Genomic DNA, 57,013 nt, shown 5'->3' with positions numbered 1-57,013 from the left:
CATCAGCCAGTCATATCTCCAATACGATGAATGTGATTCAAGACATTACGTCTCAAACAACCGCAGGAACATTGGCAACTGCTCGTTCGGTGGGGCGTTTAAATGAAATGTCTGCCCAGCTACAAAAATCAGTATCGGGCTTTAAACTGTCTGATGACAACTGATGGCACATGATAAGGTCCACCACAGTCTAGGCTGTGGTGGCGATTGCGTTTGTGTCAGACCAGATTTTAGGTGCGTTGTAGGGTCTAAACAGACTGCTACCTTTCTTTTTTTTGCAGGTTAAGATAGGCGGTATCGCCAGTAGGAATGAACATGAATCATCAGCACAATGAAATGCTTGCTTTGGAGTGGTTGATAGAGCCACTTAACGAACAAATTGATGCTTTGTATGCCCGCCAGCAAGATGATGCACTGGGAGCATTGGCACAGATTGCCACAAAATATAAAGAAATTCATGGCGTGCTGATGATGGCAAATTTGCCTGACTTTTTTGAGCTGGCAGCTTTGATTGCTTTGATGGCAAATCATGTCAGCCAGACATCACAGTCAGAAGCCAGATTGTTTTTACCTGTGGTGCTACACGCTAGTAAACTGCTACAACATGAGCTAAATCATTATCGAAAATCTCGTTTTATCCGTAAAAATCTTTTGGAGTTACGTTGTCAATATTTGGGCATGCTACTAAAAGAGCTGGACATTCGCACTGATAAGGCAAGCCCGTGGCAAATGGCTCAGGGTCATCGGTTTAGCGACCAAATCCATGTAGAGCAGCTTGCCCCTTATCAGCTGAGCGAAGATGAGTATCAGCAGGTGAGCGATACTTGGTATGCAGTTTCTGAAAAGCTTGCCAAAAGCACCCAAGATAGAGTGTTGCACTTAGGAAATCTGCTCAGCATTGCCAATCGTATGGCAGGACACGTCAGTGATGAGCTGATTAAAAAGCTTTGGACGGTGGCGGTGCTGTGGATTGATAGCTTGATTTTAAATGAAGAGCTGCACGCTGACGATGTTTATTTGTTGGGTAAACTTAATCGTGCCTTTGGACTAGAAAGCCAAGATGTGAGCATGGCAAATATGCTGTGGCTTGAAAATGTGTTGATTGATATTTATGTCAGTCTGATGAATCTGTCTTTGGTGAGTCGAGCAGGGCGAGACATGCTTAGCAGGGTGGATAATAATATCCTAACCGAGCAAACCTTTTTTTCATTCATCACACTAACGCTCAAAGAAATCATCAAATCCTTAGATGATGATGTGATTCGTTTTGACCAGTTGGCTTTAATAAAAGACAGATTGGCCGTTCGGGGTTGGTCATTTTATGCAAATAGCCTAACCCAAATCATCGCTTATGCCGAAGATGCCAACAGCTCAGGCACGATGAGTTTTGAGACCGCCAAAAACAATATTAAAGCCAAATTACAAACTTTATATGATGCCATTAAAAAAACCGATGAAGTGGCACAAACAGCCGATGACCACCATCATGGCGGTGTGTTAAATGAAGTATATATCGCCACCGAAGAGATAAAAAACAGTTTTAGTGAATACCTAGAAAGCAAAGATGTGGGTGATTTGCCAGATTCTGATGGTTTATACCAGCTAACTCATTATTTTGTTGGTATGCAGATGAATGAAGTGGTGGTGGTCAGCGAAAAACTTACCACGCTGTTTTTGACATTAAAGGATAAAGCACCAAATCGTATCAGTTGGCAGTTGGCTCATGATATCGCTGATGGGTTGTCATTGTTTGAGATGTTTTTGGACAATCTTGCCAGACAAATTTTTGACCAAGCATTGCTAACCAAAGCCGAAGAGACCATTGATGTGTCTTTAAAAAGCGTTTTGGCAATGACTGACAAAAACGATGACGTGTTGGAGCTGTTTGATATTTATGCAAAACTGTTGAAATCGCATGAAAATACCATTTTATATGATGACAGTGGTGCGATAGAACCTGTGGTGGGGGAAGTGGTGCATTCATATCATCTCAAAGGCGAAGGCGTGCTTGATGATGAAGACATAGAAGATGTCATTATCCAAGAAGAAACACAAACTCCCATCAGCGATAATGTGCAGGTGTTAAGTTTTAGTCAGCGTCAAGTCGCCTTAAAGTCTGCCCCAGCTACCTTGATGACTGACAGGGAAAAAAGCAAAGGTATTTTATTGACCGATGTGTTATCGCTACCAAGCATCAGCCTAAGTGATGGCATGAATAATGATAACGACTTAACCGTCAGTGCCATCAAAGCATATCATGCCAGTCAAGAACCCCCAAAAATAACCACTACCGCTTATGAGATTGCCAAAGCCAGTTTAAAAGATGATGATTTTAGCCATGATAGGGAGTTTCGGACGATTTTTGTGGAAGAAGCTGATGAAACGATAGATGAGCTTCATGCACACCTAAATGCTTGGCAAAAAAATATCAGCAATCTAACGCCCTTAAAAGAAGTTCGCCGTAATTTTCATACCTTAAAAGGCTCAGGGCGTATGGTGGGTGCGTTTGGTGTGGGTGAGACGGCTTGGGCGATAGAAAATATGCTCAACCGAGTGCTAGATGGCACGATAGCTGTCAGTAACGATGTGGCAAAGCTTGTAAATGAAGTAACTGACATCATGCCCATCATGGTGCAAAATTTTGCTAACAGCCAGCCCCCAAGTGTGGATAATGCTCTGATTGTGCTAAAAGCCAATAATATTTTAAAAGAGCGACCCTTGAATGATGGTGTGCCAGCAGGGGCGTCTTTGTATCCTGTGCACATGGATAAAGCTGAGCCTGTTTCTGAGCCTGTTTCTGAGCCTGTTTCTGAGCCTGTTTCTGAGCCTGTTTCTGAGCCTGTTTCTGAGCCTGTTTCTGCCATCAATAGTATAGCCAATACCCAGCAACAGCACGCTTCCAAGTCCATCATCATTGAAATTCCAAGCGTATTACAACGCTTTGTAGAAAAAGCCAGCCAGCCACTGATTTCCATCTTTGGTGAGGTGGATGATGACATCAAAGAGATATTTGTTGAGGAAGCACAAGAGGTGCTAGACGATGCCATTCCTACCTTTAAACTGTGGCTCTCTGACCGTGAAAAAAGAGAGCTTTTGGTGGAGGTTCGCCGTCATTTTCATACCCTAAAAGGTTCAGGGCGTATGGTTGGCGCGATGGAGCTGGGCGAGCTTGCGTGGGCAATGGAAAATATGCTCAACCGAGTGCTAGATGACACCATTGCCATCAATGAAGGTATGTGCACACTTGTATCAGAAGTGTTGGGCGAATTTGACTGTTTGGTAAAAATCTTTGATGATGGGACAGAAAAATACCCTGATTTAATGATTCTTTGGACAGCGTCTGCCAATGCTTATGCAAAAGGGCTTGGTAATGAGTTTGATTATCGCACATTAAGCCAAAAATCAGTTTATATAGAGCCTGATTGGTCTGCCCAAACGTCTGATGAGACCACATTAGATTTAAAACAAGAGCCGTTGGCAAAAATACAAAAATCATCAGACACAACAGATGATGTTGATTTGGGTGCGATGGCTTCTCAGGTGGCAACCATCAGCCAAGATAATCAGCAAACAGAACATGATGAGCCTATTCAGCCCATACCAAAAAATCATGCGGTTAATGCCTTAGTTTCTATCAAACAAGCAGGTGAGCTTATCCAAAATGTCAAGCCCATCACGCCCCATGATGCCGAAGAAGAAATGTTGGGGCAGATTTTTGTTGAAGAAGGGCGAGAGCTATTGGCTGACGTGCAGGAGTTTTTAAATACTCATCAAGAAGAGCAAAGCGTGCCTGTCAGCGATAAGGTGGTGCGAGCATTTCACACGTTGCGAGGTGCATCAGGTTTGCCATCACTAAAAGATGTTGGCGATGTTGGGGCGATGATTGAGCGAGTGCTTCAAGATTTGCAGCAACATGAACAGCCGATGAATCAGACTCACCTGTGTGCTTTGGATAATGCTGTTACACTCATTCAAGAGAGACTGACCGCTTATGAAAATGCCGACAGTATGGATAATGAGCATTTTCAAGAAGACAAACACGTCTTAGAAACCATGCTACCAAAAGAGCAAGAAAAACTGCCAAGCATCAGCGAGCTGATTGCAGGTATTGATGAGCTGTTAGATGCTGATGTGAGTTTGCAAGCGGTTTGTGTGCAGTCTTATGATGACGTCAAAAACCATGCCGACACACTGCTTGCTCAAATCCGACTTTTGTCAGAACGCACCAAAAAACGTCCTAAATTTCAGCGTCTGCTTGCACCCATGCAAGGTGCTTATGAGCTGATACAAGTGTATCCTTTGAGTGTCAAAGATGATACTTTTGTTAAAGTATTGTTGTCTACTCATGAGATGTTGGTTGGTTTGTTTGATGCCATTGCAGGCAGTATGTCGCTAAAAGTTGATGAAGTGGTGCTGTCAGCATTGCAAGACAATACCATCAGACTGACGGTAGATTATCATCGCCAAAGACATTTACAAGAGATTAGCCATGCCCAAAATGCCATTGTTACTGTCTTTAATAAACCCCAAACAGAGGATGAGCTGTATTTTGAGCCAATCAGAACAGATGATGAGCTGTTGCAGATTTTTTTAGATGAAGCCTTACAATTAGACGACATCACCCAAAAAACTTTAATGGCATGGCGTGATGATTTAAATAACACCAAACATCTTCAATCTTTACGCCGTCATCTGCATACCATCAAAGGTGGGGCAAAGTTGGCAGGCATCATCAGTATTGATGAGCTGGCGGGCGAATCTGAATTGTTGTTAGACAAACTAAAATCAGGTGAGCTTACGGTGTCCTTGGGGTGGTTTGGTATTGTCGGACAGCTCTTTGATGTGTTGTCATTGCAGTTTGAGATGATAAAATCTGCCAAGCAGTCTTTTTTTGCAGAACGCACCATCGCCGAGCTAAAAAATGTGTTGTTAAGTGGTCAGGTTGCTGATGACGCCACCATTTATACCCCAAAAATTGAGCTTGATGAGGTGTTTGACGAAGCCTTTGAAGTTAGCGAAAATCAAGCTCAAAGTGTGTCTGATTTTGATGAGACAATGAGTTTTGACAAACTGATTGAGGATTCTTGGCAAGGCGTGATGCCTGATGAGGACATTTTGGCGGTGTTTTTGGAGGAGGCCAGCGAGCTTGCCGAAAGCAGCGCTGAGGATTTTGCCCTGTTTAAAAGCAACACAGGTGATGTGGAAGCTTTACAATCATTACAACGCAAATTACACACCATCAAAGGTGGGGCAAGAATGGTATCTGCTAATGGCATGGCGGATTTGGCACATGAGATGGAAACCATTTATGAGGATTTGGGCAATCGTCGCCGTCCTGCCACCAAAATGGTAACACAACTTTTGTTTGCTTGCCATGATTGGATTACATCTGCGGTAGGATTGCTTGAAAATCGCTATAATCCGCCCCGTCCTTTGGCATACATTGATGCTTTGCGTGGTTTTACCCAAGACCCAGACAGTCTGACAGTCGTACCACAAATCTCCTTGGAGCAGGATATTTTGACGGTCAATCACTACAAACAGCTTGCCGATGAGCTGTCTGATGTGCGTAGTATTGAGCAAATGCCCCCTGCCAAAGGCGTGTTTGGCGAGCAAACCGAAACAAGTGCCAGTGCTGAAATGATACGCATCTCGGCGTTGTTGATGGAGCGTATGATTAACCTATCAGGTGAAGCGGCGATTAACCGTGCTAGGATTGACATGAACATGGTCAGTCTAACAGCAAGCATAGAAGAGATGGGGGCGACTGCTCAGCGACTTGCTGACCAGTTAAGACGCATGGACAGCGAGCTAGAAGAGCAGATTTTAGCACAGCTTGATACCGATGAGTTAGATGCAGGATTTGACCCATTGGAGATGGACCAGTACTCATCGCTTAACCAGTTATCCAAATCACTATCAGAGTCGGCATCTGACTTGTTAGACATTAAGATGACTTTGCTGGAAAAAACACGTGATAGTGAAAACTTGCTGTTACAACTGTCTCGTACCCAAGCTCAGCTCCAAGACAGTTTGATGAGCTCGCGCATGGTGCCATTTTCACGACTGACCCCACGTTTGCAACGTATCGTACGTCAGACCGCAGGCGAGCTTGGTAAATCGGTAGAGCTGACGGTCATCAATGCTGATGATGAGATGGATAGAAACATTCTAGACCACATCGTTTCGCCACTTGAACATATGCTTCGTAATGCGGTGGACCATGGGATTGAGTCGCCTGATTATCGCAGTGAGATTGGCAAGCCTGCCACGGGTTATATCGTTTTGGAAGTTCGCCGTGAAGGGGATGAGATTATCATTTCGCTGTCCGATGATGGGGCTGGGGTTAATGTAGATGCGGTGCGTAAAAAAGCCATCAGCCAAGGACTGATTCAAGCGACCGACCAGCTTGCTGATAACGACATCATGCAGTACATTTTTAACTCAGGGCTATCCACCACCAATAAAATCACCCAAATTTCAGGGCGTGGTGTGGGCATGGACGTGGTACGCAGTGAGATTCGTCAGTTGGGTGGCTCGGTATCGGTGGAGTCGGAGCGTGGTCAAGGCTCTCGCTTTGTCATTCGTGTGCCTTTGACTGTTGCCATGTCTGATGCGTTGGTGGTGCGAGTGGCTGACCGTCAGTATGCTGTGCCACTGATTCAGATTGACCGAGTGATACAGGTGGACACCCAAACGGTGATGAATTTTTATGAATCGTCTGCCAATGTGCTAAAAATAGAAGGTGTCGCCTATCGTTTGCGTTATTTGGATGAGATTTTAAACAACAACAGTTTTGAGCCAATCAATGCCGAAAGTAGCGTGCCTGTCATCATCATTAAAAACCGTGTTGGTCAATTATTGGCATTGCAAGTTGATGACATTGTGGGTTCACGCACCGAAGTGGTGGTAAAACCTTTGGGTCGCCAGCTATCGCATTTGTCAGGCATATCAGCAGCGACCATCATGGGCGATGGTTCGGTCATGCTCATTTTGGATTTATTGGCTTTGATGCGTGTGCCACAATCACACATGATAAAACCCAACAAAGCCAAGAGCACACAGCGTGATTTGGTGATGGTGGTGGACGATTCGGTAACGGTGCGTAAGGTAACATCTCGCTTTTTGGAGCGTCATGGCTTTGATGTGCTGGTTGCTAAAGATGGTGTTGATGCCATTGAAAAACTTCAAGACGCTGTGCCTGATTTGATGTTGCTTGACATTGAAATGCCTCGTATGGACGGTTTTGAAGTGGCAACACAGGTGCGTAATAGCCCCCGCTTAAAAGAGTTGCCCATCATCATGATTACGTCTCGTACTGGCGAAAAACATCGTCAAAGAGCTTTTGAGATTGGGGTAACAGACTATATGGGCAAGCCTTATCAGGAGTCTGACCTATTAAGTCGCATTTATGAAATCTTGGACAAACGTGAAAGCAGATGATCATCATCAAATTTGTGTTATTGTCATTACTGATGATAAAAATCAACGTTTTGCCTTTGAAGACACGTTATACCAATTTGGTTTTACGGTGGTTGGCTGTTATGGGGTGGAGTATCTTGATGGATTGTCTTTTGCCAAGCTGGAAACAGGGTTGTTGTGGCTCATAGATACGCCCTTAGATACCGCATTGCACACTCAAATTTTGGCGTGTAAGCCATATTTGGTGCTTATGGGGTTTAATAAAGCCCCAAATCTTGGTTATCTTGATGGCTATCAGTGTTGGCAAAGGGTGCTGGTTAGGCAGTTACGCAAGGCTTGTGGTTTGCCAGCATTGCCCAAGGCTAAGATGATTCGCCACAACAGGCGTTGGCGGTATGTGTTGCTACTTGGAGCGTCTATGGGTGGCATTCCCGCTTTAAAAGATTTTTTGGCTCATGTAGACTCTCAGTTGCCATTAACGGTGGTGGTGGCGTATCATTTTGATGGCAAAATGATACATATGTTGCCTAAGACACTGACCGCACATAATGACTGGGAGTGTCATGTCATTACCAAAAACCAAAGCCTTAGGGCGGGGCAGTGTTTGATTGTGCCAACTGAAAATCAGGTGGTGTTTGATAGCACAGGCATGGTTAGGGTGCTAGATAAAACATGGCAAGCAGGTTATCAACCAAACATCAGCTTAATCATGAAAAACATGAGTGAAGTGTATGGCGATGAATTGATTGCCATTATTTTTTCTGGCATGGGTAATGACGGCTCGCAGGACTTGTCGCAAATTGCTCAAAATAATAGCCGTCTGTGGTCGCAAAGTCTCCAAAGCAGCAGTTGTACCAGTCAGCCCCAAGCGATGATACAGTCAGGATTTTGTCAGTTTGTTGGGTCGCCTTTGGAGCTGGCAAACAAGGTAACTCAACTGCTACAATGACAATTTTGTTTTAAACATAAGGATAATTCATGAAAACCAAAAAACACCATTTTGAAGCAGTCAGCCTGCTGACCCCAAAAAACGGCATGCTCAACATCAGCATCATTCCTGCATTGGGTCAGCCCAACTGGCTGGTGCCAACAGCACTGATTTTGGCGGTGGTTGATGAGAATGAGCGACTGTGGAATTACCATTGGCAACACGATAAAGGCAGTCAAGAGATACCCGTGTATCCCTTAGTGTCCAAGGAGCTGCCCGTAGATAAAGTGGTTATTTTGGAGGGTAATACAGACGCTCACCGCTTGGCATTGCAGACATCAGGGGCGATACAGACGCTAGATGTAAAAATTTCTGACGTGAAAGATGTGGAGCTTGATGATGAAGAGTGGGCGATGATTACAGACAGCCTACCTGCAAATCTTTCCTTAAAAAATGGTAAAAAAACCCATGTGTATCAAGCAGTTACTATAAATGATGAAATTTTTATCGTGCCTGATTTGGACATGATTGTTCATCATTTGGTGGATTTGGATGGCTGATGACTTGTGAATTACAAAACCGTCCCCATAAAGGCTACAATTTTTTGACACCTGAGCAATATCATGGCATTTAATACCACCGAAGAGATTATCGCCGACATTAAGGCGGGTAAAATGGTCGTTCTGTTGGACGATGAAGACCGTGAGAACGAAGGCGATATTGTCATGGCGGCTGTCCATGTCAAACCATCTGACATTAACTTTATGATTACACACGCTCGTGGTTTGGTGTGTTTGACCTTATCCGAAGCTCGCTGTCGTCAGCTAGAATTGCCACTGATGAGCGATAAAAATGGGGCAAAATTTAGCACAAACTTCACGCTATCTATTGAAGCGGCAGAAGGTGTCAGTACAGGCATATCGGCTGCTGATAGAGCCAGAACAGTACAAGCGGCAGTTGCCCCATTTGCCAAACCTGCTGACATCGTACAGCCGGGGCATATTTTTCCCATCATGGCAAAAAAAGGTGGCGTGTTGCACCGAGCAGGACACACCGAAGCAGGTTGTGATTTGGCAAGATTGGCAGGATTGGAGCCTGCATCTGTCATTTGTGAGATTATCAAGCCTGATGGCGAGATGGCACGCCGTGATGATTTGGAAGCTTTTGCCAAAGAACATGGGCTAAAAATTGGCACGATTGCTGATTTGATTCATTATCGCATGACCAATGAGCAGACCGTGGAGATGGTACAAAAAGGGGAGTTTGATAGTGAGTTTGGTAAGTTTGACCTATATCGCTTTAAAGAGTATGGGGCGGACGAGACCCACATTGCCCTTGTCAAAGGCAACCCCAAAGCAGGCGTGAGTACTGTTAGGGTACATAGTTTAAATCCTTTGAAGGACTTGTTTGCTCAAAGTGATAACAAACACAGTTGGGACATGCGTTCGGCACTTGCCACGATTGCAAAAAGCGAGCAGGGGGTGTTTGTGTGGATTGATACAGGCAAACCCATCAATATCTGTGAGCGTTTGGACAAACAAAGTGAGAGCGTTCATGAAACCGCCGAGCCTTATCGCAGTATTGGTGTTGGGGCTCAGATTTTGAAGCTACTGGGTGTGTCAGATATGAGATTGCTATCTAGCACCGCCAAATTTAATCTGTCAGGCTTTGAACTAAATATCGTTGAGATGGTTGCTCATCCATAGTATCTGATGGCAAAACATTTTTAAAAGGGCAAATTGCCCTTTTAAAAATGGCGATTTTCAAACTGCTCAAAAACAGCACGCTCATCATCACGCCAAGCGGTTTTTTTCATTTTGTGGTCTGTGCGTACGATGACAGACTCACCACGAGCGACAGTTTTATTTTGGGTGTGGCTGACAAATTCATACTCAAATATCAGACTGGTTGTGCCGATGTGTTTGACACGCACGCCAATCAGCAGGGTGTCAGGAAAGCTGACAGGGGCAAGATATTGACAGCTTGAACTGGCTAAGATGGTGGATAAATCACTGCGGTTTTTGGTCAGTCCAATTTGGCGAAAATAGCTGATACGAGCGGATTCAGCATAGCGATAATAAGCAACATTATTGACGTGGTTAAAAGTGTCCATTTCTCCCCATGCCACAGGCTGAACATGAACAACTGGGTAATCAAATAAAGCCAAAGGACGACTGTCGCCTGTGAGTATGGGGTTAAATATGTCTTTGATGGCGTGCATATTGTTCCTTATTTGTAGATGGGGTTATGGCAGTATCTGTGTGCTGTGCAAATGTTTGTCTTTTGGGCTGTTGGCAAGCAGTTCATACACCCAATATAAAGCATCATTGACCGTTTCTAGGGGTGGTGTGATGGTTTTTGTTTCATTGTTTTGGGTGGCAGGTGTGTCAGGATTGACTTGCCCAATGGATAATTTACCATCGGTTAAAATAACGTAACTTTCTAGGCGAATTTTAACTTCTTGTAGATAAGTGGTCATCGTGCTTTTATCACGAGCATTTGCCGAGCCAATGGCAAGCGACAGCAGCATGCTGGCATCGTGTATGAGCAAATCTTTATTGCTGAGTGAGCCTGTGGTGTTGTTTTGGTATTTACGCAAAAAAGCCTGCACATCTTGCATTTTTACCACATGAGCTTGCCAAGCGTCAGGCTGGTTTTTTTGGGCATTTAGGTGGCTGATGTCCTTATCTAGGCCATCAATTAGGGTGTTTTTGATGGGGGTGGCGATACCGCTCATTTTGGGCAGTTGCCAACGAATTGCAATTAGGGCATTAATGGTTTCATCATAATTGCCTTGTTTATAAAGCTGATTGGCAAGAGACAGCTGAATTTTAATGAGTTCTTGGTCATGTTCTTGGGTAGGTTTGTTTTGGCTTGGTTTTTGACCATATAAAGACGTCAAGGCAAAAATACGGTCGTCCATGTTGTTTAGGCGAGTGTCCACCGTGTCAATTTTGGCAAGTTTGTCATTGACTTGGATATTGATGTTTTCAAAGGCGGTATATAACCACACAATGCCACTGCCTAGCAGGACAATAACCAGCCATTGCAGTCGCATCAGCACACGCCGAGCCTGTTCGGTTTGTTGTTTTAACTCATCTTTATTGGGGGGAGTGTCTGTCATGGTGCTGTGTTTTTAAATGAATGATGTTTGGGCGTGGCTTAAATTTTAATGCATCACACCATCTAAGATGGCGACGATTTGCTGATTGCTAAGTTTGTCCGTTTGATAAACGTTGTTGTTTGGGTAATGCCGTTTGGTAAGCTTGGCAAGTCTGTCGCCCAAAGTGATAAAGCTTATCTGATGTGTGCGTGGGTCATTTGCCACCCAGCCATTAAGACCCATGGCACTGCTGATAAGCACAAATAACTGCGTGTTTGTTGGTGTCTTGGCAAACAGTTGAGCCATGTCATCTGCCAGATTGTGTGGGGTGTATCGCTCATAAAAGACCATCGCTTTGATACTAACGCCACGTTTTACCAAATCATCATGTAGCACTCTACGACCACACACGCCACGCCATATCATCACTGTATCACCATCACCTAGACAGCTAAGCTGTGGCATTTGTATCATGCCTTCATTACTCATGGGTAAAGCGTGTTCGTTTGGTGTGATGACGTTAAAGCCAAACTCTGCCAAGGCATTTTTGGTGGGTTTACCAACCGCTATCATGGTTGGGCAATGGGGCAAATCTTGTGCGTGATGTATGCCATGTCGTTTTAGCTGTGCTAATGCCCCTTTGACTGCTTCTGTACTAACCACGACCACCGTTTGGATTTTGCCTTGGATAAACTCTGTCAGCCACACATTTTCTTGGTTGCTTAATTTATCAACATGGCGAATGTTTAATAAAGGCAGGCGTGTGCTTGGTATGGGCAAATCAAAATCTGCTTTGTGGCTGGGGCGAGTATTGATAAATAGGGCATTCATGCGTACAAAGCAGTAAGTATGTTGGTCGCTCCTTGGTTTTTTAGGTTGGTAGCGATGTCTTTGCCAAGCTGGATGGCGTTTTGTTCGTTTTGTGCTTGGTTGTCTTGTAAAACGACACTGCTTTTGGCAATCAGCAAAGTTTGTCCATCAGGCGTGCCAACACGACCTTCCATGTGTAGGCTGTTTTCTGCCAAAGTGGCAAAACCAGCAATCGGCACTTGACAGCCACCTTCTAAGGCATGATTCATGGCACGTTCAGCCAGTACGCACAAACGGGTGTTGTCATCGTTTAAAGGGGCAAGCAGGGCAAGCGTGTCTGTATCATGATGACGACATTCTATCGCCAACGCTCCTTGACCTACCGCAGGTAAGCTAATATTGGTGTCTAATTCATGACGAATGCGTGCATTTAGCCCAAGTCTTTGTAGTCCACTGGTCGCCAAAATAATGCCATCATACTCACCATCATCAAGTTTGGCAAGTCGTGTGCCAACATTACCACGCAGTGAGCGAATGTCTAAGTCAGGGCGGTGTCGTCTGATTTGGCATTCACGGCGTAGGCTTGATGTGCCAACGATGGCTCCTTGGGGCAGGTCGTTTATGTGCTGATATTTATTTGAAACAAACGCATCAGTTGGCGTGTGGCGAGCCAAATATGCTCCGAGCATCAAGCCATCAGGCAACACCATTGGCACATCTTTTAATGAATGCACGGCGATGTCTGCTGTACCATCAAATAAGGCTTGTTCCAATTCTTTGACAAACAAGCCTTTACCGCCGATTTTGGCAAGGGGCGTATCTAGGATTTTGTCGCCACGAGTAACCATGGTTAATAGATTAACTTCAAGATTGGGATATAAAGCCATCAGATGGTCTTTGACAAAATTGGCTTGCCATAGAGCAAGTGGGCTTTGACGTGTGGCAATGGTGAGTTTTTTCATGATGTGATGATATGCCGTGGTAAATTAAAGGGTTATCTTAGCATTTTAGACCAAAAAGGGCAAAATTTTTTGATGCATGTGTCATAACGAAAAATCGCTGCAAGTTGCTGTCATCAATAACACAACAGCCCATCAGCCCAAGTATAAAACCAAAGTGGGGTGATGAAAACACATCAAAAAGGCACTTCACTCTCCCAGTCTAGCCATGCTCCATTGGTGGGGTGTTTTAGGCGTAATTTATGGGCGTGCAGATTTAGGCGGGGTGCAAGCTCCAAAGCGGTATTTTGGGCATAAATGGGGTCGCCTATCATCACATGTCCAATATGTACCATGTGCACCCTAAGCTGATGACTACGTCCTGTAACAGGATATAAAGCCACCCGAGTTACCGCATGAGCTTTGCCTTTGTTGTCGGTACGCAGTTCATGGTGCATGACTTCATAGTGCGTCAAAGCAGGTTTGTTCCATGTCATATCTACAATGTGGCGGGGTTTGGTGCTTGGTTCATAGCGAACAGGCACATCTATGGTGCCTTTTTTATCATCATGACTGATTGTACCAAATACCACCGCTTGATATTCTTTTTTAACCATGCGGTCAATAAACTGTTTGGCAATGTGGCTTTGGGCATGTTCATTTTTGGCAAAAATAATCAGACCTGAGGTGTCCATATCTAGTCGATGAATGAGTTTGATGTTGGGATTGACCCGAAGTAGCCGAGATTGCAAGCTCACCTTTAAGGTGCGTCCGTCCACACTTAACAGTCCAGCAGGTTTATCGCCCACCCAAATGTCATTATCTTCATAAAGCGTGATTGAGCGGATAAACTCATCAAAAAACCCATCATGATGGGCGGTTTCTTGGGTGTTTAAAAGGGCGATTTTTTCATCAGTTAGGCGGTCTGGCTTGGCGGTCTGGTCAGTCATGGGCATCACTTAAATTGTTAAAACTCATCTTTTGGTAAATTTAATCGTCATCATTGCCAAAATTTTGTTATTATAGCACGAGTTATGGGTAGGGCTTGGTATGATTTTGCAGACATACTTGAAATTACCAAAACTGTCCTTAATTAGCATTTACATTCATTACAAAGGCATTATCATGAGTATCATTAACACCACAGACGCCACCTTTGACCAAGATGTGCTACAATCTGACAAGCCTGTGCTTGTGGATTTTTGGGCAGCATGGTGCGGTCCTTGCAGAGCGATTGCTCCGATTTTAGATGAGCTTGACACTGAGTACGCTGACAAATTTCAAATCGTTAAAGTAAACGTGGATGACAACCCACAAACATCAGCACGTTTTGGCATTCGTAGCATTCCAACGCTGTTTGTCTTTAAAAACGGTGAAAAAGTAGAAACTGTGGTTGGCGGTCGTCCAAAATCAGAGTTTGTGGAGCTGCTCAACAAACATCTTTAATTGTTAGCCAATGATAAAAAAGTTTGGGAATGTGCCAAACTTTTTTATTTATAATCCCAAAAATCACTTGACAACAAAGGGTGTCATCTTTTATTATTAATGGCTAAGTAGGCAATCGTCTGCTTTTTCTTTTTATCCTTTCTAAATCTTTCAAAATACTTCCGCTTACACCCATCGTGTATGGTAAGACCTATTTTATGAACCTAACCGAATTAAAACGCAAGTCTGTTGGCGAACTTTTGTTCATTGCTGGACAAATGGGGCTAGAAAACATGGCTCGCAGTCGTAAACAAGACATCATTTTTGCCGTACTAAAAACCCATGCTCATAATGGCGAGCCGATTTATGGCGATGGCGTTTTGGAGATTTTGCCAGATGGTTTTGGTTTTTTGCGTTCAAGCGAAGGCTCGTATCTGGCAGGTCCTGATGACATTTATGTCAGCCCCAGTCAAATCCGCCGTTTTAATCTACAAACTGGCGATTCTATCGCAGGGCAAATCCGACCCCCCAAAGATGGTGAGCGTTATTTCGCCTTATTAAAGGTGAGTGAGATTAATTTTGACACCCCAGACCGCTCACGCCATAAGCTGATTTTTGAAAATTTAACACCCCTTTTCCCCACCCAGCAACTTCGCTTAGAAGTGGGTAATGGCACCACCGAAGATTTGACAGGGCGTGTGATTGACTTGATTGCTCCCATTGGCAAGGGTCAGCGTTCTATCATCGTTGCACCACCTAAGGCAGGTAAAACAGTACTTTTACAAAACATCGCCCAAGCGATTGCCAAAAATCATCCTGAATGTTATTTGATTGTGTTGCTGATTGACGAACGCCCCGAAGAAGTTACCGAAATGCAGCGTACAGTGCGTGGTGAAGTGGTTGCATCCACCTTTGATGAGCCACCACAGCGACATATTCAAGTAGCGGAGATGGTCATTGAAAAAGCCAAACGCCTTGTTGAGCATAAACAAGACGTGGTTATTTTGTTGGACAGCATCACGCGTCTGGCTCGTGCTTATAACACGGTGATACCATCTAGTGGTAAAGTTTTGACAGGGGGTGTGGACGCCAACGCCCTAGAACGCCCAAAACGCTTTTTTGGAGCGGCTCGCAACGTAGAAGAAGGTGGCAGTTTGACCATCATCTCTACTGCTTTGACGGACACAGGCTCCAAAATGGACAGCGTGATTTTTGAAGAGTTTAAAGGCACAGGCAACCAAGAGATTACCTTAGAGCGTGAGCTTGCCGAAAGACGCATTTTCCCTGCCATCAATATCAAAAAATCCAGCACACGCCGTGAAGAGCGTTTGATTGATGAAGAGATGCTTCGTAAAGTGTGGGTGTTGCGTAAATTGTTACAACCAATGGACGACTATCAAGCCACTGAATTTTTGCTTGACCGCCTAAAAGATGCCAAAACAAATGATGAGTTTTTTGGTAATATGACAAAAAAAGTGCAATAGAGTTGGACTGATTATTGTAACAAAATATAAATTATGTATAATTTATGTAATTAATGTTCAAAAATTAGCCAAAATAGCAACCTATTGTTACTTTTTCTATGGGAAATGCTACGAAAAGCTCTTTCTATTTTAAATAGATTCGGATATAATTCGCCAATGTAGTTTTAAGTATGTCAGGCTCATGTCTATTTGTTGCATTTTTATGTATTGAGTAGTGTGGGTTTTTTGTCTAATATTTGATTTCTTCCAAGGAGAAATTTTCATGAAAGCTAAATTAGCTATCACTGCCCTTATCGCTTCATTAGCCCTAACTGCTTGCTCAAAGCCAGCCGAAGAAGCAAAAGACGCTGCCGCCGGTGCTCAACAAGCTGCTAACGAAGCAAAAGACGCTGCTAAGGAAGCAGGTACTGCCACAGCTCAGGCTGCTGCTGACACTGCTCAACAAGCTGCTGATACTGCAAAAGCTGCTGCTAACGACGCTCAGGCAACCGCAGGTCATGCTGCTACACAAGCAGAAGCAACTGCTGAAAACGCTGAGGCTGCTGCCAAAGAAGCAAAAGACGCTGCCGTAGATGCTGCTGACGCGACCAAAGGTGCTGCCCAAGCAACTGCTGATGCTGTTAAAGATGCCGCTAATGCAACTGCTGACGCAACCAAAGAAGCTGCCCAAGCAACTGCTGACGCAACCAAAGAAGCTGCCAAATAATTTGGTTTGTACAAAAAGAGCTGATTTTTCAGCTCTTTTTTATTGGCAATTACTTTCTTTGTAAATAAGAAACCCCTTTCAAAGAAAAGGGGTCTTGATATATGGTGGCGTGGGGCAGGATCGAACTGCCGACACACGGATTTTCAATCCGTTGCTCTCCCGACTGAGCTACCGCGCCAAACTTTAACCTAAGTTTATCTAACTTTATTGGTTAAGTGGTGCACATTATATATGAATTTGAGAACTTTGCAAGTACTTTTTGCATAAAATTTTAAATTTTTTTAAATGTTAGAGATTTATTGGGTAAATTTCACAAAAATAGCAGGTTTTGGGGTATGATACGACATTTTGATGACAATGGGTGTGATGTATGATGTTTGATGGGTTGGCAGTGGATAAAAATAAGCTATCAAGCGTGCTTGATTTTGTGCAAACATGTTTGATGGCGGATGTTGGGCAGGTGTTTAAGCGGACAGATTTGCCAAATCCTTTGGGGGAAGCGTCTGTTTATGCATTATCTAATGGCGGTAAACGTGTGCGACCATTGTTGGTGTTGGCGACTTTTTTGGCATTAGGTGGCGATGAGAGAGATTTTCAGCAGGTACGCCGTGCCATGCTTGCCATTGAGATGATACACAGTTATTCGTTGGTGCATGATGATTTGCCATGTATGGACGATGATGAATTACGCCGTGGCAAGCCAACTTGCCATGTGCTCTATGGTGAAGCAGTTGCCATGCTGGTGGGCGATGTTTTGCAATCGCTTGCTTTTGAAGTGCTTGGTGATGATGTTTGGGGCGATGTGGATGATGTGGTGTTTGCTAAGCTGACCAAAATTTTGGCAATCAACGCTCGGCGAATGGTGGCAGGGCAGCAGGCGGATTTAAATGGCGAGCAAAGATGGCTTGGTAAAGATGAGTTGGAGCGTATTCATCAAGACAAAACAGGGGCGTTAATACAAGCAAGTGTGCTGATGGGGGCGGTATGTGCTAGGGCGTGCGATGAAACGCTTGCTAAGCTACAAACCTATGCCCAGCTTATCGGGCTTGCCTATCAGGTGCAAGATGATGTGCTTGATGTGGTTGCAGACACCAAAACACTGGGCAAGCCATCGGGCAGCGATGAGAAACTACAAAAATCTACTTATGTGGCATTGCTTGGTGTTGAGCAAGCTCGTGCTTATGCTGATGACTTGTTTGATAAAGCAAAACAGCAAGTGGCACAGTTTGGTGATGATAATTTGCTGTTACAACTGGTGGCATGGTTACAAAAAAGGGGTTATTAAGGGTTTGTCAATAACTTTTCCATCGCCTTGGGTATGCCAAGCCTTTGGGGGTGATTTTGCCAAACAAAATCTGCATTGATGGCGGTTAGGGCGTGCGTGATTGTTTGGTATAACACCTTATCAAGCTGTATGCTTACCAAAGACAGCTGCCAATGAAAATGTGTCAGCGTGTGTTTGATGGATTTGTCAATATGTAAATCCATATTTGGTAAAATCTCCAAAACCTGTTGTTCAGCAAGACTAAGTGGCTGGGAATTTGGATAATTATCATACAAATTTTTGGCACGGGTTAAATTGCTGATGGTCAGATTTTTATCATCATCACCAATCATTAGCATGGGCAAAGCATACAAGCCTTCCCAAATGCCTAAACCTGCACTGCTGGTACGTTTTACCCACAGCATTTTATCATCATAATGCAAGGCAAAAACAAGCGAATGGCGGTGAGGTTTTTTGGCTTTTTTGGTTTTAATGGGATAGGCGGTGGGATTGCCATTTTGATAAGCGGTGCAGTCAGCAGATAGCGGGCAGGTGGTGCAGATGGGGCGTGTGCGAGTACAAAAGGTCGCCCCCAAGTCCATCATGGCTTGGGCAAATTTACCACTGTCATCATTGGGTGTGAGTTGTTCGGCAAGCTCCCACAGCTGTTTGTCGGTGGCAGATTTGGTGATGTCGCCATCTATGCCTGCCCAACGTGTCAGCACTCGTTTGACATTGCCATCGCATATCACGCCACGCCCACGCACGCCCATGGCGACAATTGCCCCTGCGGTAGAGCGACCCACGCCACGTATGTGTTGCCATTCATCAAGCGTTTGGGGGAAATGACCAAACTGCTCAATAAATGTGCTGACTTGTTTTGCTCCTTGGTGCAGATTTCTGGCACGAGCATAATAACCCAGACCTGCCCACAAATGAGCCACATCGTCCCAGTCGGCTTTTGCCAAATCTTGTACGGTGGGAAAAGCTGTAATAAAACGGGGAAAATACGTCAGCACGGTTGCCACTTGGGTTTGTTGTAACATAATCTCAGACAGCCATACGGCATAAATGTCGGCGGTGTCTTGATGGTGATACTGCCAAGGTAAATCATGTCGTCCGTGCGTGGCAAACCAAGTCAGTAGGCGTGGGGCAAAAGTGGTTTTGTTCATGAGATTATTTGACATAAAAAATACTTTATGGGGCTGTTTTGTGATTTTTATAGGAAATTTGCTATAATACTGTCATGAAAAATTATCTTTTATTGGGGCTGTTGATGATGCCCTTGACGGCAGTTGCCACCCATGTAGGTCAAAACATCAACACCAATGCCAATACTGCCCAAAATTTAGCCGTTTGCTCACATCATTTTTATGCAGGGCAAGCCCCCATTTTGACAGGCACAAAAGGCAAACGCCTTGCCAAAAACACCCATGAGTTGTGCTTTGATGGCTTTGCTGTGCTACATTCTGGGGTTTCACGCACACCCATTTGGTCAGCAGAGCATCTGACCAAAGCCCGCATTACGATGGCAAAAGAGCTGACTCGTGAAGACAACTTTCATGCAGAAAGTCGCTTGCCCGCAGAGTCAAGAGCAGAGCTGTCGGACTATTCTCGCTCAGGCTTTGACCGTGGACATCTTGCTCCTAATGGCGACATGGCGAGCACATCTCAGCAATTTGACAGTTTTAGTCTGGCCAACATCGCTCCCCAAAATGGTACACATAACCGCAATGTTTGGCGAAATATTGAATCCGCTACTCGCTCTTTGGCGGTTAAATATGGTGAGATTTATGTGGTAACAGGCGTGCTGTTTCAAGGTAAAAATATTGCCACCATTGGCACGGGCGTGCTTGTTCCCAGTCATTTTTTTAAGGCGGTGTATATACCCAGCATAGACAAAGCAGGCGTCTATTATTCTGTCAATGGCGAAAATCATGACACCAAGATTTTAAGTGTGGCGGAGTTTAGCACCAAGACAGGCATCAATCCTTTGCCAAACTTAAAAGAGCAGACACAGTCTGTGGCGTTTGATTTGCCAATGACTGCTGATGATGTTGGCACGGACAACCAAACCCCAAAGAACCAAAATGACACCAACGAAGTGTCAGGGTGGGTGGCAATGGTGATGGAGATTTTAAAATTTTTGATAAACATCTTAAAGTAGCTGATATGAATATTTTTGAAAATGACCATGAAGTTCTACAAATTGGGTCTTTGACTTTTGAGAATCAATACGACAGCGTAATTATCGTGGGGGATGTGCAAATTGGTCATGATGACGATGGCAGAAAAAAAGCCCAAGCTTTGTATGAGTTTGCCAAAAATTTGTTAGAAAGCATGGACAAGCCCAAACAGGATTTACCCCCCATGCAGGCACAAGGCTTGGTAAGCAATCCCTTTGATGATTAAAAAAATCCTACACAGCCCACAAAATACAGCAAGGTTTGTGTTTGATTTTTTAGATGGGCTTGCTTATAATAAGCGTACACCTGTTTTGGTGGTTTATTACTTAAAATTTATAACTTTATCAAGGAGTTATTATGAAGTTACGTTCTTTGGTTGTGCTAGGCGGTCTGATGATGGCAGGGGTGGCATTTGCTAATGACCCCATCGTTGGTACTTGGAAGATGAGTGAAAAGGGTGAAGCTAAGGCGATTTTGACCATCAGTAAAGCAGGCAAGGGCTATCAGGCGGTCATGACAAAAGGTTTGACCGAAAAAGCCAAAAAGCGTGAAGGGGCAGTGGTCATTCGTGAAATCCAGTCCCAAGGTGGTGGCAAATATGCAGGCAAAGGCAAACACCCAACCTTACCCATCTCTGGCACAGCAAATATCACCATCAATGGCAACAATATCACTATCACCAGCCGTGCAGGCACGCAAACTGGCGTAAGACAATAAGAGCAATTAAAATCCCTACATATTAGTAGGGATTTTTTTATTTTATAGGGCGTTTTCGTCCGTTTCACCTGTACGAATGCGAATCACCTGTTCAAGCGGTGTGATAAAAATCTTACCATCACCAATCTTGCCTGTGTTAGCAACAGTCATGATTGCTTGTACAATCTCGTTCACCATGTCATCTGTGCAGGCAATGTCAATTTTGATTTTTGGTAAAAAATCCACCACATACTCTGCCCCACGATACATCTCAGTGTGTCCTTTTTGGCGACCAAATCCTTTCACTTCGGTGATGGTAATGCCATTGACACCCACGTCTGATAAGGCTTCACGCACATCGTCTAATTTAAAAGGTTTGATGATGGCACTTACAAGTTTCATAAAAATCCTATCAGTAAAATAGCTTTGGTTATTATAGGCGAATTTCGCCAAAAAACCAACAATCGCCAGAGCAATTCTGATAGAATAATAATTTTACTTTTTAAAAGGATAATATGATGGCAGTTTATACGGTTGTTGGCTTGGGCAGTTCAGGGTTTTCTGCGGTTAAGTTTTTGGCAAGTCAAGGACATACGGTGGCGGTTACGGACGGCGGTTTTCCTGCTTTGGCGGATAAGCTGCCACAGGGTGTGGAGACTTATTTTGGTGGCATTGATACAGACATACTTTTAAAATCCGATAAAATTGTCATCAGTCCCGGCATTGACCCTGCCATCATGCCAATTGCTCGTGCGATGGAACATGGTGTGAGTGTGGTGAGTGATGTACAGGTGTTTATTGAAGCATTAAGACAAAAAGATGAGCAAAATAACACACATACACCCATCATTGCCATCACAGGGTCAAATGCCAAATCTACCGTAACCACGCTTGTTGGGGAAATGGCAAAGACGGCAGGTAAAATCGTGGGTGTAGGTGGCAATATCGGCACGCCAGCCCTTGATTTGCTTGATATAGATGGCATGGAGCTGGTTGTGCTTGAACTGTCTAGCTTTCAGCTTGAAATGATGACAGAGCTGTCAGCAGATGTGGCGACTATTTTAAATTTATCAGCAGACCACCTTGACCGTCATGGTGATATGGCGGGTTATCTTGCCCAGAAATTACGCATTTTTGAGCAAGCAAAAAATGCGGTGGTATGGCTTGATGATAAAGAGTTGGCACGCATTTGTATTGCTCATTTGCCCAAAGATTGCCAAATGATAAGCACCAGTGGTGAGATTGGCGAAGGGTTTGTGGCGGATTTTTGTCTAAAAGGCGAAAGCGATGAGACAGGTGAGCAAATTTGGCTGTGTCATCAAGGTGAAAAATTATTGTCATCAAAACAGCTACTTATCAAGGGCAAACATAATCTGTTAAATGCCTTGTCCGCCTTGGCCTTGGCAAGTGCGGTGGGACTGCCAATGAGTGCCATGCTAGATACTTTACAAAAATTTAAAGGGCTGCCCCATCGCTGTGAGTTTGTGGCGGACATTGGTGGGCGAGCGTATTTTAATGATTCCAAAGGCACAAATATCGGAGCGACCATCTCTGCCATTGATGGGCTTGGGGTGGTATATGGTGAGCGGTCGCTGGCATTGATTTTGGGCGGTCAAGCCAAGGGGCAGGATTTTAGGCAGTTGGCGCCATTTGCTGATAAATTTGCTGGACGGATTTATCTGATTGGACAAGATGCTCAGATGATTGCACAAGCACTGATGGACGTGGTGGATTTTGGTGAGCGTATTGTGCATGCGCAAGTGCTTGATAAGGCGGTATCGCTTGCCAGTCAAAGCGATGTCAAAGCGGTGCTTTTGTCGCCTGCGTGTGCCAGTCTTGACCAGTTTGATAACTATGGTGAGCGTGGGGATAAATTTGTACAACTGGTACAAGCACTTGTCTGTGATTAAAATACCGCTCATTATTTTTGCAAAATGGCAGAAGTGGTTTATAATAAAGCTGTTTTTATTTGTATGCTTAGACCATGACCACGCCTACCCAAAAATTTAAGATGGCGAATTTTTTTGATTCGCCTTATTTTCCCAAAGCCAGTAATCTTTTGGCATCAGCATTATTGATGTTGATTGTCATTAGTTTATTGATGATTGCATCAGCGTCCATTCCCTTTGCGGTGTTGCATGACATGCCTGAATTGCGGTTTTTTTGGTTTCAGGCGACTTATGTTGGGGTTGGGCTGGTGGCAGGCTGGGTGGTGTATCACATTCCATTAAAGTGGTATTTTAGCTTTCCTTTGATGTTGTCAGCATGGCTTTTGGTGATACTTTTGTTGATACTGACGCTGTTTACGACACCGATTAATTATTCAAGGCGTTGGCTAGATTTTGGGGTGATAAATTTACAAGTAACAGAGTTTGTCAAACTGCTGATGGTGCTGATTATTTCAGATTATGTGGTCAGGCGTTCAGCGGAGGTTAGGCAAAGTATGTTGGCGGGGTGGCGACTGCTTTTGTGGTATGGCCCTGTGTTGGTTTTAATTTTTTTTCAGCCCGATGGGGGTTCGGTGATGGTGATTGCCGCCACAGCACTTGTGGTATTGTTTGTGAGCGGTTCGCCATTTCGGCACCATTTGGCGTTATTGTGTATCGTCATTCCACTATTGGCAATTGCGTTGTGGATAGAAAGATACCGTCAATTTAGAATGATGTCTTTTTTAGACCCTTTTGATGATGTCAAAAATACTGATTTTCAGTTGTCTCGCTCGTTGGTGGCGTTTGGGCGTGGGGAGATGACGGGTGTTGGTTATGGTGATAGTGTACTAAAACTGTCGCACTTGCCCGAGGCTCATACTGACTTTATTCTTGCCATCACAGGCGAAGAGTTGGGGTTTTTGGGAGTGGCATCTGTTTTGGGGCTGCTTTGTGTCATTTTGTTTTGTATCATGCGTATCAGCTATGTTGCCCTAAAACGGCGTCAATTACGTCTAAGTTATATGCTGTTTGGTTTTGCCACGATTTTGTTTGGTCAAATCGTCATCAATGCAGGCATGACCATGGGAGCATTACCCACCAAAGGACTGACTTTGCCATTTTATAGTTATGGGGGGTCGTCAATGCTCATGTTTATGATGATGATTGCCATCGTGCTAAAAGTGGCACATCAAAGCGATGAGATTAATAACCAAAACAAAAACAGAGAGTACTAAAAAGCACCGAGCGTTGCTCCATGTAATCGCTGATTGTCCCAATGGTTTATCCCCCATGTCAATATCACGGCAGGGGGGTTTTTATGTAGGTCTTTTGGTGGGTTTTGATTTAGTAGGGTCAAAGCCTGAAATAACAGGTCGCTTGCTTTATCAGGTGTGCTGGTGTCTATGGGGGTGGCAAGGTTTTGTTTGGAGAGTTTTTGTCCATCTTGATTCATCAAAAGTGGCAGATGATAAAAATAATCAGCATGGGGCAAACCACATAAACGTGCGATACATAGCTGAGCGATGGTCATAGGCATGATGTCAAGCCCACGCATGACATGACTGATTCCTTGTAATCCATCATCAATGGTGCAGGCGAGAATGTAGTTTATCATGTTGTTTTGGCGTTTGATGACGACATCCCCAAGGCTTTTGGCAGGATTGTCCCAAACCACCCCTTGAATGCCATCAAAAAAGGCGCTAAGCACATCAGGCAGGCACAGGCGGATTTTATTGTTTGATAACTGTTTGTGCAGACAAAAACGTGGATAAATGGGGGCAAGATTTAAATCTTTGATGGATAAATCATAAAAGCTCACCGCAGGTATGGCATGATTTGCCAAGTCTTTGCGTGAGCAGGTGCAATGATAGCTGATGGCTGATAGTTGATGAATGTATGTCTCATAAATGTCGGTGCGGTGTGATTGAAAGATGATTGTGCCATCAGAGTGCAAACCTAGATTATCCAAATCATTTAAAATGGATGTGGCAAATTTTGGCTTACATCGCTCAAAATCCACATCTTCTATTCGCACCAGCCAATCCCCGCCCATGGATTTGACATGACAGAAACTTGCCACCGCCGTGGTTAATGACCCTAAGTGTAGGTGTCCTGTTGGCGATGGGGCAAATCGCCCAACGATGGGGCGAGTGGTCATGGCTTAGTGGTGTCCGTGGTTTTGTTTTTCTTTCATCTCAGACATGGTTTTGCAGTCAATACACTGTGTGGCAGTAGGGCGAGCTTCCAAGCGACGTAAGCCAATCTCTGTACCACAGGTTTCACAAAACCCATAATCACCCGTCTCAATCTCAGCTAAGGATTTGTCAATTTTACGCACCAGTTTACGCTCACGGTCTCGGGTGCGAAGTGCCAAGGCAAATTCTTCTTCTTGGGTGGCACGGTCGTTAATGTCTGCCATCGCTTCGGTTTCTTCGTTGATATAGTCCTTGGTGCGTTCAGCTTCCACCAAAAGCTCACTTTTCCAGTTGAGCAGTATGGCTTTAAAATGTGCCAACTGCTTATCTGACATATATTCTTCATCTTTGGTGGGTTGATAGGGAGCAAAGCTCATGCAATATCCTTAGTTTGGCGTTAAAAGGGCAAAACTCCGCCTAGATTGGGGTGGATTTTTGTTTTTCAAGCAAAAATTGCTGACGAAAAATAAGCAATATTCGTGCCATTATGGCAAGCGTATCACTTGACTGCTGATGGTTTGGTCATTATGTAGGCATAACAGACGAAAACCACTTGCCATTGTATCCAAAGCGAAATCATCATTAAAAGGCAAAAACTGACGAGCGGTAGCAGGTGTGGTATAAACGGTGCAATTTGGTCGCTGTGGGGGTGTGATGGCAAAAGCCTGATGAACATGACCTGACAATATGGCACGCACTTGGGGAGTGATGAGTTGCCAAAATTCATGGCGATTAACAAGTATGTGCTTATCAATCCATGCCGAACCAACTGGTATGATGTGGTGGTGCAGGGCAATGATGGTAGGTAGGTTGCCTGTCAAATGGGCATTTAAAAATGATAAAGTATCATTACAAAGTTTGCCATAAATTTGTCCATTAACCGCAGAATTGACCGCCAACAGTTGCCATTGGCAAGTGGGGAACTCAATCACAAGACGATGTGTGTCAATCAAGCGACCATCAGCGTTGATGGGCAAAAATATCCGCTTATAAAAGGGCAAATCATCCCCTAGCTCATGTGTCAGGTCATGATTGCCCGCCAGACACAAAAAAGGAATGTTGGTGCTGTTTAGTTGATGAAATAGCCAATCATAAATCCTAGCGACACCATCATTGACCAAATCGCCTGTGAGTAATAATAAATCAGGAGCGTGGCTTTGAGCAAGAGTTAATACCGCCAAAAATTTATCAAAACTTGTGCTGTCATGGTCAGACAAATGCAAATCGCTGATTTGGGCGATGGTAAAGCTGTGCGTGGCGTGCAAGCAAGTGGGATAAGGGGGTATGGTTAAGATTGACATGACTAAGATTTATACAGATGATAAGTGGCTTATAAACACATCAAACACATCACGAATGCTGATTAAAAACCTTGCTAAGACCAAGCACCCCAAAAAATCCCATTGATAAAGTCAAAACAATGGACAGCCCTGTGGGAGCGTCCAGCCAAACACTGCCCCACACACCAGCACTGACAGCAATTTGGGCAATAATCATCGCAAATATCACCATTTGTTTGGGAGAAACAGCCAGCAGGCGAGCGGTTAAGGCGGGCAACACAAGCAGTCCTGTGATAAGTAGGCTGCCTACCGCTTGTAAGGCAACGGTGCAAAACCCTGCCAACAGCCCCATAAAAAAGAGCTTTTGGGTGGTGGGATTGATGCCTGAAATTTGAGCAAGTTCAAGATGTGTGGCGAGTTTGAGTTGTTTTTGCCAAATCCACATTAAAAAAATCAGCCCAATGACCACAATCGCCACCAAACGTGGTAAATCTGTCCAATCCACATCTAACAAACTGCCAAATAAAAATCCTAAGACGTTGGCTTGTTGTTGGGTGAGCTGAGTTAAGGTCAAAAGCCCCAAACACAACAAACTAGATGCCAGTACAGCAAGCACAGCATCGCTTGGCAGGCGTTTATCTTCTATGATGGTTAGGATTGCCACGACCACGCCACCCACCAAGATGACGCCCAAATCATAAGGTAAAGACAGCCATACCGCCAAGGCGACCCCAAATAACGCCCCATGAGCAAGCATATCTGCAAAAAAAGCCATGCGTCGCCACAGCACCAAGCAACCAAGGGGGGCAGACAGTAGGGCAAGTAGTGAGCCTGCTATCCAAGCAGGGGCGATGATGGGTAGCCAGTCGTTCATAGTTTTCTTAGGATTGGTGCTGACAGTGGTCGTGATGATGGACGTAAGGGACTTGGTATTGCCCAAATAAGGCGGTAAATTCTGGAGTAATGGCGATGTCAGCAGGCACACCTTGACAGCAGATATGTTTGTTTAGACAAACAACATGGCGTGAGCCTTTCATTACCCAATGCAAATCATGTGATACAACCAACATGGCACATTGTAAAAAATTAGGCATATTGTCAATAAACTCATATAACAGCGTTTCGCTGTCAGGGTCTAGCCCTTGCATGGGTTCATCTAAGATAAGCAGGCTGGGTTTATCCAATAATGCTCTTGCCATTAGAACACGTTGGGTCTCACCCCCTGATAAAGTGTGGATTTGCCGAGACAGTAAAGGCTCTAAAAATAATTTATCCAACACAAATTGCTTTTGGGGGGCAGTTAGGTGATTGGGATGGCTTTGTTTGAGCAAATCTTTGACTTGTAGGGGTAAGATGGTTGGCACACTAAATTTTTGGGGAACATAACTCATCTGTGATGTGTGCCTGATGATTTTGCCTGATGTGGGTGATATGAGTCCGAGTATGAGCTTGACTAGGGTGGATTTGCCCGCACCATTTGGACCGATGAGACTGATGGTGTCTTTTTGATGGATACATAAGCTCACGTTATTTAAAATTTGACTGCCACCAATCTGATAGTCAATATCATCTAGTGTCAATAGTAGGTCATCGGCAGGCACGGCATACGCCCCGAAGTTCAATGACTGCATGTTCAATCTCAAACCCTGCATCATTTTTGACAAAATCTATCATGGCATTAACAGGGATGTTGCTACATTCTTCTACGCTGTGGCATTTTTGACAAATTAAAAATGCTGCTGTGTGGGCTGAACGGGGGTGGCAACATGGCACATAGGCGTTGATGGAGCTGAGCTGATGAATCAACCCTTCACTCAGTAAAAACTCTAACGAGCGATACACGGTTGGCGGTGCGACATTTTTGTTTTTTGAATCTGTGGCTTGACGTCTGTTTTGTAGGGCGGTAATCAGGTCATACGCCCCAAGCGGCCTGTTGGAAGATAAAATAAGAGAGAACACTTCTTCACGCAAAGGCGTAAAGCGTGTGCCACGAGCTTCACAGTAGGCTTTGGCGTATTCTAGGTGTTCTTTTGGGTCGTGTCTGTGAACGTGGTGCTGATGGTCGTGATGGTCTGACATGAATCTCTCTGTATGTTTGGGTATGAAATATTATACCGCATATTATGCTCTACTAAAACTGCCAAAAAGCCCAATCCCAATGAAAATATTCACTTTTATCGTCAGGATTTATGATGATATTATATAACATTTATCATCTCTTATGATAAAATACACTCATTTTATTGATAAAAAGGTGAGATTGTGAAAGCCATTTTAAAAATTAGCCGTCTTATCAAAACCTTAATGATGAGTGTGGTGCTAGGCGTGTGTATGATGGCAAATGCTGATGTGGTTAGTGTCAGTAATTATCCGCTTTTGTTGTTATCCAATGCCGTTACCAAAGGGGCTCAGCCTGCTCAAATGCTCCTATCATCTGGCGATGTCGGTCATCATGGCTCGCTGTCGCCCAGCAAGATAAAACTGGTTAAAGACAGCCGTTTTGTGGTTTGGTTTGGTCAAGAGCTTGAACAAAATTTGGTGAATGCTTTGCAAAACACCCCCAACGCCATCGCTTTATATCGTTTTAAAGCTTTTGAGCGTCTGCCTTTGCGTCAGATTGATGGTGTGGTGCGACCAAATACATTTGACCCACATATTTGGCTAGACCCTGCCAATGCCAAAGCCATCGTACGAGCGTTGGCGGTGATTCATGGCCATGCTGACCCTGCCAATAAAGCCCTTTATCAAAAAAACGCCCAAAATTTTGCCATAGAGTTGGACAAAGCAGTACGTGCCATATCACCCAAACCAATGCCTTATTGGGCGTATCATGATGCTTATCAATACCTAGAAAAATCCGCCCAATTACGCTTTGTGGGAGCATTAACGCCTGACCATCATTTATCACCTAAGGCAAGCCAAATCAAACTGTTAAACGACAACCGCCCCCAAACGTCCATGTGCCTTGTGTCTCAGCAAAATGTCTCCCAAGGCATTTTAAATAAACTAGGTAGCACATCGGTGGTATTATTGCAAGAAGATTTAAGCGATTATGATGATTTTGTGCAGGCATGGATGGCATCGGTACAAAAAATTTATGCTTGCGGACAGGCGGGATAATTTTATTTAAAAATAATCAGTATTTTTATTGTAAAATGACTTGTCAGCACGTTAAAAACTTCTTATAATCATTTTATTTTTAATGGTTTTTGTTGCCAAACGCTTGATTTTAGTCCAAAATGGGTATCTTATGACCAAACCTGCTCGGCAGACACATCAAGCGAAGATTTTTGCCCTACAAATCCGCCAGTTTTGGGGTGTGTTGTTTTTGATGGTGGCAGGTTTGTTGCTTGGTTTGGTGATGGGTCAGCCACAGATTACCACAAAGAGCATGATGCTTGGGGCGTTGTTGTCTTATGTTGCTCAGATGGCATTTACATTCATCGCCTATCGTTTGACAGGGGCGAAGGCACGCCAAGCAATTGTGTTGCATTTATATTTAGGACAAGTGGTCAAATGGGTATTGACCATTGTGGGCTTTGCCATGATTTTTATGTGGATAAAACCCATCATCGCCCCTGTGGTGTTGCTTGGCTACATACTCATGCAGTTTGGGCATAATGTGGTGATGTGGCGGTCAAAATTTTAAAATTTGCTTATTTTTTCTAAAAAACGATAAAATTGCAAAAATTCAGCAAGAAAAAGTGCATTTTCTCTTTACATATTGTCTTGCTTACAATACAATACACGCCTATGTGTGGTTTTTAAAAACAGTTGGATTGATTTACAACACATGATATTTCGGTCGGGATTTCCCTTCCATATTTGATTCTTTTGGCGTGTGTAAACACAACCTTTTTGTTTGAATTAAGAGCTTATTATGGCAGCTGAACAAACATCTTCGGATTATATTGCTCACCATTTAACCAACTGGACGTATGGTTATCACCCAGAACAGGGCTGGAAAGTGGCACACACCGCTCAGGAAGCCGCAGAGATGGGCTTTAAAGCCATTCATCTAGATTCTATGCTGTGGTCTATTGGTTTGGGTATCTTTTTTTGTGCATTATTTTTGGCAGTAGGACGTAAGGCGACATCAGGTGTACCCACAAAACTGCAAGCATTCATTGAGATGATTGTTGAGTTTGTGGACAACAGCGTGCGTGAATCCTATAATGGCACATCAAAACTGATTGCTCCACTGGCACTGACCATCTTTGTGTGGATTTTCTTAATGAACTTGATGGATTTGATTCCTGTTGATTTTATCCCCTATTCTGCACAGATGATTGGGGCGGCAATGGGACATGACCCACATCATGTTTACTTTAAGATTGTACCAAGTACCGACCCAAACATCACGCTTGGTATGGCGTTTTGTGTGTTCTTTCTTATCATTGGCTTTGGTCTAAAATACAAAGGCGTGGGTGGTTTTATTGGTGAGTTTACCCTACACCCATTTAGTGCAAAAAACCCAATTTTACAAGCAATACTTATCCCTGTAAACTTAATCCTAGAAACAGTAACTTTGATTGCCAAACCAATCTCGCTTGGTCTGCGATTGTTTGGTAATATGTACGCAGGTGAGCTTATCTTTATTTTGATTGCACTGATGTACATGGCAAACAGTTTCTTTGTAAATGCATTGGCACTGCCATTACACTTGGGTTGGGCAATTTTCCATATCTTAGTTATCACTTTACAGGCGTTCGTGTTTATGATGCTGACGATTGTTTATCTATCGCTCATCTCACAAACAGCAGAACATTAATTTGAAACCTTTTAAACTTTAACCCTTAATATAGGTCTAAGGAGACATCATGGATCCAGTTATCGCTCAGTACACTCTACTTGCAGTGGCTCTTCTTATTGGTGCTGGTGCACTAGCTACCGGTATTGGCTTTGCTCTACTAGGTGGTAAATTCTTAGAAAGTACTGCTCGTCAGCCAGAGCTAGGTTCACAGCTTCAAACCAAAATGTTCATCGTGGCAGGTCTTCTTGACGCCGTACCGATGATTGGTGTTGGTATTGCCATGCTTTTGCTATTCGCCAACCCACTTGCATAAGTAAGTTGAAGCGGTCAGTGTCCAATTCTGGCCGTAAACCAGAATTGGCTATCACCTGACTTTCACGAACACATGAGGTGATTGGATGAATATTAATTCCACTCTTATCGGTCAGATGATTGCTTTTGCGTTTTTTGTGTGGTTTTGCATGAAATTCGTATGGCCGCCACTCATCGGAGCGATTAACGAACGACAACGCAAAATTGAAGAAGGCTTAAATGCTGCTGAAAAAGCAAAGGCGGATTTAGCTTCTGCTGAGCAAAGAGCTGAGCAAGAATTTGCGGCGGCAAAAACCGAGGCGGCTTCCATCATTGAAAGAGCAAATAAAACTGCCAATAAGATGATTGAAGATGCCAAAGAGCAAGCCCGCATTGAAGGTGAGCGTATCATTGCATCGGCTCATGCCAGCGTGGAGCAAGAAGTGGCAAAAGCTCGCAAAAATTTAAGTGAGCAAGTGGCTGACCTTGCCGTGCTTGGAGCAGAAAAGATTTTGCAAGACAAAGTCGATAAACAAAAACACGATAGCATGCTAAAAGAGTTGGCGGCTAATCTGTAATAGAGGGTATCATGGCTGAATTATCTACCTTAGCAAGACCTTATGCCAAAGCGGCATTTGACTATGCTAAAGAACACAATGCGATTAAAGAATGGGAATCTTTTTTGTCGGCGACCAGTCAAGTTGTCAGCAATGAAGAATTTTCTGCGTTACTTAGCAATCCAGCCATTTCTGCAACACAACGAGCCACTGTTTTGATGGATATTTATTCAGATGGCGTTGCAGTACAATCTTCTGTGGCACTGACAAATTTTATCTCTCAGTTGTCAGAACATGATAGATTGGCATTATTGCCTGAAATTCATTCTTATTACAGTAAGCTGCTATCGCAAGAACTCAACGTGATTGATGCTTACGTTACTTCAGCCTATCCCTTAACCGAAGAGCAACGCAAAACTTTACAAGAGAGTCTGGCAATTTCAACAGGTTCAATCGTTCTTTTACATGAAGAAGTTGACCCAGCATTATTGGGTGGGGCAACCATTAAAGTAGGCGACAAGTTTACTGATGGCTCAGTGCGTGGCAAGTTAAAACAATTAAAGACTCAGCTAACTGCATAAGTGGCTGTCTAATTTAAAGGAAACAAGGCAATGCAACAATTGAATCCAGCCGAAATCAGCAATCTGATTAAGCAGCGTATTCAAGACCTTGACGTAAGTGCGACCGCAAAAACCGAAGGCGTCATCGTCAGTGTCTCTGATGGTATTGTACAAATTCATGGTTTAGAAGAAGCCATGTATGGTGAGATGATTGAGTTTGAAGGGGGTGTCTATGGTATGGCACTTAACCTTGAACAAAACTCAGTTGGTGCAGTAGTGTTGGGCGATTATTTGGCTTTGCAAGAAGGTCAAAAGGCATTTTGTACAGGTCGTATCCTAGAAGTACCCGTAGGTCCTGAATTGTTAGGTCGTGTCGTGGATGCTTTGGGAAATCCTATTGATGGTAAAGGTCCTATCAATGCCAAATTAACTGATAAAGTAGAAAAAATTGCTCCTGGTGTTATTGCACGTCAATCTGTTGATGAGCCAGTAATGACAGGCTATAAAGCAGTTGATACCATGATTCCGATTGGGCGTGGTCAGCGTGAGCTTATCATTGGCGACCGTCAAACTGGTAAAACTGCTTTGGCAATTGATGCCATTATCGCTCAGAAGCATTCTGGCATTAAGTGTATTTATGTGGCAGTTGGTCAAAAGCGTTCAACCATTGCTAACGTGGTACGTAAATTAGAAGAAACAGGTGCTTTGGCATACACCACCGTCGTGGTGGCATCAGCATCTGAACCTGCTGCATTACAATACATCGCTCCTTATTCTGGTTGTACGATGGGTGAGTATTTCCGCGACCGTGGTGAAGATGCTCTGATTGTCTATGACGACCTGTCTAAACAAGCGGTTGCTTATCGTCAAATTTCCCTACTACTTCGTCGTCCACCAGGGCGTGAAGCTTATCCAGGGGACGTGTTTTATCTGCACTCACGTCTGTTAGAGCGTGCATCTCGTGTTAATGCTGACTATGTAGAAGCATTTACCAACGGTGAAGTTAAAGGCAAAACTGGTTCATTGACCGCCCTGCCCATCATTGAGACCCAAGCTGGGGACGTATCAGCATTCGTACCAACCAACGTAATCTCCATTACAGATGGTCAGATTTTCTTGGAATCAAACCTGTTTAACTCAGGTATTCGCCCTGCGGTAAACGCTGGTATTTCGGTATCTCGTGTTGGTGGTGCTGCACAAACCAAAATCATCAAAAAACTTTCAGGCGGTATTCGTACGGCATTAGCACAATATCGTGAGTTGGCGGCATTTGCTCAATTTGCTTCTGACCTTGATGATGCTACCAAGCAACAGCTTGAACATGGTGAGCGTGTTACTGAGCTGATGAAACAAAAACAATACGCCCCAATGTCCATCGCTGACCAAGCAACCGTGATTTATGCATCAAACGAAGGCTATTTAGCGGATGTACCTGTTGAGAAGATTGGTGCTTTTGAAGAAGCATTGCTTCGTTATTTACGTAACGACCATGCTGATTTGATGAAAGAGATTGATGAGACTGCTAACTATAATGATGACATTGAAAAACGCATTAAGTCTGCAATTGAATCATTTAAATCTTCTCATAGCTACTAAGAAGCAATATGGTGTATCTTAATGATACACCATAAACCCATTTAAAAAATCCAGTATTGGAATACTTATGGCAAGCTTAAAAGAAATACGTGCAAAAGTAACCAGCATTAAAAGCACCCAAAAAATTACTCGTGCCATGCAAATGGTGGCTGCCAGTAAGATGCGTCGTGCCCAAGAACGCATGGAGATGGGTCGCCCTTATGCTGAGAGTATGTACCGTGTGATTTCGCATTTGGTACAAGCTCAGTCAGACTATAAGCACCCTTATATGATAAATCGCCCTGTAAATAGAGTGGGATTTATCGTAGTTACGTCAGACCGTGGTCTGGCAGGCGGATTAAACATTAACTTGTTTAAAAAACTATTAAAGTCTGTAAAGGAATATCAAGAACAATCTGTTGAAATTGAGTTTGCTGCCATTGGCTCAAAGGGCGTGAGTTTTTTTAAAAGCTTTGGTGGCAAAGTCAGCTCTGCTTTGACTGATTATGGCGACAGCCCAAATTATGAGCAATTATCTGCTCCTGTTCAAGCCATACTTGATGATTATGAGCAAGGTCGTTTGGATCGCATTTATTTGGTATACAATCAATTCATCAATGCCATGACTCAAAAACCTTCTATCAGCCAGCTCGTTCCTTTGCCCGAAGGTGCTTTGGAAGAAAAAACTGCCACTCATGGATGGGATTATATCTATGAGCCAGACACAAAGACGTTGATTGATAGATTGATGGGGCTTTATGTAGAATCCATCGTTTATCAAGCGGTGCTTGAAAATATCGCATCAGAGCAGTCGGCTCGTATGGTGGCGATGAAGGCGGCGACAGATAATGCTGGTAATTTAATTAAAGAGTTGCAGTTGGTTTACAATAAATTACGTCAAGCAGCAATTACCCGAGAAATCTCGGAGATTGTTGGTGGTGCGGCTGCTGTTTCTTAATATTAAGAGTTGGAGTTTTTATGAACACTCGTTTGCGTTGTATTGGCGTATCTTTGGCAGTGGCATTGCTAGCAACAGGCTGTGTTTCAACAGGTAATGTTGCCATGAAAGAGCAAACACAACAAAGCATTGACACCCATATTGTAAAAGGTAAAACAACTAAGCAGGACATTACAAATGCTTTTGGTTCTGCTGATAGTGTGTCTTTTACTGACAGTGGCAATGAAGTTTGGACGTATCGTCATTCAAAATCTAAACCAATGGCAAGAAATTTTATCCCTTATAATTTCTTCTCTCAAGGTCAGAATATTCAGACAAAAGAGCTTGTTATTTTGTTTGATGGTAAAGGTGTGGTTTCTAATTACACATTTAGAGAAACTGCCAATCAAACAAAAGCAGGCATCGCAGAGTAAGTTATAAATAATTAGGAGAACGCAATGAGCGGTCGTATTGTGCAGATTATCGGTGCAGTAATTGACGTTGAGTTTGGTCGTGGTCAAGTCCCCCAAATTTTTGACGCACTTCATGTAGATGGTACCGAAACAACCTTAGAAGTACAACAGCAGTTAGGTGATGGCGTGGTGCGTACCATTGCCATGGGTTCAACCGAAGGTCTAAAACGTGGTTTGAGTGTTTCAAATACTGGTGCGCCAATTTCTGTGCCAGTAGGTCAAGCAACTTTGGGTCGTATCATGGACGTACTAGGTCGCCCAATTGATGAAGCAGGTCCTGTCAATGCCCAAGAAACATGGTCCATTCATCGTGATGCACCAAGCTATGATGAGCAATCAAACTCAACTGAATTGCTAGAAACAGGCATTAAAGTAATTGATTTGCTGTGTCCATTTGCTAAAGGTGGTAAAGTTGGTCTGTTTGGGGGTGCTGGTGTTGGTAAGACCGTTAATATGATGGAGCTTATCAATAACATTGCTTTAAAACACTCAGGTCTGTCTGTATTTGCTGGTGTGGGCGAACGTACTCGTGAAGGTAATGACTTTTATCATGAGATGCAAGAAGCAGGTGTTGTTAATACCGAAGACTTCACCAAATCAAAAGTAGCCATGGTATATGGTCAGATGAATGAGCCACCAGGAAACCGTTTGCGTGTTGCTTTGACTGGTTTGACCATGGCAGAATATTTCCGTGATGAAAAAGACGAAGCAACTGGTAAAGGTCGTGATGTTCTGTTGTTCGTGGATAACATTTATCGTTATACCCTAGCAGGTACAGAAGTGTCAGCATTGTTAGGACGTATGCCATCTGCGGTAGGTTATCAGCCCACTTTGGCAGAAGAGATGGGTATTTTGCAAGAGCGTATTACATCAACACAGTCTGGCTCTATTACTTCTGTGCAAGCGGTTTATGTGCCAGCGGACGACTTGACTGACCCATCACCAGCGACCACCTTTGCTCACTTGGATGCAACCGTCGTACTTAGCCGTGATATTGCATCACAAGGTATCTATCCTGCGGTTGACCCACTAGATTCAACTTCTCGTCAGCTTGACCCACAAGTGATTGGCGATGAGCATTATACTGTGGCTCGTGGCGTGCAAGAAGTGCTACAACGCTATAAAGAGCTAAAAGACATCATTGCCATTTTGGGTATGGACGAATTGTCAGAAGAAGATAAGTTGGTTGTTTATCGTGCTCGTAAGATTCAGCGTTTCTTATCTCAGCCATTCCATGTTGCCGAAGTATTTACAGGTGCACCAGGTAAATATGTTGCTTTGCGTGATACCATTGCTGGATTTAAAGCGATTATCAATGGCGAATACGACCATCTGCCAGAACAAGCGTTCTATATGGTGGGCGGTATTGATGAAGCGGTTGCAAAAGGCGAAAAACTACAACAAGGAGCATAAGTCATTTATGCTTAACACCACAAGGGATTTGTGTACTGATGATAGTGGCAAATCTCTTGTTTGGTTTGTATTTTCAAAAGTGAAAATTTTTGATACAATCAACATGATGTTGAGAAAAGGAGTATGTGATGGCAACCTTTAAATGCCGAGTGGTAAGTGCCAGAGAAGAGTTATATGTTGGGGATATTAATGTGCTTGTTGCGACAGGTCATGATGGCGAGCTTGGTATTTTGGCAGGACATACGCCATTAATCACCTTGTTAAAACCTGGTCCCATGCACTTAAAATCTGCAGACGGTACAGATGAAGTGATTTATGTTAAAGGTGGTGTTTTAGAAGTTCAGCCCCATATGGTTACTGTGTTGGCAGATTCTGCGGAGCGTGCTAGCAACCTAGATGAAGTAAAAATCGCCGAAGCTCGCCGTCATGCCGAACAATTACTTGCCAATCAAAGCAGTGATGTACAAACAGGAGCAGCCTTAGCAGCCTTAGCGGAGTCATTAGCACAGCTACAAACCATTCAAAAATACAAAAATCGTGCTGGCGGTTAATAAATGTGCTAAACTAATGGTGAGTTTCGCCCCCTTTGGTCATTGATTTATAAGGATAACACATGGCATTAACTGTATCTGATAAAGAAGACATACCACGCATCTTGATTGTTGAAGATGATGAGCGTTTGGCGACATTAACGCAAGATTATCTAAGACGCAATGGTTTAGATGTTGCCATAGAAACTGATGGTACTCGTGCCATTCGCCGTATCATTAGTGAACAGCCTGATTTGGTGGTGCTTGATGTCATGCTTCCCGGTTCTGATGGTTTGACGGTGTGTCGTGAAGTGCGTCCGCATTACAGTCAGCCAATACTTATGCTAACTGCTCGTACCGAAGACATGGACCAAGTGTTGGGTTTGGAGATGGGGGCAGATGACTATGTTGCCAAACCTGCTCAGCCCCGAGTGCTTTTGGCTCGTATCCGTGCATTGCTCCGCCGTTCTGAGGCCACACCTAGCCATGAAGCACCACAACGTCTTGAATTTGGTGAGTTGGTGATTGATAATGGCGGTCGTTCTGTCATGCTTGGGGATAGATTGGTGGATTTCACCAGTGCTGAGTATGATTTGTTGTGGCTCTTGGCATCTAATGCAGGACGGATTTTATCTCGTGAAGATATTTTTGAGCGTTTGCGTGGCATTGAGTATGATGGTCAAGACCGCTCTATTGATGTGCGTATCTCACGTATTCGCCCAAAAATTGGTGATGACCCTGAAAATCCAAAACGCATTAAGACGGTCAGAAGCAAGGGTTATTTATTTGTCAAAGATGGTGGTTAATCATCAAATGGTTACAAGCCATGTGTATGGGTTGTGTGATAAAGTCAGCTTTGTGCTGGCTTTTATCTTTGTGGGTGAATTGGCATGACTTCCTTATTTTCGTTTGCTGAACGTAGTATTTTTTTTCGCATTTATTCAGGATTGCTTCTTGTGTGTATGGCGGTGGCATTTTTTGCATACCTGTTGATAGAAACCATCAACCAAGAACGCATCCAATCTTATCGCGAATCGGTGGCAACGGGAGCATTTTATCTGACTAGCCAAAGCATTCAAATTCAAAAGACCCCCAAGGAGCGTACTTTATGGCTAGAAAATACCAGTGCTTTGTTTGGGTCTGAGTTTAAGGTGTCGCCCATAGACAGTATTGGTTTTAAGGCTCGTGAATTAAAACATTTGGAAGAAGAAAGGGCGGTTGTTCGCCATAATCCCAAAACTAACGAATCTTATGTGTATCATCGTATTGGCGATGAGAATAATGTTTTATGGACACGCATTACTCGCTTAGGGGAGCGACAGGTGCGTGCGATGATGGTATTTTTGCTCCAAGATTTGTCCAATTATCCAACATTTGACAGCAAACGGGGGCGACTTGAATTTTTGAGTGATAAATTTGGACACCCCATCACTTTGGAGTCGGTGCAGGCGTTGGAGTTGGACCCTGAGCAGGTTACCAAGCTTGACAGTCGTGAACCTGTTGTTCTGTTTAGAGATGGTGCTAGCACCCAAGACCCCAATATTTCCATCATTGCCAAGTCTGAGATGGATGATTTGGCGGTGATGGTTGGTCCTGTGGCACTGTTTAATTATTTTCCTTTAAATCTTATTGTGAGCGTCATTATCATTTGTTTGTTGTTGATTAGTGTGGGGGTTTATGGGCTGATTTTTCCACTTCAACGCCGATTACAACTTTTACAAATGGGCGTCAATAAGGTGGCAAATGGTGAGCTAGATACCAGCGTGCAGGTGGTGGGCAGTGATGACATTGCTCGGCTGTCATCTGCGTTTAATGCCATGACCAAGCACATCAAACGGCTCATTCAATCACAAAGAGAGCTGACACGTGCGGTGTCGCATGAGTTGCGTACACCAGTGGCTCGCATTCGTTTTGCGGTGGATATGTTGGCTGATGATGATGATTATGACTCACGTCAATCACAAAAAAATTATATTGACGAAGACATTGAGTCTTTAAATGAATTGATTGATGAAATTTTAACCTACGCCAAACTGGAAGAAGGCTCACCCCAGATGGATTGGCAGATGGTTGGTTTGCGTGATTTGTTGGAGCAGATTGAGCGAGAAACCAACGCTTTGGGTAAGCCCATCACTGTTAAAATTAACGCACCTGATATTAAAGTGGTGGCAATGGCAGACAGACGTTATTTGCATCGGGTGGTGCAAAACTTGGCAGGCAATGCCCTAAGATATGCCAATAGCACCATCATTATCAGTGCAGGGGTTCATCGTAATGTTGCTTTTGTGAGTGTGGAAGATGATGGGCAGGGCATTCCTAAGGCTGACCGTGAAAAGGTCTTTATCCCCTTTGCTCGCCTTGATGACAGCCGTACCCGTGCGTCAGGTGGTTATGGACTTGGGTTGTCTATTGTGTCTCGGATTGCTTTTTGGTTTAATGGCAACATGAGAGTGGATGAAAGTCCAAGTTTACATGGTGCAAGATTCATCATGGAATGGCCTGCTAAACAGCTTGGTGTGGTTATTGCAGCAGATGAGCTGACAGGAGCAAGAAGTGAAAAAAAGGTGATTGGCGAGCCTTAATGTGGGTTTATTGGCATTGTGTTTTGGTTAAAATATGCTAATATTTGAAAATAAGTGTTTGTAAAGGTAAAAATATGCCATATTTATTTAGTTTTTTGGTGGTTGCGAATGTGGGTTTGTTTGGCTATTTGTTACTTGTGCCAAAAAAAGAACCAGAATATTTGCAACAAGCTCACGCCAACTTGCAAGCACCCACCAGTTTTGAAAATACCACCAACACCTTACCACCTGAGATTGGCAACAAATAAGCTTGTTAAGAGATGGTTTGATGGCTCAGGGGGATTTTAACACACACCTGTAAGCCACCTTCTGCATGATTTTTAATTTCTACTTTACCATGATGTAGTCGCACAATCCGTTCCACAATCGCAAGTCCTAAGCCACTTCCTTGGGTAGTGCGAGCCGTCTCACCACGCTCAAAAGGTTGCATGATGCGTTCAATCTCACTGTCTGCCACACCATCGCCTTCATCACGCACGCACAAAAGCAGTATGGGGTGAATGTTTTGTGGGTCATCAGGTGGCAGTATGGTTGCTGACAGATGTATGGGCTGACTGCCATAACGAATGGCATTATTGACCAGATTAATAATCAAACGTTTGATGGACAATGGACGCACCATGACTTCATGTTCAATGGTATTAAAATAAATGAAGCGGATTTCGTTAAACTGTACCATCACTTCATGAAAAATCATGTCCAAATTAATCGCTCGCATTGCTTCGTCTGAACCATCTTTCATAAAAGAAATAAACTGCTCTAAAATGGCATCCATGTCTTCAATATCAAGCACCAGCCCTTCACGAAAAAACTCATCAGGCAACATCTCGGCGGTCAATCTCATGCGAGTGAGTGGCGTGCGTAGGTCGTGGCTGATGCCAGCGAGCATGATGGTGCGTTCTTTTTGGGCTTGGGCGAGTGTATGAAATAGGCGGTTAAAAGCAGTATTTACCTTACGAATTTCATTTGAGCCTTTGTGGGTGGGTAGTGTGGTGGCGTGCCCTAAATTGATATAATCAGTGGCGGTACGTTCTAGGCGTTTTAAGGGGCGGTTTAGCCTGCGAACCAATACCAAAATCACCAAAATGGTTAAAAAAGGCAATCCTGCCAAAAATCCCACAAACAAGCCTGTGCTGTATTGTGAGTAGGATTTGATGGGTTCACGAAACCATAAATTTGGATACTTGCTGTCTTGTATCCATAGGTGTGGGGTGGGTTTAAATTTAAAATATACCGTAATTTCTCTGCCTAGCTCATCTTGGACGTGGCGAGCGAAGCGGTCAGTAAAAAAATCCGCCACAATTTTATCATTGATGGTGGGGAAATCTTTTGGATTATCAATAACTTGTATGTGGCTATACTGACGCACCCAAGCAAGCATTTGTGGGTTTTTGGCATGATGAACATGGGCTTGGTCAATGAGTTTCAGCTCGCTTGCTAGGTAGTTGGCATGATTTTTAATCTCGGGTAAATACAAACTTCGCCAAAATACCCACAACGATAACGCCACACTCATAAAGACAATAAAACTTATCATCATGACGGTGTGTAAGGTGTTGGAGTTTAAAAAGTACCGAAATTTTAGCAACCATAAATCATGACGTTTTTTCATGGGCGTGTCCGATGATTTTTTGTGTCATTTTAACATAAAATTAACATTGATTTTGGCGATTTTTTTTGATAGAATAGAAGTTTAAAAGTCTGGTATTGCCAACGGCTCATCCTCAACCGGCAACCAGTATGACTTATCTTGCATTTATCCCCCATTTTAAAGTTTTTAAAGAGAGTTATCATGGTAGTGATTCGTATGGCTCGTGGCGGTTCAAAAAAACGCCCATTCTATCAAATCGTTGTGGCTGATAAGCGTGCCGCTCGTGATGGTCGCCACATTCAAAAAATCGGCTTTTTCAACCCTTTGGCTCGTGGTCAAGAAGAGTCTTTTCGCATTGACTTAGACAGCTATAACGCATGGGTTGCAAAAGGGGCTCAGCCGACTGACCGTATTGCACAACTTGTCAAGCAAGCTCAGCAATAATCGTTGATGATTGATAAATCGGTTTGTGATTATCGCAAGCCGATTTTGTTGTTTTTGCCTATGAGTGATGTGTTTTTTTACACCAAATCAACCGTCTGTGTTAGTAACAAATCATGCAAAATTTTGATAATTTCATTAAAATCGCCACACTAAAAAAACCTTATGGCATTAAAGGCTGGCTGTGGGTGTTTAGTGATACGGATAACCGTGCTGATATTTTTAATATGCCAAATTGGTACATTAAGACCGCCACAGGATTTAAGCCTTTGACCGTAACCAATTGGCGTGAGCAGGGGGCAGGATTGGTGGCAAGTTTTAAGGAAATTCCTGACCGCAATGTCGCTGAAACCATGAATGGGGCGACTATATGGGTGGATAAAGCCCATTTTCCCAAACTTGATGATGATGAGTATTATTGGTCGGATTTGGTCGGACTGACGGTCATCAACGAGCAAGGCGAAAATTTGGGGGTGATAAAACAAATGTTTGAGACTTCTGCTCATGAGATTATCGCCGTCAAACCTACCAAAGACAGCATTGATGGCGAAGAAAGGCTCATTCCTTGGCATGGTGATGTGGTGCTAAATGTGGATTTGACCGCCAAGACCATGCTGGTGGCGTGGGGTTCTGATTACTGATGTTTTTGGCGTTTGTCAGTATCATGCCACAGATGTTCACCGCCATCACAGAGCATGGCATCACAGCTCGTGCAGTAGAACGTGGGCAAGTGCAGATACACATCATTAGCCCTAGGGATTTTACCACCGATAACTATCGGCGGATAGATGACCGCCCTTTTGGTGGTGGTCCGGGCATGGTCATGCTTGCTGAGCCACTTTCACAAGCGATAGAGTACGCCAAAGCATTGGCAAAACAGCATTTTGACGACAAAGGCATACCAAATCCAAACTGCCCTGTCATTTATTTATCCCCCCAAGGCACATCTTTAAATGAGCAAATGGTGCTGTCATGTTGTCAGTTTGATGGCATGATATTACTTTGTGGGCGTTATGAAGGTGTGGATGAACGTGTCATTGAAAGTTATGTGGATAGCCAAATATCCATTGGCGACTATGTATTGACAGGCGGAGAGTTACCCGCCATGGTGCTGGCTGATAGTGTGATACGCCGTCTGCCTGATGTGATGAACGATGATTCTGCTTTGCAAGACAGTTTTGTAGATGGATTGCTTGATTGTCCACATTATACTAAGCCTTTGATTTTTAAGGATAAAAAAGTTCCTGATGTGCTACTGACAGGACATCATGCCAACATCAAAAAATGGCGGTTTTTAGAGCAGGTAAAACGCACAAAAACACATCGACCTGATTTGTGGGATAAATTCACTCCCACCAAAGAGCAAGCCAAATGGCTCAAAGAGCTGGATAAATAGCTTGATTTACCCCCAAAGAATAAGTATAATAAGCCGTTTTATGTCTGTGTGGCTCAGACGCTGATTGAGTTATCAATCTGATGATAAGATGATATGCGACCTTTAAGCCACTATTGAAGGTATGAGCCTATGTCATGTATTGGAGATTTCCATGAGTAACAAACACCCCCTAGTTCAACACGTTGAACAATCTCAACTAAAAACCAACCTACCTAATTTCGCTCCTGGTGATACCGTGGTTGTTAAAGTGCGTGTACAAGAAGGCGACAAAGAGCGTCTGCAAGCCTTTGAAGGTGTGGTCATCGCTAAGCGTAACCGTGGTCTTAATTCATCTTTTACCGTGCGTAAGATTTCTAGCGGTGTGGGCGTTGAGCGTGCGTTCCAGCTACATTCTCCCATCATCGGTGGTATTGAAGTGAAACGCCGTGGTGATGTTCGCCGTGCTAAGCTGTACTATCTGCGTGAGCGTTCTGGTAAATCAGCTCGTATCAAAGAAAAACTTAATGTCAAAAAAGACGCTTAATTGTTGGTTATTTAAGCCCTTTAAGTTTGACAAGCCCCGCCATTGGTGGGGTTTTTGTATGATAAAATGTCTGTAACTTGCCTTGTAAAACCGTATTTTCCCCTTATTTAAACAATAATTCATCGCACACATCAAGCCATGTCTCAATCAGCACATTTATCCCAACTGCTAAAAAGTTTGCCTAATTTACCGGGGGTTTATAAAATGCTTGGTAAATCAGGCGAGATACTCTATGTAGGTAAAGCCAAATCGCTTAAAAATCGGGTCGGTAGCTACTTTGTGGGAACAATAGGGCATCCCAAAACGCAGGCATTAGTCGCACGCATTCATGACATTGAGACCATCATCACCCGTGGCGAAAGCGAAGCGTTATTGCTTGAACAAAACCTAATCAAAGAACACAGACCGCCTTATAACGTCATCTTGCGTGATGATAAGTCTTATTTGTATTTGTATCTGTCTAAGGATAAATTCCCACGCCTTGGGGTGGGGCGTGGCAAGGGCAATCATGCACAAGGTCGTTATTTTGGTCCTTATCCGTCTGCCAGTAGTGCCAAAGAAGCGATGTTACTTTTGCAAAAACTTTTTTTGCTCCGTCATTGTACCAATGCTGTCTTTAAAGCTGCCAAACGCCCTTGTTTAGAATACCAAATCAAACGTTGTACTGCCCCTTGTGTGGGCTTGATTGATAAGGCGGACTATGATGAGAGTGTGGGGCAGGCGGTGGCGTTTTTAAATGGCAAATCAAGTGAACTGCATGACACGCTGACACAAAAAATGCATGACGCTGCCGAGCAGATGCTTTTTGAGCAAGCGGTGTTTTATAGAGACCGCTTGACCATGCTTTCTGAGGTTACCGCTCAGCAATCGGTGTATTTGGTGGGTGATGACAGCTGTGCTGATGTGTTTGCCATTAGTGAGCATTTGGGCTTGACGGTGGTGCACGTTTTGACGGTGCGTGGGGGGAAGGTGCTGGGGGGTAAAAATTATTTTATAGATGATGTGGCAGGTTTGGAGTTGTCTGAGCGGTTGGAGCGGTTTTTGCTCACTTTTTATGCCGATGTGAGTGATGATTTGCCAAAAGAGATTTTGGTCAATCAAGAATTGAGCCAAAAAGACACCATTGTCTTATTGTTGTCTGAACAATTTGGCACAAAAACCGTCATCAAATCACGCACCCAAACGCACCGCAAACAATGGCAAGAGCTGGCAATATTAAACGCCAACAATGCTTTAACAGCTAAACTGTCTGATTTTAAAGAACTGCACACCCGTTTTGTTGCTTTACAAACGGTATTGTCGCAGGTGTCTGATGGGGTAATCAACCGCATTGAATGTTTTGACATCAGTCATACCATGGGTGAGATGGCGGTGGGGTCGTGTGTGGTGTTTGATGATGGGGGAGCAAGAAAACGAGATTATCGCCAGTATGCCATACAAGGCGTGGTCGGTGGTGATGATTATGGGGCGATGAGACAAGTGCTGACAAGGCGTTATACCAAACACGCTTTGCCTGATTTGTTATTGATTGATGGGGGTAAGGGGCAGCTAGGCGTTGCCAAAGAAGTGCTGACTGAGCTTGGTAAGTTGGATGAGACATTACTGGTTGGCGTGGCAAAAGGCGAAGGGCGAAAAGCAGGGTTGGAAGTGCTGCATTTTTTATCTCATGAGCCAATAGATTTGCCACCAGAGAGTAAGGCTTTGCACTTAATCATGCACATCAGGGACGAAGCTCACCGTTTTGCCATTACTGCCCACCGCAAAAAACGAGACAAAGCAAGGGGGTCATCTGTGTTGGAAGTCATACCTAATCTGGGGGCAACACGCAGGCGAGATTTGTTGGCTCATTTTGGGGGTATACAACAGCTGTTGGGTGCATCTGAATCGGAGATTGCCAATGTCAAAGGTATTGGTAAAGTGCTGGCAAGAACGATTTATCAAGCATTGCATGGATGATTTGAGCGTGCCTTGTTGTGCGGCTATGGTGATAAAATCCGATACGCCACTTTTTGAATAAAACTTTCATAATCATTAATGATGATGTTTGCACCAACTGGATTGTCAAAGATGCATGAAGTGCTTATGTAAAAGTCCCCCTGATTTTGTAAAGTTAAATCGCAACTGTCATGCTTTGTTTTGTTATTTGGAAGAGTCATGGGTGATAAATCAATTGTATTTTCATGCTTTAAAACCTGCAGGCAAGTCAGTTGGCGGTAACTTGCCCTAGCTGTTTAATTTTGTGGTTCATGATTTTTGCTTTTTTGTCTTTTTGGGTGTGCTTGTCTTGGTGTCGCTCATTTTTTCTACCAAGGCAAAATCCACTTGCAACAAATCCATATTTACCCCTGCCACCTTAATCATCAACTGTTCGCCAAGTTTAAAACTTGTGCCACGTTCACCCATCAAGGCTTGTTGTCTTTCGTCATAGTCATAATATTCTGCTGACAGATTTGAGATGTGAATCAGCCCATCTATAAACAAATCATTTAGAGTAACAAACAATCCAAAACTGGTTACGGTGGTGATTGTGCCTGTAAATTCATCGCCTAAATGTCGCTGCATATAATGGCATTTTAGCCACGTTTCTACATGACGGCTGGCTTCTTCGGCACGCCGTTCGGTGGTGGAAGTTTGTTCACCTGCTTCATCTAGGGTCTTATAAATCGTCTGTTTGGGCTTGGTGTTTGTTACTTTGTCTTTGATTGCTCGATGAAGCATTAGGTCGGGGTAGCGACGAATGGGGCTGGTAAAGTGGCTGTATTCATCATAAGCCAACCCAAAATGCCCAATGTTATCAGGGCTATAATTGGCTTGCATCATGGAACGAAGTAGCATGGCGTGAATGCTTTGTGTGTCGGCTCTGCCTTCAGTGGCTTTGATGATTCGTTGATAGTCGGCATGGGTGGGATTTTCGGTGGGAAAGGATAGCCCAAAGGATTTGACGTATTCGGATAATTTGGTGCTTTTTTCATCGCTGGGCTTATCGTGGTTGCGATATAGGGCAGGCAGTTTGTGTTTTAGGGCAAAATTTGCCCCACAGGTATTGGCAAGCAACATCATCTCTTCAATGAGCTTGTGAGCATCTCCACGCGTGCGTTTTTTGATGTCGGTGATGTCGCCATCTTCACCAAAGACAATGTAGCTTTCGGCGGTCTCAAACGCCATTGCTCCACGTTCTTCACGTCGTTTGTCTAGGATTTGGTATAAAGCAAATAGAGTATCTACTGACTTTGTTACGTCAGGATTTTTAACCAAACTGTCAGGGAGTGTTTCATTGGTGGGGTCATCAAAATAAGCATTGACTTGGTTATAAGTTAGGCGAGCTTTTGAGTGCATGACCGCAGGATAAAACTCATAACCAGTTACTTTGCCTGTTCTGGACAGTTTAATGTCAGCAACCATGCACAATCTGTCCACTTTGGGGTTGAGCGAACACAGTCCATTGGACAGCACTTCTGGCAACATGGGGATGACACGATGGGGAAAATAGACACTCGTGCCACGTTCATAAGCATCCACATCAAGTGGGCTTTGGGGGGTAACGTAGTGGCTGACATCAGCGATGGCGACCAGCACACGATAATTGCCACCAGCACGTTTGCACGCATAGACCGCATCATCAAAATCTCGGGCATCTTCACCATCTATGGTAATCAATGGCAGTTGTCGCAAATCCACACGCCCTTTAATGTCAAGCTCGCTTGGCTCGGTATAGGCATTTGCTTGCTCTATCGTGGCGGCGCTAAACGCAGAAGGTATGGCGTGGTTTAATAGTGTGGTTTCTATGATGAGCTCACGGTCATTTAGACTTGTCAAAAGCTCGGTAATCTTGCCTGTGGCGTATTCTTGATAAGTGGGCATGTCAATGATGGCAACCTTGACACTGTCGCCCACCGTTGCCCCAAATTTAGCAACATCATCGTCAGTAAGTGTGATGGGCTGATGAGCGTTTGCCCCAGCAAGATGGACAAAATAGCCATCTTCATCTTCGCTTAACACACCAATAAACTCAGTACTGGCACGCTCTAACACTTGTTGAATGCGGGCTTCTGCTTTGCCACGAAACTCTATTGCCACCGCTTCTACCACATCACCATCAAAGACCACACGCAGCTGTTTTTCATGGATAAACAAGTCTGGCATGTCATCTAGCACCACAAAACCAAAGCCTTTACTGCTGGCTAATACTTTGCCGATGACGGTTTGGGGCAAAGGAGCAATGCTAAAATGAATGCCGTCTGTGCGTTCTAGTTGGTTGTCTCTTAGCATGGCTTTTAGGCGGTTGGTTAGGGCAAAAAATCGCTCTTCATCGCCTAAAATCTCAAAATGCAAACCCAAACTTTCCATTGTCGCAGGTTTGCCATCATTGTTCATTTGGGCGACAGTTTGCAAGATAAGCAGGCGAGAAGGGATGGGATTTTGGTATTTGTTGGCTTCATCATGGGCGTTGGGGTCGTTCCATTTGGGTGTTTTGGTATTGTGGTTTTTTTTCATGTTTATGCTCTAATGGTGTGCTAAATCTTGATTTTGGGTTATCATATCATATTTGCTAAGCTAACGGAAAATTTATGGTAGTTTTGTTGGATTTGACAAAAAATGAGCTTAATGCTGACATACTTTGTCAAATGGCTCAGCTAGAAAAACTGTTGTTTGATGACAATTGGCATGATGGGGCGATTTTGTCAGTATTGTCCCAATTTGGGGCAGGTGTGCTTGTTTGTTTATCGGATAAAACGGTGGTGGGCTATTGCATTTATCAGATTGTATTTGATGTGGCAGAAGTGTTGCGTATCGCCACAAATCCTAGCCATCAAAGACAAGGCGTGGGCAAAATGATGCTTGATAAGCTCATACAGCTCACAAAAAACAAACAAGCCGAGCGTTTATTGTTAGAAGTTAGGGCGGATAATGCTTCTGCCATCGGTCTGTATCAACAACAAGCGTTTTATCAGATTGATAAACGCCCACGTTATTATGGCGGTCAAGTGGACGCTTTGATTTTGCAAAGAGAGTTATGAATATTCTGGTTTGTTGGTTAAGGTAATCTGATGTAAGGGGTAGTTGCTAAATTCATCGGCATTTTTGCCGTCTTTGATGAGCTGATTTTTATCGTGTAAATAATGACAAATGGTTTGTTTGACCGTTTCAAAGGCAAGATTGTCTATGTCTATCTCATCAGGCAAAAAAAGCCCGCATTCCAAGCTTTCTGCTCCTACGCCAAACTGACCATTTTGCAGATTTGCCAAATACATGGCGTGAATTTGACCCACATAAGGCAAATCAAATAACGCATATAACTGCAAATTTGTTGCCATGCCGTCTGCTTCTTCGGCTGTTTCTCGTTTTGCCCCATCTTTCATGCTTTCATCAAGCTCCATAAAGCCTGCTGGCAGTGTCCAGTAGCCATAACGGGGCTCAATGGCTCGCCGACACAGCAAAATGCAACCATCATGCACAGCAAGCACGCCACAGACCATTTTGGGATTTTCGTAGTGGATATGACCGCAATCGGTACAAACCAAGCGTTCACGTGTGTCATCATCTGGTATGGTATAAGTGGCAGGTTGTCCACATTGTAGGCAAAAAGGCATGGTGATATGATAAAATAAATGTGAGCTAAGTTTAAAGCAAAAGCACCAAAATGACAAATCATTTTATAGACAAAACAGCAATCACCCTGCCAACATCGCACCATTTTTATTCATTAAGCCAAAAACTAACCGCCTATCAGGGCGTGGATATTTTCTCCTTTGTTGATGACAATGAGCTTTTGACAGGACTGACACGCAAGCAGGCAATAAAAAGATATGACAGTCTTTTAAAGTCAAATCCCATGCCACAAGCGTGTGTGCTGATTGTCATGACTGATGAGCCAAAGCCGCGCTTGCTGCTGACAAGGCGGTCAAACCATCTGTCTAGCCATGCAAGAGAGGTGTCGCTGGTGGGTGGTAAGCGTGATGAGGCAGACCAAAGCTCTGCTGATGTTGCTTTACGAGAAGCTTTTGAAGAGGTGGGGTTAGATGGCACAGATTGTGAGATTTTGGGGTATTTGCCCATGCAGATTTCCAAAAAGGGGCTGTTGGTGCGTCCTGTGGTGGCGTGCATTGGGGTGGATATGGTGGATAAACTTATCCCTAGCGAAGATGAGATTGCTCGGCTGTTTTGGTTGCCTTTTGAGGTGCTACTAAATGAGCCTGTGGATTATGTGTTTGATGGGCAATCCCCCAATGACTCTAAACTGCACACGCCAGCATGGGTTTATGATTGCGATGATGATGGCACGCCAGAGGTGGTTTGGGGGTTGACAGGTCGCATATTGGCAAGCCTTTTGCAGATTGGTTTTGGGGTAAACTGGCGTTGGTATTATCGTTTGGGTTAAAATTTATCCACATCAATGCCTAAAATCTTGTCATCCTTTAACCGCATAAACATTGCTTGCCGATAGTGCTTGGAAACATATTGTTGTAAAAATGCCAAAGTGTCATGACTGATGTCGCTGTCTGTATCAAAATGATGGTTGAACACCACACCAAACAGCATTAAGCCACGAGCCTTGATGGCTTCTAAGGTCAGTAAGGTGTGGTTAATGCTACCTAAGCGAGCGGACGTAACCACAATCACACGATGACCGCATTGCTCCACATAATCCAAAGTTAATACGTCTGTGATTGGCACTAATACGCCACCTGCTCCTTCTAACAGAACAATATCAAAGCGAGCATTGAGCGTATTTGTGGCGTTTGTGATGATGTTTAAATCCACCCTGCGATGTTCTAGGCGAGCTGATAGATGTGGACTGGCAGGCTTGGCAAAGACAAAAGGGCAGGTGGTGCCATCTGTATCCACATCAAGTAAGTCTATGCCCATCAGTTGCCGATGGGCGATGATGTCATCTGCCACCGCTTTTGTTGTGCCTGTTTGTATCAATTTTTGGGTGATGACAGATTTGCCCCTTTGCCCAAGATGGCGGGCTAATATGCCAGTGGTGATTGTTTTGCCGATGTCAGTATCTATGCCTGTGATAAAATAGGTGGTCATGTTATCTGTCTTTGAAATATGCTTTGAGTAACTGCACAAGTCCCCCACAAAGTTTTGCCAAATCATCATCACTCATCACAATGGGGGGCATCAGATAGACCAGTTTACCAAAGGGACGCACCCAAATGCCATATTTGGTCAAAAGCCCTTGAAAGCGTGGCATATCAATGGGCTGTTTCATCTCAATCACACCTATCGCCCCAAGAAAGCGTACGTCTGCCACTTCTTGCCAGTTTTGCAGTTGATGTAGATGATGGCTAAGTTTGGACTGCATGAGTTTGGCAAGATAAGGTATGTCATTTTCTAGCACCAAATCAATGCTGGCACACGCCACCGAGCAAGCAAGCGGATTGCCCATAAAGGTAGGACCGTGCATGAGTGCAGGATAGGGGCTATTGTGTATGCTATCAGCCAAGCGGTTGGTGGTCATCACTGCCCCAAAACTCATGTATCCGCCTGTTAGTGCCTTGCCCAAAGTCATGATGTCAGGACAAATGCCAGCATGATTGACCCCAAACATTTGCCCTGTTCGCCCAAACCCTGTGGCAATCTCATCACAAATCAGTAGCACGTCATAATATTGGCACAAAGCGTGTAAATGGTGCAGGTATTGTGGCGAATAAAACCGCATTCCACCTGCCCCTTGCACAATAGGCTCAATGATAAACCCCGCCAGTTTGTTATGATATTGACCAAAAAATCTGTCCATGCTTAGACGTGTGTCATCATCTAAGGGTGTGTCAAAGCCCATTGGTGGTGCTGGTAAAAAATACTGCGTGGGCAGTTTGTTGCCGTAGAGTGTGTGCATACTGTTGATGGGGTCGCAAACACTCATGGCGTGCCAAGTGTCGCCATGATAGCCTGAATGTGTGCTGGCAAAAGTATTTTTGTGAGCAAATCCACGTGCCAGTTGGTATTGCAGTGCCATTTTTAGGGCAATCTCTACCGCCACCGAGCCACTGTCAGCATAAAAAATCTTGGTGAGATTTTTGGGTGTAATACCAAGTAGTCGTTCACCAAGTGCCAGTGCAGGCAAGTGGGTCAGCCCGCCAAACATCACATGGCTCATGTTGTCAAGTTGTTTGCTGATGGCGTGATTTAAGCGTGGGTGATTGTAGCCATGAATGCTTGCCCACCATGATGACATGCCGTCTATGAGTGTGTGGTTATCATGAGTGTACAGACGCACGCCATCAGCATGAGTGATGATAAGATTGTCATAAGTGGGCGGTAAGCTGGCATAGGGGTGCCAAAGATGGGTGCGGTCAAAATCCTGTAAATCCATGTGTTTTCCGACGTATTTTTAACAGCCATCATTTAAACAAACAAAAAATCGCCCAAAGAGCGGTGTTGTCTGCTTTAAGCTTTTTGTACGGCTAAGGCTTGCAGAGCTTCTGGTGATGACCACAATCCTTCTAGGTCATAAAATTCACGAGCCTGTGGGGTCATGATGTGCACGATGATTCTACCCAAATCCACCAACGTCCAATCACTGTCTTTATCACCTTCACGACCCAGTGGCATCAGCCCTGCTTCTTTGGTGGTGGCACCAAGTTTGTCTGCAAGAGCTTTGACGTGGCGTTTTGATGTGGCGTTAGCGATGATGATACGCTCAGCAACATCAGTCAAATGCTCTACTGTCAGTACGGTGATTTCTTTGGCTTTTAGGTCGTCTAGGGCGGTTGTTACTAGGGCGATTTGTTCATCTAAGGATAGGTTGTGGCTCATAATTTTTTAATTAAATTAAAGTTAATTTATCATTATAGCACAGTTTTGATATTTGCAAATAATCAGCGATAAAGACCGTGCTGCTTGATGTAAGTTAAAATTGGTAAGGGTAAATGAGCAGGTGTCTCATTATTGATTAGGGCGTGTCGGATTTGGCTAGATGAGACGGTGGTGATGGGCGTGTTGTCATAAAAAATGGGTTTGTCTGCTAAAAATTCATCAAAATCAGAGGTCAAATTTGCCAAAACTTCATCATCAATGGTGCTACTGCCTGCTCGCCCAAATGCCCAAATTTTGATAAATGATAAAATTTTATCATGATGTTTCCATGTTGGCAGATTTACCAGACTGTCGCCACCAAGAATAAAAATGCGTGTGTCATTAGGATACATTGTTGCCAAAGTTTGCACTGTATCTATGGTGTAGATGGGTGGTGTTTGGTGGATTTCCAAGGGACAAATATGGGCACTGATGTGTTTGTTTTTTAAAAGTTGGCACGCCACATTTAGCATGGCTAAGCGGTGAGTGGGGTCGGTGGGCTTGCTTTTAAAAGGGTTGCCTGCGGTAGGCAAAAAATAGATGGTAAATGGCAAATGTTGAGCTGTCAGCCTATCATGTACAGCTTGTACCATGTCTAAGTGCCCATCATGTACAGGGTCAAAACTCCCCCCAAAAAAAAGACGAATGCTCATATTGCCACGCTTGAACTTTATAAAAAAAAAGTTTATAATGTATTGTTCTTAACTTTATGGGTATTATACCGCCCATAATTTTTTTAATCAACGGGAGAAATTGCCTATGGCAACCACAAACCAACTTATCCGTAAGGGTCGCAAGACCATTACAGAAAAGTCAAAAGTTCCTGCACTACAAGCTTGCCCACAACGTCGTGGCGTTTGTACTCGTGTATATACCACCACCCCTAAAAAGCCAAACTCAGCCATGCGTAAAGTATGCCGTGTGCGTTTGACATCAGGCTATGAAGTGTCAAGCTACATCGGTGGCGAAGGTCATAACCTACAAGAGCATAGCGTGGTGCTTATCCGTGGTGGTCGTGTTAAAGACCTGCCGGGTGTGCGTTATCACACCGTGCGTGGTGCATTAGACTGTGCAGGTGTTAAAGACCGTAAACAAGGTCGCTCTAAGTATGGTGCAAAACGTCCTAAGGCTTAATCGCTGCCCAAGACAAAACACTAAAATATTAATGAATTGTGCATGGCTTGTGAGAATGTGTGTTAATCAAATCCATGCAACCACAATCATGCAGTAAGGCTGGCTAAGTGCTTGATTATTTTAAGTAAGTATGCCAGATTTACCCTGAAGACATAAGGAATTATTATGCCAAGACGTCGTGTCGTTGCTGCCCGTGAAATCCTACCAGACCCTAAGTTCAGCAGCCAAACCATTGCCAAATTTATCAACCAAGTGATGGTTGATGGCAAAAAATCAGTCGCTGAAAAAATCGTTTACGGTGCTTTGCAAACCGTTGCAGAAAAGCGTAAACTAGAAGACCCTGTTGCTTTTTTTGAAGAAGTGCTAGAAAGCGTTCGCCCAACAGTGGAAGTAAAAGCTCGCCGTGTTGGTGGTGCTACCTACCAAGTGCCTATGGAAGTGCGTCCCTCCCGTCGTACTGCCCTAGCCATGCGTTGGCTTGCTGACGCTGCCGCTAAGCGTTCTGAAAAATCTATGGCACTTCGCTTAGCTGGTGAGCTTAATGACGCCGCTGATGGTAAAGGTGCTGCCATCAAAAAACGTGATGACGTTCACCGTATGGCAGACGCGAACAAGGCGTTTTCACATTTCCGTTTCTAATCTTATTAACAGATTGAGCGGGTTTGGCTTAGTGCGTGCTAAGCCAAATGCCTTGGCTGTTTTGTCATACATTTATAGTGCTGTTTGATGATAAAATAAGCCCCATTTACACAAGTTTTTTCTTATAAGGAAAACTCATGGCAAGAAAAATCCCCCTAAACCGATATCGTAACATCGGTATTTCTGCCCATATTGATGCAGGTAAAACCACCACCTCAGAACGTATTTTGTTCTACACAGGTAAAAGCCACAAACTCGGTGAAGTGCACGAAGGTGCTGCCACCATGGACTGGATGGAGCAAGAGCAAGAGCGTGGTATCACCATTGCATCTGCGGCAACCACCTGCTTTTGGTCAGGTATGTCAAAACAGTTTCCTGAGCATCGCATTAACCTAATTGACACCCCCGGCCACGTGGACTTTACCATTGAAGTTGAGCGTTCTATGCGTGTGCTTGATGGTGCGTGCATGGTGTACTGTGCGGTTGGCGGTGTACAGCCACAGTCTGAAACTGTATGGCGTCAAGCCAACAAATACAAAGTGCCTCGTTTGGCATTTGTTAATAAAATGGACAGAACAGGTGCTAACTTCTTCCGTGTGGTTGAGCAAGTAAAAACTCGTTTGGGTGGTAATCCTGTGCCTGTGGTTGTGCCAATCGGTGCAGAAGAAACCTTTGAAGGCGTGATTGACCTACTTGAAATGAAAGCCATCATTTGGGATGTTGAATCACAAGGCATGAAGTTTGAATATGGTGAAATCCCCGCCGACCTTGTTGATGTTGCCGAAGAATGGCGTAACAACATGGTGGAAGCTGCTGCTGAAAGCTCAGAAGAGTTAATGGATAAATACCTAGAAGAAGGCGACTTGTCTCGTGAAGACATTGTGGCTGGTCTGCGTGTGCGTACATTGGCGTGTGAAATTCAACCCATGCTTTGTGGTACAGCCTTTAAAAACAAAGGCGTACAGCGCATGCTTGATGCGGTGATTGAGTTCTTGCCAGCACCTAATGATGTGGCTGACATTGAAGGTGTGTTGGATGATAAAGACGAAACCAAAGCAACTCGTAAATCATCTGATGATGAATCTTTTGCAGGTCTTGCCTTTAAGATTCAAAACGATAAATATGTAGGTAACTTAACCTATGTGCGTATTTATTCAGGCGTTGCCAAACAAGGCGACAGTGTTTATAACCCTGTAAAAGGTAAGCGTGAGCGTATTGGTCGTATCGTAGAGATGCACGCCAATTCACAAGAAGAAGTTAGTGAAGCTCGTGCAGGCGACATCGTGGCATTTGTGGGTCTAAAAGACGTAACCACAGGTGATACACTGTGCGACCAAGACAACATCATCACCTTGGAGCGTATGGAGTTTCCTGAGCCTGTGATTAGTCTTGCGGTTGAACCTAAGACCAAAGCTGACCAAGAAAAAATGTCTATCGCCCTAGGTCGTCTTGCCAAAGAAGACCCATCATTCCGTGTGCGTACTGATGAAGAGTCTGGTCAGACCATCATCTCAGGTATGGGTGAGCTGCACCTTGACATCATCGTTGACCGCATGAAGCGTGAGTTTGGTGTAGAAGCAAATATCGGTGCACCACAAGTGGCTTATCGTGAGACCATCCGTCAATCTGTGGAAGTGGAAGGTAAATTTGTCCGTCAAACAGGTGGTCGTGGTAAGTTTGGTCATGTTTGGTTGCGTCTTGAACCGCTTGACCCAACAGGTGAAGTGGAATACGAATTTGCCGAAGAGATTGTGGGTGGTGTTGTACCAAAAGAATATCATTCTGCGGTAGATAAAGGCATTCAAGAACGTATGAAGAGCGGTGTTTTGGCAGGCTATCCTGTGGTTAATGTCAAAGCAACTTTGTATGATGGTTCTTATCACGACGTGGACTCTGACGAGCTGTCGTTTAAGATGGCAGGTTCTATGGCGTTCAAAAAGGGCTTTATGCAAGCATCTCCTGCTTTGCTTGAACCCATCATGAAAGTTGAAGTTGAAACACCAGAAGACTACATGGGCGACATTATGGGCGACATTACCCGTCGCCGTGGTGTGATGCAAGGTATGGACGATGTGCCTGGTGGCGTAAAAATCATTCGTGCCGAAGTGCCTTTGGCTGAAATGTTTGGTTATGCAACTGACATGCGTTCTATGTCTCAGGGTCGTGCAACTTACTCTATGGAGTTTGCAAAATACCAAGAAACGCCTAAGAACGTAGCAGATGAAATCATCAAGAAATTTACTGCCAAAGATGATGATGAATAATCTTTGATGATTGGTATGAATTAAGCTTATCCCAAAATGCTTTGGGGTAAGCCAGTACTTTAAATTAATCTTTTGTGCCATATTGCACAATTTTAAGAAGGATAATATCATGGCAAAAGCCAAATTCGAACGCACCAAACCACACGTTAACGTTGGTACCATCGGACACGTTGACCACGGTAAA

Annotated in this window: 58 protein-coding genes, 1 tRNA gene and 1 pseudogene (1 of these 60 cut by a window edge); 39 read left to right on the top strand and 21 right to left on the bottom strand. The window is 43.9% G+C overall.

Annotated elements, in window-relative coordinates:
* From CEW93_RS11040 to ribB, 5 genes are all read left to right on the top strand, one after another.
* Positions 1-164, top strand: the end of a protein-coding gene (locus CEW93_RS11040; RefSeq protein ID WP_089538705.1) for a methyl-accepting chemotaxis protein. The gene continues 1,897 nt to the left of window position 1, outside the view; 164 of the gene's 2,061 nt are visible here — the last part of the coding sequence; its start codon lies off the left edge, out of view; its stop codon occupies positions 162-164.
* Between the two features lie 151 nt (positions 165-315).
* Positions 316-7,443 carry an Hpt domain-containing protein gene (locus CEW93_RS08860; protein ID WP_186727951.1) on the top strand — a complete coding sequence of 2,376 codons (7,128 nt, stop codon included), beginning with the start codon at positions 316-318 and terminating at the stop codon, positions 7,441-7,443.
* Positions 7,430-8,371, top strand: coding sequence for a chemotaxis protein CheB (locus tag CEW93_RS08855; RefSeq protein WP_186727950.1), 942 nt, complete (start codon positions 7,430-7,432; stop codon positions 8,369-8,371). Before CEW93_RS08860 ends, CEW93_RS08855 begins: the two co-directional genes overlap by 14 nt.
* A gap of 29 nt (positions 8,372-8,400) precedes the next feature.
* On the top strand, positions 8,401-8,910 hold the full coding sequence (locus CEW93_RS08850; RefSeq protein ID WP_089540347.1) for a hypothetical protein: 510 nt from the start codon (positions 8,401-8,403) through the stop codon (positions 8,908-8,910).
* Positions 8,911-8,973: 63 nt separating this feature from the next.
* Complete coding sequence (ribB, locus tag CEW93_RS08845; RefSeq protein WP_089540348.1) at positions 8,974-10,056, top strand: 3,4-dihydroxy-2-butanone-4-phosphate synthase; 1,083 nt, start codon at positions 8,974-8,976, stop codon at positions 10,054-10,056.
* 41 nt (positions 10,057-10,097) lie between these two features.
* On the opposite strand, the gene CEW93_RS08840 is transcribed toward ribB, so the two are convergent.
* From CEW93_RS08840 to CEW93_RS08820, 5 genes are all read right to left on the bottom strand, one after another.
* Positions 10,098-10,571, bottom strand: coding sequence for a thioesterase family protein (locus CEW93_RS08840; RefSeq protein ID WP_089540350.1), 474 nt, complete (start codon positions 10,569-10,571; stop codon positions 10,098-10,100).
* A gap of 24 nt (positions 10,572-10,595) precedes the next feature.
* On the bottom strand, positions 10,596-11,474 hold the full coding sequence (locus CEW93_RS08835; RefSeq protein WP_089540352.1) for a hypothetical protein: 879 nt from the start codon (positions 11,472-11,474) through the stop codon (positions 10,596-10,598).
* A gap of 45 nt (positions 11,475-11,519) precedes the next feature.
* The gene (locus CEW93_RS08830) at positions 11,520-12,284 is read right to left on the bottom strand and encodes a uroporphyrinogen-III synthase (RefSeq protein ID WP_089540353.1); all 765 of its coding nucleotides are present in this window, start codon (positions 12,282-12,284) and stop codon (positions 11,520-11,522) included.
* Positions 12,281-13,225 carry a hydroxymethylbilane synthase gene (gene hemC, locus CEW93_RS08825; protein WP_089540355.1) on the bottom strand — a complete coding sequence of 315 codons (945 nt, stop codon included), beginning with the start codon at positions 13,223-13,225 and terminating at the stop codon, positions 12,281-12,283. Before hemC ends, CEW93_RS08830 begins: the two co-directional genes overlap by 4 nt.
* A 173-nt stretch (positions 13,226-13,398) precedes the next feature.
* The gene (locus CEW93_RS08820; RefSeq protein WP_089540357.1) at positions 13,399-14,151 is read right to left on the bottom strand and encodes an RluA family pseudouridine synthase; all 753 of its coding nucleotides are present in this window, start codon (positions 14,149-14,151) and stop codon (positions 13,399-13,401) included.
* A 175-nt stretch (positions 14,152-14,326) separates the two neighbouring features.
* Here CEW93_RS08820 and trxA point away from each other — a divergent pair, with 175 nt between their 5' ends.
* From trxA to CEW93_RS08805, 3 genes are all read left to right on the top strand, one after another.
* The gene (gene trxA / locus CEW93_RS08815) at positions 14,327-14,647 is read left to right on the top strand and encodes a thioredoxin (RefSeq protein WP_089540358.1); all 321 of its coding nucleotides are present in this window, start codon (positions 14,327-14,329) and stop codon (positions 14,645-14,647) included.
* 197 nt (positions 14,648-14,844) lie between these two features.
* The gene (rho, locus tag CEW93_RS08810) at positions 14,845-16,110 is read left to right on the top strand and encodes a transcription termination factor Rho (RefSeq protein WP_089540360.1); all 1,266 of its coding nucleotides are present in this window, start codon (positions 14,845-14,847) and stop codon (positions 16,108-16,110) included.
* Positions 16,111-16,372: 262 nt separating this feature from the next.
* On the top strand, positions 16,373-16,816 hold the full coding sequence (locus CEW93_RS08805; protein WP_186727949.1) for a hypothetical protein: 444 nt from the start codon (positions 16,373-16,375) through the stop codon (positions 16,814-16,816).
* Between the two features lie 102 nt (positions 16,817-16,918).
* On the opposite strand, the gene CEW93_RS08800 is transcribed toward CEW93_RS08805, so the two are convergent.
* Positions 16,919-16,994: transfer RNA gene (locus CEW93_RS08800), tRNA-Phe, on the bottom strand.
* Positions 16,995-17,258: 264 nt separating this feature from the next.
* Here CEW93_RS08800 and CEW93_RS08795 point away from each other — a divergent pair.
* Positions 17,259-18,101, top strand: coding sequence for a polyprenyl synthetase family protein (locus tag CEW93_RS08795; protein ID WP_370511949.1), 843 nt, complete (start codon positions 17,259-17,261; stop codon positions 18,099-18,101).
* On the opposite strand, the gene mutY is transcribed toward CEW93_RS08795, so the two are convergent.
* Positions 18,098-19,267, bottom strand: a complete 1,170-nt coding sequence (mutY, locus tag CEW93_RS08790) for an A/G-specific adenine glycosylase (protein WP_089540364.1) — start codon at positions 19,265-19,267, stop codon at positions 18,098-18,100. The genes CEW93_RS08795 and mutY overlap by 4 nt on opposite strands.
* Positions 19,268-19,326: 59 nt before the next feature.
* On the opposite strand from mutY, the gene CEW93_RS08785 reads away from it, so the two are divergent.
* The 3 genes from CEW93_RS08785 to CEW93_RS08775 all read left to right on the top strand — a co-directional run bounded on the left by CEW93_RS08785 (position 19,327) and on the right by CEW93_RS08775 (position 20,983).
* On the top strand, positions 19,327-20,247 hold the full coding sequence (locus tag CEW93_RS08785) for a DNA/RNA non-specific endonuclease (RefSeq protein WP_089540366.1): 921 nt from the start codon (positions 19,327-19,329) through the stop codon (positions 20,245-20,247).
* A 5-nt stretch (positions 20,248-20,252) separates the two neighbouring features.
* The gene (locus CEW93_RS08780; protein WP_089540368.1) at positions 20,253-20,492 is read left to right on the top strand and encodes a hypothetical protein; all 240 of its coding nucleotides are present in this window, start codon (positions 20,253-20,255) and stop codon (positions 20,490-20,492) included.
* Positions 20,493-20,623: 131 nt separating this feature from the next.
* The gene (locus CEW93_RS08775) at positions 20,624-20,983 is read left to right on the top strand and encodes a hypothetical protein (protein WP_089540369.1); all 360 of its coding nucleotides are present in this window, start codon (positions 20,624-20,626) and stop codon (positions 20,981-20,983) included.
* 42 nt (positions 20,984-21,025) lie between these two features.
* Here CEW93_RS08775 and glnK read toward each other — a convergent pair whose 3' ends face one another.
* Positions 21,026-21,364 carry a P-II family nitrogen regulator gene (gene glnK / locus CEW93_RS08770; RefSeq protein WP_089540371.1) on the bottom strand — a complete coding sequence of 113 codons (339 nt, stop codon included), beginning with the start codon at positions 21,362-21,364 and terminating at the stop codon, positions 21,026-21,028.
* A gap of 113 nt (positions 21,365-21,477) precedes the next feature.
* Here glnK and murD point away from each other — a divergent pair, with 113 nt between their 5' ends.
* Together murD and CEW93_RS08760 are read left to right on the top strand one after the other, a co-directional pair.
* Positions 21,478-22,872, top strand: a complete 1,395-nt coding sequence (murD, locus tag CEW93_RS08765) for a UDP-N-acetylmuramoyl-L-alanine--D-glutamate ligase (protein WP_089540373.1) — start codon at positions 21,478-21,480, stop codon at positions 22,870-22,872.
* A 74-nt stretch (positions 22,873-22,946) separates the two neighbouring features.
* The gene (locus CEW93_RS08760) at positions 22,947-24,125 is read left to right on the top strand and encodes an FtsW/RodA/SpoVE family cell cycle protein (protein ID WP_255504050.1); all 1,179 of its coding nucleotides are present in this window, start codon (positions 22,947-22,949) and stop codon (positions 24,123-24,125) included.
* Here the strand turns inward: CEW93_RS08760 and gluQRS are convergent.
* The 6 genes from gluQRS to CEW93_RS08730 form a co-directional block, all read right to left on the bottom strand.
* Positions 24,122-25,048: a tRNA glutamyl-Q(34) synthetase GluQRS gene (gene gluQRS / locus CEW93_RS08755; RefSeq protein ID WP_089540375.1), complete on the bottom strand. Its 927-nt coding sequence runs from the start codon at positions 25,046-25,048 to the stop codon at positions 24,122-24,124. The genes CEW93_RS08760 and gluQRS overlap by 4 nt on opposite strands.
* A 3-nt stretch (positions 25,049-25,051) precedes the next feature.
* Positions 25,052-25,462, bottom strand: a complete 411-nt coding sequence (gene dksA / locus CEW93_RS08750) for an RNA polymerase-binding protein DksA (protein ID WP_089540376.1) — start codon at positions 25,460-25,462, stop codon at positions 25,052-25,054.
* Positions 25,463-25,570: 108 nt separating this feature from the next.
* Entirely contained in the window at positions 25,571-26,386 is an 816-nt protein-coding gene (locus CEW93_RS08745) for a metallophosphoesterase (protein ID WP_089540378.1), read from the bottom strand.
* 49 nt (positions 26,387-26,435) lie between these two features.
* Positions 26,436-27,239 carry a metal ABC transporter permease gene (locus tag CEW93_RS08740; RefSeq protein WP_089540380.1) on the bottom strand — a complete coding sequence of 268 codons (804 nt, stop codon included), beginning with the start codon at positions 27,237-27,239 and terminating at the stop codon, positions 26,436-26,438.
* A gap of 7 nt (positions 27,240-27,246) precedes the next feature.
* On the bottom strand, positions 27,247-27,996 hold the full coding sequence (locus CEW93_RS08735; RefSeq protein ID WP_089540382.1) for a metal ABC transporter ATP-binding protein: 750 nt from the start codon (positions 27,994-27,996) through the stop codon (positions 27,247-27,249).
* On the bottom strand, positions 27,953-28,444 hold the full coding sequence (locus tag CEW93_RS08730; protein ID WP_089540384.1) for a Fur family transcriptional regulator: 492 nt from the start codon (positions 28,442-28,444) through the stop codon (positions 27,953-27,955). Before CEW93_RS08730 ends, CEW93_RS08735 begins: the two co-directional genes overlap by 44 nt.
* Before the next feature lie 183 nt (positions 28,445-28,627).
* On the opposite strand from CEW93_RS08730, the gene CEW93_RS08725 reads away from it, so the two are divergent.
* The 14 genes from CEW93_RS08725 to CEW93_RS10845 all read left to right on the top strand — a co-directional run bounded on the left by CEW93_RS08725 (position 28,628) and on the right by CEW93_RS10845 (position 40,284).
* On the top strand, positions 28,628-29,485 hold the full coding sequence (locus tag CEW93_RS08725; protein ID WP_255504049.1) for a metal ABC transporter solute-binding protein, Zn/Mn family: 858 nt from the start codon (positions 28,628-28,630) through the stop codon (positions 29,483-29,485).
* Positions 29,486-29,615: 130 nt separating this feature from the next.
* Positions 29,616-30,014 (top strand): ATP synthase subunit I, encoded by a 399-nt coding sequence (locus CEW93_RS08720; RefSeq protein ID WP_186727948.1) that lies wholly within the window; start codon positions 29,616-29,618, stop codon positions 30,012-30,014.
* Between the two features lie 231 nt (positions 30,015-30,245).
* Positions 30,246-31,136, top strand: coding sequence for a F0F1 ATP synthase subunit A (gene atpB / locus CEW93_RS08715; RefSeq protein WP_089540388.1), 891 nt, complete (start codon positions 30,246-30,248; stop codon positions 31,134-31,136).
* Between the two features lie 49 nt (positions 31,137-31,185).
* Positions 31,186-31,431 carry a F0F1 ATP synthase subunit C gene (atpE, locus tag CEW93_RS08710; protein ID WP_089540390.1) on the top strand — a complete coding sequence of 82 codons (246 nt, stop codon included), beginning with the start codon at positions 31,186-31,188 and terminating at the stop codon, positions 31,429-31,431.
* An 85-nt stretch (positions 31,432-31,516) separates the two neighbouring features.
* Positions 31,517-31,987, top strand: coding sequence for a F0F1 ATP synthase subunit B (locus CEW93_RS08705; RefSeq protein WP_089540393.1), 471 nt, complete (start codon positions 31,517-31,519; stop codon positions 31,985-31,987).
* Between the two features lie 11 nt (positions 31,988-31,998).
* Entirely contained in the window at positions 31,999-32,547 is a 549-nt protein-coding gene (locus CEW93_RS08700; protein ID WP_089540394.1) for a F0F1 ATP synthase subunit delta, read from the top strand.
* Between the two features lie 30 nt (positions 32,548-32,577).
* Positions 32,578-34,122 carry a F0F1 ATP synthase subunit alpha gene (atpA, locus tag CEW93_RS08695; protein WP_089540396.1) on the top strand — a complete coding sequence of 515 codons (1,545 nt, stop codon included), beginning with the start codon at positions 32,578-32,580 and terminating at the stop codon, positions 34,120-34,122.
* Between the two features lie 67 nt (positions 34,123-34,189).
* The gene (gene atpG / locus CEW93_RS08690) at positions 34,190-35,059 is read left to right on the top strand and encodes a F0F1 ATP synthase subunit gamma (protein WP_089540398.1); all 870 of its coding nucleotides are present in this window, start codon (positions 34,190-34,192) and stop codon (positions 35,057-35,059) included.
* A 20-nt stretch (positions 35,060-35,079) separates the two neighbouring features.
* Entirely contained in the window at positions 35,080-35,472 is a 393-nt protein-coding gene (locus CEW93_RS08685; protein WP_255504047.1) for a hypothetical protein, read from the top strand.
* Positions 35,473-35,496: 24 nt separating this feature from the next.
* The gene (gene atpD / locus CEW93_RS08680) at positions 35,497-36,924 is read left to right on the top strand and encodes a F0F1 ATP synthase subunit beta (protein WP_089540400.1); all 1,428 of its coding nucleotides are present in this window, start codon (positions 35,497-35,499) and stop codon (positions 36,922-36,924) included.
* A gap of 128 nt (positions 36,925-37,052) precedes the next feature.
* A complete protein-coding gene (locus CEW93_RS08675) occupies positions 37,053-37,475 on the top strand; it encodes a F0F1 ATP synthase subunit epsilon (RefSeq protein WP_089540402.1) in 423 nt (140 codons plus the stop codon).
* Between the two features lie 62 nt (positions 37,476-37,537).
* On the top strand, positions 37,538-38,260 hold the full coding sequence (locus tag CEW93_RS08670) for a response regulator (protein ID WP_089540403.1): 723 nt from the start codon (positions 37,538-37,540) through the stop codon (positions 38,258-38,260).
* Positions 38,261-38,344: 84 nt separating this feature from the next.
* Positions 38,345-40,036: an ATP-binding protein gene (locus CEW93_RS08665; protein WP_089540405.1), complete on the top strand. Its 1,692-nt coding sequence runs from the start codon at positions 38,345-38,347 to the stop codon at positions 40,034-40,036.
* 74 nt (positions 40,037-40,110) lie between these two features.
* Positions 40,111-40,284: a hypothetical protein gene (locus CEW93_RS10845; protein ID WP_186727947.1), complete on the top strand. Its 174-nt coding sequence runs from the start codon at positions 40,111-40,113 to the stop codon at positions 40,282-40,284.
* A 5-nt stretch (positions 40,285-40,289) separates the two neighbouring features.
* Here CEW93_RS10845 and CEW93_RS08660 read toward each other — a convergent pair whose 3' ends face one another.
* Entirely contained in the window at positions 40,290-41,648 is a 1,359-nt protein-coding gene (locus tag CEW93_RS08660; RefSeq protein WP_089540408.1) for an ATP-binding protein, read from the bottom strand.
* Positions 41,649-41,828: 180 nt separating this feature from the next.
* Here CEW93_RS08660 and rpsP point away from each other — a divergent pair, with 180 nt between their 5' ends.
* The 5 genes from rpsP to uvrC all read left to right on the top strand — a co-directional run bounded on the left by rpsP (position 41,829) and on the right by uvrC (position 45,943).
* Complete coding sequence (gene rpsP / locus CEW93_RS08655; RefSeq protein ID WP_089540410.1) at positions 41,829-42,071, top strand: 30S ribosomal protein S16; 243 nt, start codon at positions 41,829-41,831, stop codon at positions 42,069-42,071.
* Positions 42,072-42,184: 113 nt separating this feature from the next.
* The gene (rimM, locus tag CEW93_RS08650) at positions 42,185-42,709 is read left to right on the top strand and encodes a ribosome maturation factor RimM (RefSeq protein WP_089540412.1); all 525 of its coding nucleotides are present in this window, start codon (positions 42,185-42,187) and stop codon (positions 42,707-42,709) included.
* On the top strand, positions 42,709-43,464 hold the full coding sequence (gene trmD, locus CEW93_RS08645; protein ID WP_089540414.1) for a tRNA (guanosine(37)-N1)-methyltransferase TrmD: 756 nt from the start codon (positions 42,709-42,711) through the stop codon (positions 43,462-43,464). The genes rimM and trmD overlap by 1 nt, the downstream gene beginning before the upstream one ends.
* Positions 43,465-43,615: 151 nt before the next feature.
* Entirely contained in the window at positions 43,616-43,987 is a 372-nt protein-coding gene (gene rplS / locus CEW93_RS08640) for a 50S ribosomal protein L19 (RefSeq protein WP_089540416.1), read from the top strand.
* 138 nt (positions 43,988-44,125) lie between these two features.
* Positions 44,126-45,943: an excinuclease ABC subunit UvrC gene (gene uvrC / locus CEW93_RS08635; RefSeq protein WP_089540418.1), complete on the top strand. Its 1,818-nt coding sequence runs from the start codon at positions 44,126-44,128 to the stop codon at positions 45,941-45,943.
* A 288-nt stretch (positions 45,944-46,231) separates the two neighbouring features.
* On the opposite strand, the gene rnr is transcribed toward uvrC, so the two are convergent.
* The gene (gene rnr, locus CEW93_RS08630; protein WP_089540421.1) at positions 46,232-48,481 is read right to left on the bottom strand and encodes a ribonuclease R; all 2,250 of its coding nucleotides are present in this window, start codon (positions 48,479-48,481) and stop codon (positions 46,232-46,234) included.
* Between the two features lie 74 nt (positions 48,482-48,555).
* Between rnr and rimI the strand changes: the two genes are divergently transcribed.
* Positions 48,556-49,005: a ribosomal protein S18-alanine N-acetyltransferase gene (gene rimI / locus CEW93_RS08625; protein WP_089540424.1), complete on the top strand. Its 450-nt coding sequence runs from the start codon at positions 48,556-48,558 to the stop codon at positions 49,003-49,005.
* On the opposite strand, the gene CEW93_RS08620 is transcribed toward rimI, so the two are convergent.
* Positions 49,000-49,578, bottom strand: a complete 579-nt coding sequence (locus CEW93_RS08620; protein ID WP_089540458.1) for an NUDIX hydrolase — start codon at positions 49,576-49,578, stop codon at positions 49,000-49,002. The genes rimI and CEW93_RS08620 overlap by 6 nt on opposite strands.
* Positions 49,579-49,628: 50 nt before the next feature.
* On the opposite strand from CEW93_RS08620, the gene CEW93_RS08615 reads away from it, so the two are divergent.
* Positions 49,629-50,366, top strand: a complete 738-nt coding sequence (locus CEW93_RS08615; RefSeq protein WP_089540427.1) for a CoA pyrophosphatase — start codon at positions 49,629-49,631, stop codon at positions 50,364-50,366.
* On the opposite strand, the gene bioD is transcribed toward CEW93_RS08615, so the two are convergent.
* The 4 genes from bioD to nadD form a co-directional block, all read right to left on the bottom strand.
* Positions 50,363-51,025 (bottom strand): dethiobiotin synthase, encoded by a 663-nt coding sequence (gene bioD / locus CEW93_RS08610; RefSeq protein WP_089540430.1) that lies wholly within the window; start codon positions 51,023-51,025, stop codon positions 50,363-50,365. The genes CEW93_RS08615 and bioD overlap by 4 nt on opposite strands.
* A 1-nt stretch (position 51,026) precedes the next feature.
* Positions 51,027-52,310, bottom strand: coding sequence for an adenosylmethionine--8-amino-7-oxononanoate transaminase (bioA, locus tag CEW93_RS08605; protein WP_089540433.1), 1,284 nt, complete (start codon positions 52,308-52,310; stop codon positions 51,027-51,029).
* A 74-nt stretch (positions 52,311-52,384) separates the two neighbouring features.
* Positions 52,385-52,753 carry a ribosome silencing factor gene (gene rsfS, locus CEW93_RS08600; RefSeq protein ID WP_089540436.1) on the bottom strand — a complete coding sequence of 123 codons (369 nt, stop codon included), beginning with the start codon at positions 52,751-52,753 and terminating at the stop codon, positions 52,385-52,387.
* 62 nt (positions 52,754-52,815) lie between these two features.
* Positions 52,816-53,445: a nicotinate (nicotinamide) nucleotide adenylyltransferase gene (gene nadD / locus CEW93_RS08595; RefSeq protein WP_089540440.1), complete on the bottom strand. Its 630-nt coding sequence runs from the start codon at positions 53,443-53,445 to the stop codon at positions 52,816-52,818.
* A 106-nt stretch (positions 53,446-53,551) separates the two neighbouring features.
* Here nadD and rpsL point away from each other — a divergent pair, with 106 nt between their 5' ends.
* The 4 genes and pseudogenes from rpsL to CEW93_RS10915 all read left to right on the top strand — a co-directional run.
* The gene (gene rpsL / locus CEW93_RS08590; RefSeq protein WP_029102685.1) at positions 53,552-53,926 is read left to right on the top strand and encodes a 30S ribosomal protein S12; all 375 of its coding nucleotides are present in this window, start codon (positions 53,552-53,554) and stop codon (positions 53,924-53,926) included.
* A 165-nt stretch (positions 53,927-54,091) separates the two neighbouring features.
* Positions 54,092-54,565: a 30S ribosomal protein S7 gene (gene rpsG / locus CEW93_RS08585; RefSeq protein WP_089540443.1), complete on the top strand. Its 474-nt coding sequence runs from the start codon at positions 54,092-54,094 to the stop codon at positions 54,563-54,565.
* A gap of 137 nt (positions 54,566-54,702) precedes the next feature.
* Positions 54,703-56,829 carry an elongation factor G gene (fusA, locus tag CEW93_RS08580; RefSeq protein WP_089540446.1) on the top strand — a complete coding sequence of 709 codons (2,127 nt, stop codon included), beginning with the start codon at positions 54,703-54,705 and terminating at the stop codon, positions 56,827-56,829.
* Positions 56,830-56,938: 109 nt separating this feature from the next.
* Positions 56,939-57,013: pseudogene (locus CEW93_RS10915) on the top strand (elongation factor Tu); the annotation flags it as partial.

The sequence above is a fragment of the Moraxella sp. VT-16-12 genome (genome assembly GCF_002224245.2).
In the GTDB taxonomy this organism is placed as follows: Bacteria; Pseudomonadota; Gammaproteobacteria; order Pseudomonadales; family Moraxellaceae; genus Moraxella.
Note: the sequence above shows the minus strand (reverse complement) of the source record. Positions and strands in the feature narration are given on the sequence as shown.

Bases quoted from the DNA above. Each gene is read 5' to 3' on its own strand.
- CEW93_RS08860 (WP_186727951.1), top strand. From the start codon at position 316: ATGAATCATCAGCACAATGAAATGCTTGCTTTGGAGTGGTTGATAGAG.
- CEW93_RS08850 (WP_089540347.1), top strand. From the start codon at position 8,401: ATGAAAACCAAAAAACACCATTTTGAAGCAGTCAGCCTGCTGACCCCA.
- ribB (WP_089540348.1), top strand. From the start codon at position 8,974: ATGGCATTTAATACCACCGAAGAGATTATCGCCGACATTAAGGCGGGT.
- CEW93_RS08840 (WP_089540350.1), bottom strand. From the start codon at position 10,571: ATGCACGCCATCAAAGACATATTTAACCCCATACTCACAGGCGACAGT.
- CEW93_RS08835 (WP_089540352.1), bottom strand. From the start codon at position 11,474: ATGACAGACACTCCCCCCAATAAAGATGAGTTAAAACAACAAACCGAA.
- CEW93_RS08830 (WP_089540353.1), bottom strand. From the start codon at position 12,284: ATGAATGCCCTATTTATCAATACTCGCCCCAGCCACAAAGCAGATTTT.
- hemC (WP_089540355.1), bottom strand. From the start codon at position 13,225: ATGAAAAAACTCACCATTGCCACACGTCAAAGCCCACTTGCTCTATGG.
- CEW93_RS08820 (WP_089540357.1), bottom strand. From the start codon at position 14,151: ATGACTGACCAGACCGCCAAGCCAGACCGCCTAACTGATGAAAAAATC.
- trxA (WP_089540358.1), top strand. From the start codon at position 14,327: ATGAGTATCATTAACACCACAGACGCCACCTTTGACCAAGATGTGCTA.
- rho (WP_089540360.1), top strand. From the start codon at position 14,845: ATGAACCTAACCGAATTAAAACGCAAGTCTGTTGGCGAACTTTTGTTC.
- CEW93_RS08805 (WP_186727949.1), top strand. From the start codon at position 16,373: ATGAAAGCTAAATTAGCTATCACTGCCCTTATCGCTTCATTAGCCCTA.
- CEW93_RS08795 (WP_370511949.1), top strand. From the start codon at position 17,259: ATGGCGGATGTTGGGCAGGTGTTTAAGCGGACAGATTTGCCAAATCCT.
- mutY (WP_089540364.1), bottom strand. From the start codon at position 19,267: ATGTCAAATAATCTCATGAACAAAACCACTTTTGCCCCACGCCTACTG.
- CEW93_RS08785 (WP_089540366.1), top strand. From the start codon at position 19,327: ATGAAAAATTATCTTTTATTGGGGCTGTTGATGATGCCCTTGACGGCA.
- CEW93_RS08780 (WP_089540368.1), top strand. From the start codon at position 20,253: ATGAATATTTTTGAAAATGACCATGAAGTTCTACAAATTGGGTCTTTG.
- CEW93_RS08775 (WP_089540369.1), top strand. From the start codon at position 20,624: ATGAAGTTACGTTCTTTGGTTGTGCTAGGCGGTCTGATGATGGCAGGG.
- glnK (WP_089540371.1), bottom strand. From the start codon at position 21,364: ATGAAACTTGTAAGTGCCATCATCAAACCTTTTAAATTAGACGATGTG.
- murD (WP_089540373.1), top strand. From the start codon at position 21,478: ATGATGGCAGTTTATACGGTTGTTGGCTTGGGCAGTTCAGGGTTTTCT.
- CEW93_RS08760 (WP_255504050.1), top strand. From the start codon at position 22,947: ATGACCACGCCTACCCAAAAATTTAAGATGGCGAATTTTTTTGATTCG.
- gluQRS (WP_089540375.1), bottom strand. From the start codon at position 25,048: ATGACCACTCGCCCCATCGTTGGGCGATTTGCCCCATCGCCAACAGGA.
- dksA (WP_089540376.1), bottom strand. From the start codon at position 25,462: ATGAGCTTTGCTCCCTATCAACCCACCAAAGATGAAGAATATATGTCA.
- CEW93_RS08745 (WP_089540378.1), bottom strand. From the start codon at position 26,386: ATGTCAATCTTAACCATACCCCCTTATCCCACTTGCTTGCACGCCACG.
- CEW93_RS08740 (WP_089540380.1), bottom strand. From the start codon at position 27,239: ATGAACGACTGGCTACCCATCATCGCCCCTGCTTGGATAGCAGGCTCA.
- CEW93_RS08735 (WP_089540382.1), bottom strand. From the start codon at position 27,996: ATGCAGTCATTGAACTTCGGGGCGTATGCCGTGCCTGCCGATGACCTA.
- CEW93_RS08730 (WP_089540384.1), bottom strand. From the start codon at position 28,444: ATGTCAGACCATCACGACCATCAGCACCACGTTCACAGACACGACCCA.
- CEW93_RS08720 (WP_186727948.1), top strand. From the start codon at position 29,616: ATGACCAAACCTGCTCGGCAGACACATCAAGCGAAGATTTTTGCCCTA.
- atpB (WP_089540388.1), top strand. From the start codon at position 30,246: ATGGCAGCTGAACAAACATCTTCGGATTATATTGCTCACCATTTAACC.
- atpE (WP_089540390.1), top strand. From the start codon at position 31,186: ATGGATCCAGTTATCGCTCAGTACACTCTACTTGCAGTGGCTCTTCTT.
- CEW93_RS08705 (WP_089540393.1), top strand. From the start codon at position 31,517: ATGAATATTAATTCCACTCTTATCGGTCAGATGATTGCTTTTGCGTTT.
- CEW93_RS08700 (WP_089540394.1), top strand. From the start codon at position 31,999: ATGGCTGAATTATCTACCTTAGCAAGACCTTATGCCAAAGCGGCATTT.
- atpA (WP_089540396.1), top strand. From the start codon at position 32,578: ATGCAACAATTGAATCCAGCCGAAATCAGCAATCTGATTAAGCAGCGT.
- atpG (WP_089540398.1), top strand. From the start codon at position 34,190: ATGGCAAGCTTAAAAGAAATACGTGCAAAAGTAACCAGCATTAAAAGC.
- CEW93_RS08685 (WP_255504047.1), top strand. From the start codon at position 35,080: ATGAACACTCGTTTGCGTTGTATTGGCGTATCTTTGGCAGTGGCATTG.
- atpD (WP_089540400.1), top strand. From the start codon at position 35,497: ATGAGCGGTCGTATTGTGCAGATTATCGGTGCAGTAATTGACGTTGAG.
- CEW93_RS08675 (WP_089540402.1), top strand. From the start codon at position 37,053: ATGGCAACCTTTAAATGCCGAGTGGTAAGTGCCAGAGAAGAGTTATAT.
- CEW93_RS08670 (WP_089540403.1), top strand. From the start codon at position 37,538: ATGGCATTAACTGTATCTGATAAAGAAGACATACCACGCATCTTGATT.
- CEW93_RS08665 (WP_089540405.1), top strand. From the start codon at position 38,345: ATGACTTCCTTATTTTCGTTTGCTGAACGTAGTATTTTTTTTCGCATT.
- CEW93_RS10845 (WP_186727947.1), top strand. From the start codon at position 40,111: ATGCCATATTTATTTAGTTTTTTGGTGGTTGCGAATGTGGGTTTGTTT.
- CEW93_RS08660 (WP_089540408.1), bottom strand. From the start codon at position 41,648: ATGAAAAAACGTCATGATTTATGGTTGCTAAAATTTCGGTACTTTTTA.
- rpsP (WP_089540410.1), top strand. From the start codon at position 41,829: ATGGTAGTGATTCGTATGGCTCGTGGCGGTTCAAAAAAACGCCCATTC.
- rimM (WP_089540412.1), top strand. From the start codon at position 42,185: ATGCAAAATTTTGATAATTTCATTAAAATCGCCACACTAAAAAAACCT.
- trmD (WP_089540414.1), top strand. From the start codon at position 42,709: ATGTTTTTGGCGTTTGTCAGTATCATGCCACAGATGTTCACCGCCATC.
- rplS (WP_089540416.1), top strand. From the start codon at position 43,616: ATGAGTAACAAACACCCCCTAGTTCAACACGTTGAACAATCTCAACTA.
- uvrC (WP_089540418.1), top strand. From the start codon at position 44,126: ATGTCTCAATCAGCACATTTATCCCAACTGCTAAAAAGTTTGCCTAAT.
- rnr (WP_089540421.1), bottom strand. From the start codon at position 48,481: ATGAAAAAAAACCACAATACCAAAACACCCAAATGGAACGACCCCAAC.
- rimI (WP_089540424.1), top strand. From the start codon at position 48,556: ATGGTAGTTTTGTTGGATTTGACAAAAAATGAGCTTAATGCTGACATA.
- CEW93_RS08620 (WP_089540458.1), bottom strand. From the start codon at position 49,578: ATGCCTTTTTGCCTACAATGTGGACAACCTGCCACTTATACCATACCA.
- CEW93_RS08615 (WP_089540427.1), top strand. From the start codon at position 49,629: ATGACAAATCATTTTATAGACAAAACAGCAATCACCCTGCCAACATCG.
- bioD (WP_089540430.1), bottom strand. From the start codon at position 51,025: ATGACCACCTATTTTATCACAGGCATAGATACTGACATCGGCAAAACA.
- bioA (WP_089540433.1), bottom strand. From the start codon at position 52,310: ATGGATTTACAGGATTTTGACCGCACCCATCTTTGGCACCCCTATGCC.
- rsfS (WP_089540436.1), bottom strand. From the start codon at position 52,753: ATGAGCCACAACCTATCCTTAGATGAACAAATCGCCCTAGTAACAACC.
- nadD (WP_089540440.1), bottom strand. From the start codon at position 53,445: ATGAGCATTCGTCTTTTTTTTGGGGGGAGTTTTGACCCTGTACATGAT.
- rpsL (WP_029102685.1), top strand. From the start codon at position 53,552: ATGGCAACCACAAACCAACTTATCCGTAAGGGTCGCAAGACCATTACA.
- rpsG (WP_089540443.1), top strand. From the start codon at position 54,092: ATGCCAAGACGTCGTGTCGTTGCTGCCCGTGAAATCCTACCAGACCCT.
- fusA (WP_089540446.1), top strand. From the start codon at position 54,703: ATGGCAAGAAAAATCCCCCTAAACCGATATCGTAACATCGGTATTTCT.